The organism is Streptomyces sp. NPDC057136 (assembly GCF_042670885.1).
Classification (GTDB): Bacteria; Actinomycetota; Actinomycetes; order Streptomycetales; family Streptomycetaceae; genus Streptomyces.
This window is the reverse complement of sequence record NZ_JBHUUV010000038.1, coordinates 1-57311: the sequence shown is the minus strand read 5'-3', so window position 1 is coordinate 57311 and position 57311 is coordinate 1. Positions and strand designations below refer to the sequence as shown.

At 69.5% G+C, this 57311-nt stretch carries 49 protein-coding genes and 5 pseudogenes (1 of these 54 running past the window's edge); 33 read left to right on the top strand and 21 right to left on the bottom strand.

What is annotated here, in order from left to right:
• The 5 genes from ACFT7S_RS32210 to ACFT7S_RS32190 all read left to right on the top strand — a co-directional run.
• A protein-coding gene (locus ACFT7S_RS32210; RefSeq protein WP_382737840.1) for a hypothetical protein crosses the window boundary here: on the top strand, positions 1-233 show its final stretch. The gene continues 610 nt to the left of window position 1, outside the view; only the last 233 of its 843 coding nucleotides appear in the window; its start codon lies off the left edge, out of view; the stop codon is at positions 231-233.
• On the top strand, positions 234-2246 hold the full coding sequence (locus ACFT7S_RS32205; RefSeq protein ID WP_382737837.1) for a fumarate reductase/succinate dehydrogenase flavoprotein subunit: 2013 nt from the start codon (positions 234-236) through the stop codon (positions 2244-2246). It begins immediately after the preceding gene.
• Entirely contained in the window at positions 2243-3019 is a 777-nt protein-coding gene (locus tag ACFT7S_RS32200) for a succinate dehydrogenase/fumarate reductase iron-sulfur subunit (RefSeq protein WP_382737834.1), read from the top strand. Before ACFT7S_RS32205 ends, ACFT7S_RS32200 begins: the two co-directional genes overlap by 4 nt.
• 312 nt (positions 3020-3331) lie before the next feature.
• A complete protein-coding gene (locus ACFT7S_RS32195; protein WP_382737831.1) occupies positions 3332-5446 on the top strand; it encodes a TPM domain-containing protein in 2115 nt (704 codons plus the stop codon).
• A gap of 145 nt (positions 5447-5591) precedes the next feature.
• Positions 5592-6302, top strand: coding sequence for a PspA/IM30 family protein (locus tag ACFT7S_RS32190; protein WP_382737828.1), 711 nt, complete (start codon positions 5592-5594; stop codon positions 6300-6302).
• Positions 6303-6419: 117 nt separating this feature from the next.
• Here ACFT7S_RS32190 and ACFT7S_RS32185 read toward each other — a convergent pair whose 3' ends face one another.
• The 4 genes from ACFT7S_RS32185 to ACFT7S_RS32170 form a co-directional block, all read right to left on the bottom strand.
• The gene (locus ACFT7S_RS32185) at positions 6420-8984 is read right to left on the bottom strand and encodes a SpoIIE family protein phosphatase (RefSeq protein WP_382737875.1); all 2565 of its coding nucleotides are present in this window, start codon (positions 8982-8984) and stop codon (positions 6420-6422) included.
• Between the two features lie 193 nt (positions 8985-9177).
• Positions 9178-9654, bottom strand: coding sequence for an ATP-binding protein (locus ACFT7S_RS32180; protein WP_382737826.1), 477 nt, complete (start codon positions 9652-9654; stop codon positions 9178-9180).
• A 471-nt stretch (positions 9655-10125) separates the two neighbouring features.
• The gene (locus ACFT7S_RS32175) at positions 10126-10527 is read right to left on the bottom strand and encodes an NUDIX domain-containing protein (RefSeq protein WP_382737823.1); all 402 of its coding nucleotides are present in this window, start codon (positions 10525-10527) and stop codon (positions 10126-10128) included.
• Between the two features lie 74 nt (positions 10528-10601).
• Entirely contained in the window at positions 10602-11126 is a 525-nt protein-coding gene (locus ACFT7S_RS32170; protein ID WP_382737820.1) for a PadR family transcriptional regulator, read from the bottom strand.
• Between the two features lie 110 nt (positions 11127-11236).
• On the opposite strand from ACFT7S_RS32170, the gene ACFT7S_RS32165 reads away from it, so the two are divergent.
• Positions 11237-12625: an MATE family efflux transporter gene (locus ACFT7S_RS32165; protein WP_382737818.1), complete on the top strand. Its 1389-nt coding sequence runs from the start codon at positions 11237-11239 to the stop codon at positions 12623-12625.
• A 5-nt stretch (positions 12626-12630) separates the two neighbouring features.
• Here ACFT7S_RS32165 and ACFT7S_RS32160 read toward each other — a convergent pair.
• The 5 genes and pseudogenes from ACFT7S_RS32160 to ACFT7S_RS32140 all read right to left on the bottom strand — a co-directional run.
• A pseudogene (locus ACFT7S_RS32160) lies at positions 12631-12738 on the bottom strand (DNA mismatch repair protein MutT); the annotation flags it as partial.
• Positions 12739-12817: 79 nt separating this feature from the next.
• Complete coding sequence (locus ACFT7S_RS32155) at positions 12818-13018, bottom strand: SPOR domain-containing protein (protein WP_362835673.1); 201 nt, start codon at positions 13016-13018, stop codon at positions 12818-12820.
• A gap of 198 nt (positions 13019-13216) precedes the next feature.
• Positions 13217-14947 (bottom strand): purine-cytosine permease family protein, encoded by a 1731-nt coding sequence (locus ACFT7S_RS32150; RefSeq protein ID WP_382737814.1) that lies wholly within the window; start codon positions 14945-14947, stop codon positions 13217-13219.
• 250 nt (positions 14948-15197) lie between these two features.
• A complete protein-coding gene (locus ACFT7S_RS32145) occupies positions 15198-15950 on the bottom strand; it encodes a GntR family transcriptional regulator (RefSeq protein WP_382737811.1) in 753 nt (250 codons plus the stop codon).
• A 615-nt stretch (positions 15951-16565) separates the two neighbouring features.
• Positions 16566-18149: a S8 family peptidase gene (locus ACFT7S_RS32140; RefSeq protein ID WP_382737808.1), complete on the bottom strand. Its 1584-nt coding sequence runs from the start codon at positions 18147-18149 to the stop codon at positions 16566-16568.
• 215 nt (positions 18150-18364) lie between these two features.
• Here ACFT7S_RS32140 and ACFT7S_RS32135 point away from each other — a divergent pair, with 215 nt between their 5' ends.
• Both ACFT7S_RS32135 and ACFT7S_RS32130 read left to right on the top strand, forming a co-directional pair.
• On the top strand, positions 18365-19471 hold the full coding sequence (locus tag ACFT7S_RS32135) for a threonine synthase (RefSeq protein ID WP_382737805.1): 1107 nt from the start codon (positions 18365-18367) through the stop codon (positions 19469-19471).
• Between the two features lie 144 nt (positions 19472-19615).
• Positions 19616-22264 (top strand): discoidin domain-containing protein, encoded by a 2649-nt coding sequence (locus ACFT7S_RS32130; protein WP_382737802.1) that lies wholly within the window; start codon positions 19616-19618, stop codon positions 22262-22264.
• A 22-nt stretch (positions 22265-22286) separates the two neighbouring features.
• On the opposite strand, the gene ACFT7S_RS32125 is transcribed toward ACFT7S_RS32130, so the two are convergent.
• Positions 22287-23060 carry an enoyl-CoA hydratase/isomerase family protein gene (locus ACFT7S_RS32125; RefSeq protein ID WP_382737799.1) on the bottom strand — a complete coding sequence of 258 codons (774 nt, stop codon included), beginning with the start codon at positions 23058-23060 and terminating at the stop codon, positions 22287-22289.
• Entirely contained in the window at positions 23057-23776 is a 720-nt protein-coding gene (locus ACFT7S_RS32120; protein WP_382737796.1) for an SDR family NAD(P)-dependent oxidoreductase, read from the bottom strand. Before ACFT7S_RS32120 ends, ACFT7S_RS32125 begins: the two co-directional genes overlap by 4 nt.
• A gap of 363 nt (positions 23777-24139) precedes the next feature.
• Between ACFT7S_RS32120 and ACFT7S_RS32115 the strand changes: the two genes are divergently transcribed.
• From ACFT7S_RS32115 to ACFT7S_RS32105, 3 genes are read left to right on the top strand one after another with little or no spacing between them, the layout of a single operon-like run.
• Complete coding sequence (locus ACFT7S_RS32115; protein ID WP_382737793.1) at positions 24140-25282, top strand: 3-oxoacyl-[acyl-carrier-protein] synthase III C-terminal domain-containing protein; 1143 nt, start codon at positions 24140-24142, stop codon at positions 25280-25282.
• A 53-nt stretch (positions 25283-25335) separates the two neighbouring features.
• The gene (locus ACFT7S_RS32110; RefSeq protein ID WP_382737790.1) at positions 25336-26805 is read left to right on the top strand and encodes a sensor histidine kinase; all 1470 of its coding nucleotides are present in this window, start codon (positions 25336-25338) and stop codon (positions 26803-26805) included.
• A gap of 7 nt (positions 26806-26812) precedes the next feature.
• The gene (locus ACFT7S_RS32105) at positions 26813-27496 is read left to right on the top strand and encodes a response regulator (protein WP_382737787.1); all 684 of its coding nucleotides are present in this window, start codon (positions 26813-26815) and stop codon (positions 27494-27496) included.
• 42 nt (positions 27497-27538) lie between these two features.
• On the opposite strand, the pseudogene ACFT7S_RS32100 reads toward ACFT7S_RS32105, so the two are convergent.
• Positions 27539-28183 (bottom strand): annotated as a pseudogene (locus tag ACFT7S_RS32100) (phosphatase PAP2 family protein); the annotation flags it as partial.
• A gap of 160 nt (positions 28184-28343) precedes the next feature.
• Here ACFT7S_RS32100 and ACFT7S_RS32095 point away from each other — a divergent pair.
• Positions 28344-28793, top strand: coding sequence for an SRPBCC family protein (locus ACFT7S_RS32095; protein WP_382737784.1), 450 nt, complete (start codon positions 28344-28346; stop codon positions 28791-28793).
• 120 nt (positions 28794-28913) lie between these two features.
• Here the strand turns inward: ACFT7S_RS32095 and ACFT7S_RS32090 are convergent, their stop codons facing one another.
• The 3 genes from ACFT7S_RS32090 to ACFT7S_RS32080 form a co-directional block, all read right to left on the bottom strand.
• Positions 28914-31784, bottom strand: coding sequence for a family 20 glycosylhydrolase (locus ACFT7S_RS32090; protein WP_382737781.1), 2871 nt, complete (start codon positions 31782-31784; stop codon positions 28914-28916).
• Positions 31785-31860: 76 nt separating this feature from the next.
• Entirely contained in the window at positions 31861-32001 is a 141-nt protein-coding gene (locus ACFT7S_RS32085) for a hypothetical protein (protein ID WP_382737779.1), read from the bottom strand.
• A gap of 33 nt (positions 32002-32034) precedes the next feature.
• A complete protein-coding gene (locus tag ACFT7S_RS32080) occupies positions 32035-32265 on the bottom strand; it encodes a hypothetical protein (protein ID WP_382737777.1) in 231 nt (76 codons plus the stop codon).
• A gap of 508 nt (positions 32266-32773) precedes the next feature.
• Here ACFT7S_RS32080 and ACFT7S_RS32075 point away from each other — a divergent pair.
• The 11 genes and pseudogenes from ACFT7S_RS32075 (at position 32774) to ACFT7S_RS32025 (ending at position 43095) form a co-directional block, all read left to right on the top strand.
• Positions 32774-33329: pseudogene (locus tag ACFT7S_RS32075) on the top strand (hypothetical protein).
• A gap of 362 nt (positions 33330-33691) precedes the next feature.
• Complete coding sequence (locus ACFT7S_RS32070; protein WP_382737775.1) at positions 33692-34306, top strand: antibiotic biosynthesis monooxygenase; 615 nt, start codon at positions 33692-33694, stop codon at positions 34304-34306.
• A gap of 345 nt (positions 34307-34651) precedes the next feature.
• Entirely contained in the window at positions 34652-34927 is a 276-nt protein-coding gene (locus ACFT7S_RS32065; RefSeq protein WP_382737773.1) for a hypothetical protein, read from the top strand.
• Complete coding sequence (locus tag ACFT7S_RS32060) at positions 34924-35331, top strand: PIN domain-containing protein (RefSeq protein WP_382737771.1); 408 nt, start codon at positions 34924-34926, stop codon at positions 35329-35331. Before ACFT7S_RS32065 ends, ACFT7S_RS32060 begins: the two co-directional genes overlap by 4 nt.
• Positions 35332-36064: 733 nt before the next feature.
• Entirely contained in the window at positions 36065-36385 is a 321-nt protein-coding gene (locus ACFT7S_RS32055; protein ID WP_381180963.1) for a hypothetical protein, read from the top strand.
• A gap of 387 nt (positions 36386-36772) precedes the next feature.
• The gene (locus ACFT7S_RS32050; protein ID WP_382737872.1) at positions 36773-38224 is read left to right on the top strand and encodes a carboxylesterase family protein; all 1452 of its coding nucleotides are present in this window, start codon (positions 36773-36775) and stop codon (positions 38222-38224) included.
• Between the two features lie 41 nt (positions 38225-38265).
• Positions 38266-39324, top strand: a complete 1059-nt coding sequence (locus ACFT7S_RS32045) for an alcohol dehydrogenase catalytic domain-containing protein (protein ID WP_382737769.1) — start codon at positions 38266-38268, stop codon at positions 39322-39324.
• A gap of 58 nt (positions 39325-39382) precedes the next feature.
• Positions 39383-40375: an alpha/beta hydrolase fold domain-containing protein gene (locus ACFT7S_RS32040; protein ID WP_382737767.1), complete on the top strand. Its 993-nt coding sequence runs from the start codon at positions 39383-39385 to the stop codon at positions 40373-40375.
• 224 nt (positions 40376-40599) lie between these two features.
• Positions 40600-41220, top strand: a complete 621-nt coding sequence (locus ACFT7S_RS32035) for a TetR family transcriptional regulator (RefSeq protein WP_382737765.1) — start codon at positions 40600-40602, stop codon at positions 41218-41220.
• 385 nt (positions 41221-41605) lie between these two features.
• The gene (locus ACFT7S_RS32030; protein WP_382737763.1) at positions 41606-42592 is read left to right on the top strand and encodes an aldo/keto reductase; all 987 of its coding nucleotides are present in this window, start codon (positions 41606-41608) and stop codon (positions 42590-42592) included.
• Between the two features lie 155 nt (positions 42593-42747).
• On the top strand, positions 42748-43095 hold the full coding sequence (locus ACFT7S_RS32025; RefSeq protein ID WP_382737761.1) for a putative quinol monooxygenase: 348 nt from the start codon (positions 42748-42750) through the stop codon (positions 43093-43095).
• Between the two features lie 10 nt (positions 43096-43105).
• Here the strand turns inward: ACFT7S_RS32025 and ACFT7S_RS32020 are convergent, their stop codons facing one another.
• Entirely contained in the window at positions 43106-43930 is an 825-nt protein-coding gene (locus ACFT7S_RS32020) for a helix-turn-helix domain-containing protein (protein WP_382737760.1), read from the bottom strand.
• Between the two features lie 203 nt (positions 43931-44133).
• Here ACFT7S_RS32020 and ACFT7S_RS32015 point away from each other — a divergent pair, with 203 nt between their 5' ends.
• The 5 genes and pseudogenes from ACFT7S_RS32015 (at position 44134) to ACFT7S_RS31995 (ending at position 48734) form a co-directional block, all read left to right on the top strand.
• Positions 44134-44529 (top strand): MmcQ/YjbR family DNA-binding protein, encoded by a 396-nt coding sequence (locus ACFT7S_RS32015; RefSeq protein WP_382737758.1) that lies wholly within the window; start codon positions 44134-44136, stop codon positions 44527-44529.
• Positions 44526-44894: an MmcQ/YjbR family DNA-binding protein gene (locus ACFT7S_RS32010; RefSeq protein ID WP_382737756.1), complete on the top strand. Its 369-nt coding sequence runs from the start codon at positions 44526-44528 to the stop codon at positions 44892-44894. The genes ACFT7S_RS32015 and ACFT7S_RS32010 overlap by 4 nt, the downstream gene beginning before the upstream one ends.
• Positions 44895-44994: 100 nt before the next feature.
• A complete protein-coding gene (locus ACFT7S_RS32005; protein ID WP_382737754.1) occupies positions 44995-46299 on the top strand; it encodes a replication-associated recombination protein A in 1305 nt (434 codons plus the stop codon).
• 6 nt (positions 46300-46305) lie between these two features.
• A pseudogene (locus ACFT7S_RS32000) lies at positions 46306-46660 on the top strand (transcriptional regulator); the annotation flags it as partial.
• Positions 46661-47342: 682 nt separating this feature from the next.
• Entirely contained in the window at positions 47343-48734 is a 1392-nt protein-coding gene (locus tag ACFT7S_RS31995) for a hypothetical protein (RefSeq protein WP_382737752.1), read from the top strand.
• A 149-nt stretch (positions 48735-48883) separates the two neighbouring features.
• Here the strand turns inward: ACFT7S_RS31995 and ACFT7S_RS31990 are convergent.
• The 3 genes and pseudogenes from ACFT7S_RS31990 to ychF form a co-directional block, all read right to left on the bottom strand.
• Positions 48884-48973: pseudogene (locus ACFT7S_RS31990) on the bottom strand (DNA-binding protein); the annotation flags it as partial.
• Positions 48955-49239, bottom strand: a complete 285-nt coding sequence (locus ACFT7S_RS31985) for a hypothetical protein (RefSeq protein ID WP_382737750.1) — start codon at positions 49237-49239, stop codon at positions 48955-48957. The gene ACFT7S_RS31985 and the pseudogene ACFT7S_RS31990, both read right to left, overlap by 19 nt.
• Before the next feature lie 330 nt (positions 49240-49569).
• Positions 49570-50658 carry a redox-regulated ATPase YchF gene (gene ychF / locus ACFT7S_RS31980; RefSeq protein ID WP_382737748.1) on the bottom strand — a complete coding sequence of 363 codons (1089 nt, stop codon included), beginning with the start codon at positions 50656-50658 and terminating at the stop codon, positions 49570-49572.
• 299 nt (positions 50659-50957) lie between these two features.
• Between ychF and ACFT7S_RS31975 the strand changes: the two genes are divergently transcribed.
• Complete coding sequence (locus ACFT7S_RS31975) at positions 50958-51455, top strand: DUF6542 domain-containing protein (RefSeq protein WP_382737869.1); 498 nt, start codon at positions 50958-50960, stop codon at positions 51453-51455.
• Between the two features lie 24 nt (positions 51456-51479).
• Here the strand turns inward: ACFT7S_RS31975 and ppgK are convergent, their stop codons facing one another.
• Positions 51480-52226: a polyphosphate--glucose phosphotransferase gene (ppgK, locus tag ACFT7S_RS31970; RefSeq protein WP_382737746.1), complete on the bottom strand. Its 747-nt coding sequence runs from the start codon at positions 52224-52226 to the stop codon at positions 51480-51482.
• A gap of 38 nt (positions 52227-52264) precedes the next feature.
• Positions 52265-53254 carry a 4-hydroxy-3-methylbut-2-enyl diphosphate reductase gene (locus ACFT7S_RS31965; protein ID WP_382737744.1) on the bottom strand — a complete coding sequence of 330 codons (990 nt, stop codon included), beginning with the start codon at positions 53252-53254 and terminating at the stop codon, positions 52265-52267.
• A 141-nt stretch (positions 53255-53395) separates the two neighbouring features.
• Here ACFT7S_RS31965 and ACFT7S_RS31960 point away from each other — a divergent pair, with 141 nt between their 5' ends.
• From ACFT7S_RS31960 to ACFT7S_RS31945, 4 genes are all read left to right on the top strand, one after another.
• The gene (locus ACFT7S_RS31960) at positions 53396-54802 is read left to right on the top strand and encodes an APC family permease (protein ID WP_382737742.1); all 1407 of its coding nucleotides are present in this window, start codon (positions 53396-53398) and stop codon (positions 54800-54802) included.
• A 38-nt stretch (positions 54803-54840) separates the two neighbouring features.
• Positions 54841-56052, top strand: a complete 1212-nt coding sequence (gene xseA / locus ACFT7S_RS31955; protein WP_382737740.1) for an exodeoxyribonuclease VII large subunit — start codon at positions 54841-54843, stop codon at positions 56050-56052.
• Between the two features lie 64 nt (positions 56053-56116).
• The gene (locus ACFT7S_RS31950; RefSeq protein ID WP_382737738.1) at positions 56117-56392 is read left to right on the top strand and encodes an exodeoxyribonuclease VII small subunit; all 276 of its coding nucleotides are present in this window, start codon (positions 56117-56119) and stop codon (positions 56390-56392) included.
• 267 nt (positions 56393-56659) lie between these two features.
• Positions 56660-57250, top strand: coding sequence for a malonic semialdehyde reductase (locus ACFT7S_RS31945; protein WP_382737736.1), 591 nt, complete (start codon positions 56660-56662; stop codon positions 57248-57250).
• Positions 57251-57311: the final 61 nt, after the last annotated feature.

Genomic DNA, 57311 nt, shown 5'->3' with positions numbered 1-57311 from the left:
TCGCCCTGATCTGGGCGTACACCCTCTCCTGCCACTCCTGCCGGCACATCATCGGCGGCCGGCTGCGGCACTTCTCCAAGCACCCTGTGCGCTACCGGCTCTGGGGCTGGGCCGGGAAGCTCAACGGCCGGCACATGCAGCTCGCCTGGGCATCCCTGATCAGCGTGGCGGTGGCCGACTTCTACGTCTATCTCGTCGCGTCCGGCGCTTTCGACGATCCGAGGTTTTTCTGAATGACTGAGCTCGAACGGCAGCAGTGGGACGTCGTGGTGGTCGGAGCCGGCGGCGCCGGTCTGCGGGCCGCGATCGAGGCCCGGGAGCGCGGAGCCCGTACCGCGGTCATCTGTAAATCGCTCTTCGGCAAGGCCCACACCGTCATGGCGGAGGGCGGCATCGCCGCGTCCATGGGCAATGTGAACTCCGGGGACAACTGGCAGGTGCACTTCCGCGACACCATGCGCGGCGGGAAGTTCCTCAACCAGTGGCGGATGGCCGAGTTGCACGCCAAGGAGGCCCCTGACCGTGTCTGGGAGCTGGAGACCTGGGGCGCGCTCTTCGACCGCACGCCCGACGGCAGGATCTCCCAGCGCAACTTCGGCGGCCATGAGTATCCGCGGCTCGCGCACGTCGGGGACCGTACCGGCCTCGAACTGATCCGCACGCTCCAGCAGAAGATCGTCGCGCTGCAACAGGAGGACTTCCGGGAGACCGGCGACTACGAGGCGCGCCTCAAGGTCTTCCAGGAGTGCACGGTCACCCGCATCCTCAAGGAGGGCGAGCGAAGCGAGGTGGGGGTCACCCCCGGCCGAAGGCTCGGAGGGAGGGTCAGCGGCACCTTCTGCTACGAGCGCGAGTCCGGCCGCTTCTTCGTGCTCGAAGCGCCCGCGGTCGTCCTGGCCACCGGCGGGATCGGCAAGTCCTTCAAGGTGACGTCGAACTCCTGGGAGTACACCGGCGACGGCCACGCTCTCGCCCTGCTGGCCGGTGCGCCCCTGCTGAACATGGAATTCGTGCAGTTCCATCCGACCGGCATGGTCTGGCCGCCGTCGGTGAAGGGCATCCTCGTCACCGAGTCGGTGCGGGGCGACGGCGGGGTGCTGCGCAACTCCGAGGGCAAGCGGTTCATGTTCGATTACGTCCCCGATGTGTTCAAGGAGAAGTACGCACAGTCGGAGGAGGAGGGCGACCGCTGGTACGAGGACCCGGACCACAACCGCCGCCCGCCCGAGCTGCTGCCGCGCGACGAGGTCGCGCGTGCCATCAACTCCGAGGTGAAGGCCGGCCGCGGCTCACCGCACGGCGGGGTGTTCCTGGATGTGTCGACCCGGATGCCCGCGGACCGGATCCGCCGTCGGCTGCCCTCGATGTACCACCAGTTCAAGGAGCTGGCGGACGTCGACATCACGGCCGAGGCGATGGAGGTCGGGCCGACCTGTCACTACGTGATGGGCGGGATCGCCGTCGAATCCGACAGCGCGTCCGCGCTCGCCGTACCCGGGCTCTACGCGGCGGGCGAGGTGGCGGGCGGTATGCACGGCTCCAACCGGCTGGGCGGCAACTCCCTCTCCGACCTGCTCGTCTTCGGGAGGCGGGCGGGACTGCACGCAGCCGAGTACGCAGCAGGGCTCGCCGCTCTCCCGGTCGTGGACGAGGAGCAGATCGACGCGGCCGCGGCGGAAGCCCTGCGTCCGTTCGCCGCGGAGGGCCTGGAGAACGGGGCCGTCGCCGAGAATCCGTACACCCTGCACCAGGAACTCCAGCAGACGATGAACGACCTGGTCGGCATCATCCGCCGCGCGCCCGAGATGGCACAGGCCCTGGAAAAGCTGGCCGGACTGCGCCTACGGGCGCACCGCGCCGCGGTCGAGGGCCACCGGCAGTTCAACCCCGGCTGGCACCTCTCCCTGGACCTGCGGAACATGCTGCTGGTCAGCGAGTGCATCGCGCGGGCGGCGCTGGAGCGCACCGAGAGCCGGGGCGGTCACACCCGTGAGGACTGCCCCACGATGGAACGCTCCTGGCGCCCGGTGAATCTGCTGTGCCGGCTGGCCGGCCCGGAGGAGGAGCGCCCGTCCGGGGACGGCCCCGCGCCGGAGGACCCGCTGCGCGGCCAACCGGAGGACCCGCTGCGCGGCCAAATCGAGCTCGTGAAGAAGTCGACCGACCCCATCCGTCCGGATCTGCTCGCCCTGTTCGAGAAGGAAGAGCTGGTCAAGTACCTCGCCGAAGAGGAGCTGTACGAGTGAGCAGCTACAACGCGCGGTTCAGGGTCTGGCGCGGGGACACCGACGGCGGCGGCCTGGAGGACTACACGGTCGAGGTGAACGACGGCGAAGTCGTCCTCGACATCATCCACCGCATCCAGGCCACGCAGGCGGGCGATCTCGCGGTCCGCTGGAACTGCAAGGCGGGCAAGTGCGGGTCGTGCAGCGCGGAGATCAACGGCCGGCCGCGGTTGCTGTGCATGACGCGGATGTCGGTGTTCGACCGCCAGGAGACGATCACTGTCACACCACTGCGGGCCTTCCCCGTCGTCCGCGATCTGGTGACGGACGTGACGTTCAACTACACCAAGGCGCGGGAAGTGCCCGCCTTCGTGCCGCCCGAGGGGGTGAAGGCGGGTGACTACCGGATGCAGCAGATCGACGTGGAACGCTCGCAGGAGTTCCGCAAGTGCATCGAGTGCTTCCTGTGCCAGGACACCTGCCATGTGGTGCGCGACCACGAGGAGAACAAGGCGTCGTTCGCCGGTCCGCGCTTCCTGATGCGAGTGGCCGAGCTGGACATGCATCCCCTGGACGCGGCCGCCCGGTCGGGCCTCGACCGGAAGGCGACGGCGCAGGAGGAGCACGGTCTGGGCTACTGCAACATCACGAAGTGCTGTACGGAGGTGTGCCCCGAGAACATCAAGATCACGGACAACGCACTGATCCCGCTGAAGGAGCGCGCCGCGGACCGCAAGTACGACCCGCTGGTCTGGCTGGGCAACAGGATCGGCCGCCGCCGGGACCAGGCGTGAGGGTCAGCCGGCACCCAGACCGGCCCCGAGGGTCCCGATCCGGCTTTCCAACGGTGTCGATGTTGACGCAGTGGGAGTACTACCGTTCCTGACCAGGGCAAGCTGACCCGCACCGCTCCTTGGCGAGCAGCGGACGCACCCGCGTACGGAAGCCGCCGGTCCGGAACGGCCGCTGGAGTATCCGACCCGGGCCGGCGGCGAGGGTAGTCAGGTACCGGCCCCGCCGCCGGCGGCGGGGCGAAGCCGCCCGGCGCTCCTGCCGGGTGCTCCGGGTCGCGGACACGGAAGGCCGGACATAGCCTCCCAAATGTGATGCCGCCTGCGAGTCGTACCCGGATGTCCGGATTCGGCAGAGCCTTCCTCACCGCGCTGATCGCGGTGTGCTGGCTGGTCCTGCTCCCCGCGCTGACCGCACGCGCCGACGACCCTGTGACCCTGTCCCGCGCGGGGCAGATCACCGACAAGGTGGGGGCGGTCGGAGACCGCGAGGAGCCGGTGGAGGCCGCGCTCGACTCGCTCTACGAGGACCGCCGCATCCAGCTCTTCGTCGTGTACGTACGCGATTTCTCCGGCCGGTCCGCGCAGACCTGGGCCGATGAGACGGCCGACCGCAACGGCCTGGGACAGGAGGACGTGCTGCTGGCCGTGGCCACGCACGACCGGCAGTACGCCTATTCGGTCGACGCGGGTTCGCGGCTCACCGACGAGCAGTTGCGGGACGTGGCGAGCACCGCCATCGAGCCCGCCCTCACGGAGAACGACTGGGCGGGTGCCGCCATCGGAGCCGCCAACGGCTACTCCGCGGTGCTGGCCGGACAGCCCGTGCCCACTCCCACCCTCACTCCTGGCGCCGCCGATCCCGGAACGGGCAGTTCCGACGGCGGCGGCGCCGGGGACCTGATCCTGCCGGTGGCGCTCGTCGGCGGGGCGGGTGCGATCGCCGTTTACGCGTACACGCGGCGCAAGCGACGCGCTTCGGGCCGCACCACCCCCGCCGCGACCGGCTGGGGCTCGGGCGCGGAGCCGCCGACTCCGCTGCCGGAGCTCGACGCGCGGGCCAAGGAAGTGCTGGTGGATACGGACGACGCGGTGCGCACGAGCGAGGAAGAACTCGGTTTTGCCACCGCGCAGTTCGGGGAAGAGGCGGCGGTCCCGTTCACGGAAGCGGTCACCCATGCCAAGACGGAGCTGACGGCAGCGTTCCGGTTGCGGCAGCAACTCGACGACGCGTTCCCGGAGGACGACGCGACGCGTCGGCGGATGCTCGACGAGATCATCAGCCGCTGCGCGGAGGCCAATGAACGTCTGGACACCGTGTCGGAGGACTTCGACCGGCTGCGAGCCCTCGAACGCACCGCTCCGCAGGCCCTGGCCACCGCCGAGTCGGCCTTCCGGGAGCTCGCAGGCCGGATCTCCACGGCGGAGGCGACCCTCGCGGGCATGCGCAGCCGGTACGCGGAATCGGCTGCCGCTCCGGTCGCAAGCGGCATCGAACAGGCCAAGGACCGGCTCCTCTTCGCGACCTCCAGTCTCAACGAGGCCCGCCAGGCCGTGGACGGCGGGGACAACTCCAAAGCCGCCGTATATGTACGGGCGGCCGAGGGCGCGGTCGGGCAGGCGGCCACGCTCGTCGACGCCGTGGACCGGCGCGCCACGGAACTCGCCGAGGCCGCGGGCAAACTGCCGGCCTCGCTCACCGAGACCGAGACGGATCTGGCGGATGCCGGCGGGCTCCTCGAAGGCACCGCCGAGGGGGTTTCGACCGCCGATCTGCGCGGCCGGATCGCCCGCGCCGAGGCGGTAGTCGAGGACGTACGGGCGGAGCTGGCAGCCGGTCCGTACGACCCGATCGACGCGTTGCGCAGGGTCGAGGAGGCGGACGCCGCGCTGGACGAGGCGCTGACGGGGGCCCGTGAGCGGGAGCAGGGAAGTCTCCGGGCCCGCTCGCTCCTCGATCAGGCGATGCTCACCGCACGTGCCACGATCGCCGCCGCCGCCGACTTCATCACCACGCACCGGGGTGCCGTGGGCAGCCAGGCCCGCACCCGGCTGGCGGAGGCCCAGCGGCGGTGGGAGCGGGCCGGGGAACTGGCGGGCTCGGACGATCCGCAGGGCGCGCTGGCCGAGGCGCAGCAGGCGGACGCGCTGGCCGGTCAGGCCCAGAGCCTGGCCGAGCAGGACGTACGGAGCTATGGGAACCAGATCGGACCGGGCGGTGTACAAGGAGGTGGAGGTGGGATGAGCGGGGCAGTGCTGGGCGGGATCATCCTCGGCGGACTTCTCGGCGGCGGCGGGGGCGGCCGGGGCAGGAGCGGCGGTTTCGGAGGGGGGTTCGGGGGTTCCGGGGGCGGCGGGTTCGGTGGCGGGCCCGGCAGTTTCGGCGGCGGGGGCACACGCGGCCGTCGGGGCGGCGGCGGGCGCTTCTGACCGGCGGCGTACGGCTCGTCCTTCGCTTCGGGCTGGTTGCTCTCCGCCGCATGCCTTCGTTCGTTCTCCGCCGGATGTCTTCGTTCGTCGTAGGCCGTCAGTCGTTCTTCTGTCGTCAGTCGTTCTTCACCCAAGGAGAGGTGCCATGACCAAGCAGACCATCCTCGGCCGCGTCACTCAGCTGGCGAAGGCCAACATCAATGCCCTGCTGGACCAGGCGGAGGACCCGCAGAAGATGCTGGACCAGCTGATCCGCGACTACACGAGCAATATCGCGGAGGCCGAGCAGGCGGTCGCCGCCACCATCGGCAACCTCCGGCTGATGGAGCAGGACCACCGGGAGGATGTCGACGCGGCCAGGGAGTGGGGGCAGAAGGCCCTCGTCGCCAGCAGAAAGGCCGACGAACTGCGCGGCGCCGGCTCGGCCGCGGAGGCGGACAAGTTCGACAACCTGGCGAAGGTCGCACTGCAGCGCCAGCTCCAGGCGGAGAATGAGGCGAAGACCGCGGAGCCGACCATCTCCTCTCAGACAGCGGTGGTCGACAAGCTCAAGTCCGGCCTGGACCAGATGAAGACCAAGCTGACGGAGCTCAAGTCCAAGCGTGACGAGCTCGTGGCGCGCGCCAAGTCAGCGCAGGCGCAGAACCAGATGATGGACGCCGTGAAGAGCATCGACGTCCTCGACCCGACCAGCGAACTCAGCCGCTTCGAGGACAAGGTGCGGCGGGAAGAGGCCAGGGCCGTGGGCAAGCAGGAGCTCGCCGCGTCGTCACTGGACGCCCAGTTCGAGCAACTGGACAGCCTGGGCGACAGCGCCGAGATCGAAGCCCGCCTCGCCGCCCTGAAGGCGCCCTGAAGAAGCCGCGTAGAAGCCGTATAAGACGCCGCGATAACGCGCCGGTGGCATCCCGCCGGCGCATCGAATCGCACTCCGACCCGCTGAACCCGAGGGGGACTCAGCACATGCTCATGCTCAGTACATACTCAGCAGCTGCTCGACCGAGAGCTCGGCGGCAGGTGCTCCGTCGGGCAGCGCCAGTTCGAACCAGACCGTCTTGCCGCGCGGGGTCCGCCTCGACCCCCACGCCGCGCTCAGCAGCCCGACCAGTTGCAGCCCGCGCCCGCCCTCATCCGTGTCGCGTGCCCGCCGTCGCCGAGGCTGGACGAGGCCCGCGTCCCAGACCTCGCACACGAGCGTACGGTCGCGCAGCAGTCTGAGCCGGATCTCGCCCTCGCCGTACCGGAGCCCGTTGGTGACGAGTTCACTGACGAGCAGCTCGGTGGTGTCCACCAGGTCGTCCAGGCCCCAGGCGAGCAGTTGCGTGCGGGCCAGTTCACGGGCACGGCCGACGGAGCGCAGTTCGCGCGGCAGGGTCCAGTCTCCGATCGCGTCCGCCGGCAGTCCCTGGATGCGGGCCATCAGCAGAGCTATGTCGTCCTCGCCGTGGCGGGTGTCCAGTGTCGTCAGCACATGGTCACAGACGTCCTCCAGCGGCCGGACCGGTGAGGTGAGGGCCTCGCGAAGTGCCTCCAGGCCCTCGTCGAGCGGGTGGTCGCGGGATTCGACGAGGCCGTCCGTATAGAGGGCGAGGAGGGCGCCCTCCCTGAGCTCCACCTCGACTTCCTCGAAGGGTTCGCCGCCGACGCCGAGCGGCATCCCGGGCGGGACGTCGAGCAGCAGTGCCGGTTCGCCCGGTTCGACCACGACAGGAGGGAGGTGACCGGCGTTGGCGAACGTGCACCGACGGGTGACCGGGTCGTAGACGGCATACACGCAGGTCGCCAGATAGACCTCGGAGAGATCCGCCTCACGGGACTTGTGGGCGGCCCGCGAGGGCCACTGGGCGCCGCCGCCTCCGCCGAAGCCGTCGCTCCGGTCGCCACCACCGGGGGTACCGAGGCCGCGGGCGACCTCGTCGAGGGCGGACAGCACCTCTGCGGGTTCCAGGTCGAGCAGGGCCAGCGTCCGTACGGCGGTGCGCAGCTCTCCCATGGCGACGGCGGCCCGCAGACCGCGGCCCATGACGTCGCCGACGACGAGGGCGGTGCGGTGGCCGGGGAGTTCGATCACGTCGAACCAGTCGCCGCCGACCTCGGTGGCCGTATTGCCCGGCAGATAGCGGCAGGCGATGTCGAGGCCTGCGGCCTCGGGGTCGCCCGGGGGGAGCAGACTGCGCTGGAGGATCAGGGCGCGCTCGTGCTCGCGGCGGTAGAGGCGGGCGTTGTCGATACAGACGGCGGCCCGGGCGGCCAGTTCGGTGGCCAGTGCCCGGTCCCGCTCGCCGAAGGACTCGCTGCCCTTCGTCCGGGAGAACTGGACGAGGCCGACGACCGTGTCGTGGGCGACCATCGGCACGGCGAGCGTGGAGTGGACGAAGCTGCTGTCGTCGCCGGGCACGTCCTCGACATGTCCGGTGCGCAGGGCGACGGCGCAGGGTGAGTGGAACGGATAGCGGTGGACCGAGCCGAGGGCAGGTGGGCCGGTGCGCCCGTCGGGTGCGGCGCTCTCCGGTTCGGTGGCGGACAGCGCGTCGGAGACGGCGCTGGCCATGGCGACCCGGCGCAGTTCGGCCGAGCCGCCGGACTCCCGGTTGCGTGAGCCCCAGCTGCCGGGCGGCGCCTCTTCGCCCGTGAGCAGTCCTTGGTACAGATCGACGGAAGCGAGGTCACAGAAACCGGGCACGGCCACGTCGAGGAGTTCGCGAGCGGTGGTCTCCAGGTCCAGGGAGTTGCCGATGCGTGCGCCGGCTTCGTTGAGGAGGGCGAGGTTGCGGCGGGCGCTGGCTGCCTCACGGGCGGCCATGTGCCGGCGGGTGACGTCGGTGGCCAGCCCCGCGACACCGACGGGCCGCCCGGCCCCGCTGTGCACCCGGTAGAGATTCATCGACCAGTGGCGGCTGTCACCGGCACCGGGTGCGCTGCCCACCAGCTGGAGGTCGGTGACGGCTTCCCCGGTCTCCAGCACACGCTTCAGAGTGCTGGACAACCGGTCGGCCTCGTGGCCGGAGAGGTAGTCGTCGACCGTGCGCCCGCGATGGTCGTCGGCTTCCCCGCCGAAGACGGTGGCAAACCGCTGGTTGGCCCGTACGACGGTGAAGTCCGTACCGAACAGCACGAAACCGAAAGGAGATTGGCCGAATATGGCCTGTGATGCCGCAAGGTCCGTTTCGATCAGACGCAAGGCCCGGACGTCGACCACGATGCAGAGCGCGGCCCGTTCTCCGCTCGCCGTCTCGCTCGGCATGACATAGATCTCGGCAACACCGTGCGCACCGTCCTCGCCCGGCATCCGGAACGGGACGAAGCCCGTCCACTCCTTGCCGTCGAGGATCTCGGCGACCCTCCGGCGGCCTTCGTCCCGGAGCTCGGCAGGCATGAACGCATCGACCGGATCCCTGCCCACCACCTCGTGAGAGGCCATGCCGAACAGACCGGCGGCACGCCGGCTCCACTGCTCGATCAGCCCGTCGGGCCCGATCGAGAAGGAGGCGATCCTGACGTAGTCATAGATCGAGCCAGGTGGGCTGCTCTGCCACACGATGTCGCCCGCTGTCCCAGGTATCTCGCTCACGCGACCGTCCCCTCCAGCTCACACACCGGACCGGTCCTGCCCGCAGTATTCAGCACTACGGCCCTTACCGACACGGCGTTCACGATCACAGCAAGGTCTCAGTCCCTTTCAGCCAGGTTCTGCCCGACCTCTGGTGATCGCTGTGCGTCCCACCCCACTCCTAACCAGGGAGAGCCAGCTCGAACCACACGGTCTTGCCACTCTTTCCTCGGCGGGTCCCCCAGCGGCGCGCGGAACCGGCCACCAGCTGCAGTCCGCGGCCCCCTTCGTCATCCGGTCCCGCACTGCGTTCGGTGGGCACATCCGGAAGCGGATCGGAGACTTCCACCAGCAGTCCGGGCGGGGCGGGCGACCCGGACGGAGACGAACTGTCGGTCGACGGAGATGAACTGTCGGCCTCGGCACCACTGTCGGGACGGGGCCTCACGAGCCGTACACCGATGGGTCCGGAGGCATAGCGCAGGGAATTGGTCACCAACTCGCTGACGAGCAGTTCGGTCACATCGGCGAGCGCTCCGTCGAGCCCCCAGGAGCGCAGGGTGTCACGGACCGCATGCCGGGCGCTGCGCACGGAGCCGGGAACCGCCGGAAAAGTCCAGGCAGCGCAGTCGCCGTCGGTGTCGATCACGCCGATCACTTCCCAAGACCAGCAACAGGGCTCTCCCCGGAAAGGGGAATAACCAGCACATACCCGTCATTAGGTGCGAGCTACCGCCCCGGGCGGCGCATAGGGCGTACGGGTGTACGCCGGTACGCCCCTGGAGGCGGTGAATGCGGGCCGCTGACGTGCTCCCCCTCCTCAAGTCGTCTCGCGTCCTCGCTGATCTGCTCCAGGTTCGAGCTTCTCGACGGCGACGTCCTGGAGCCACAGGTCAACCTCCAGGCCGAGCGCGCCACGCTGCGAGCCGCTGCCGCCAGGCTCCTGGACGGCACCCCGTTGCGCTCGGAGAGCGGTCGCGACACCGCGTCGGCGCTGGCCAACGAGCGCGCGATCACCGCGGTTCGACTTGGAGCTCCATGCGGCCCGCGAGGACACAGGGCCGGCCCGCCTGCCTGCTCGACGCCGTCCGGTACGCGGAGTCTGAGCAGGGGCGTCCCGTGCAGCCGGTCACAACAGGTCGCCGCTGGCCCTGAGGTCGTCGAAGAGCAGCTGGTCGACGGGCGGAACCCGTCCGCGATCTGCGTACGAGAACCAGTCCATCTCCTCGATCTCGCTGCTCACCGCCAACGTCCCCTCGTAGTCCGCGGTGTAGCAACTCATGCGCACCATGGCGCCGCCGGGCAGATCGGGCACCTCGGCCTCGTACGTACCCACGTGTACCGCGGTGCCCGCTTCGAGGAGCACCGTCAGCTCCTCCTTGATCTCGCGGAGCAGGGTTTCCAGGTCGCTCTCCGCACCCTCCCTCTTGCCACCGGGGATGTAGAAAACGTCCTTCCCCCGTGGCCGTGCGCAGAGAATCCTGCCGCCCTCCACACGTACCCACGCCACCGTGTCGATCAGGACCGACATCACTCCACCTTCGCCGTCCGAAACCCACGTCAGGCAGGACCTTAGCGGGACGGACGCCGCCCACCGGTCTGCGCTCAGCCCTCCAGGCTTTCGATTGCCTCGGCCAGCCACTTCTTCTCCTCGGCTCCGGTGGCTCGAGCGATGCGCAGCATGCCCTGCCGGAAGAGACCGGACGCCTCCTCGGCCCGTACCGGCTCGCCGTCGCGGTAGAAGAAGCTCGCCGGGGTGTCGAGAAAGGTCTGCCGACGACGGAGGACCGCGGCCTGCTCGGCACGGTCCGGGAGGTGGTGCAGGAACGCAAGCAGTGTGAAGAAGCGCTGCCCGTCGGTGATTTCGGCCTCTTTGGGGTTTCGAAGCCGGGCTTGCAGCTCGGTGCGACCCGCCTCGGTAAGGGACAGGATCCGGCGGGGTGCAGCACCGCTTCCGGGCTCCGTGCGCTGCTCGACCAGACCCGCTTTCACCAGCCGGGAGATGGCCGGGTAGAGCGCCCCGTCACTCACCGGGCGGATGTGGCCGCTGAGGCCCTGGATACGGGCTTTCAGCTCGTACCCGTGCAGGGACTCCTCGAAGAGGAAACCCAGAATCGACAGCTCCAGCATGCACCGAGCTCCTTCCTGCGCCCGTCAGCGCACTTGCCTGTCCCTTGCCGTCATGCTATCTCTTTTCGCTATACCTCGATTAGAGGTATAGCGAAAAGAGGGGTGCAGTCATGGGGGCAGCAGAACACCGGCGCCGGCTGGTAGTGCTCGCGTATCCGGTCTACTTCGAGCTTCTCGCGGGAGTCACGGCCGGGATCATCAACATGGTCTGGGTGGCGCGGCTCGGCGGGGACGCTGTCGCCGCGGTGGCTGTTGCCACGAATGTCGAGAACCTGCTGCTCGGCGTCATCCTCGTCGCCGGCTCGGGAACGACCGTGCTCGTCGCACGGGCCAGGGGCGCTGCGGATCCGGCAGCAATGCGCTCCGCCATACGCGGCGGATGGGCCCTGTGGGCACTGGTCACACCCTTGGTCGCCATCGGTGGATACCTGTGCCGCGAACCGCTGGCTCTGCTCGTGCTCGGGGGCGGCAATGGCGACTCGCTGCCCCTCACCACCGGCTATTTCTCTATCGCACTGCCGGGAATCGCGGTGTTCTTCGCCACCAACGTCGTCGACGGCATCCTGAAGGGCGCGGGCGACACGCGCACCCCGATGAAGCTCGCGGTCCTCGCGAACGGACTGATTCTCGGACTGGACCCCTTGCTCATCCTGGGGTTCGACCTCGGGGTGCGCGGGGCGGCGATCGCCACAGTGCTGGGCCGGACGGTCGCGCTCGTCTGCGGTTTTGTGGCGCTGCACCGCAACGGCGTACTGCGGCAGGCCACCCAAGCGACACCGAACCGGGGCGGGTCGCTCAGCGTCGATGCGCGCAGGACAGCAGCGACAGGACTTCCCATGTCAGCTGACTTCGTCGCCAGGATGGCCGGGGCGCTCGCACTCGTCGCCATCGTCGCCCGGATCGGCGTCAGCGAGGTCGCCGCATACGGGATCGCAACGAAGGCGATGTACGTCGCGACTATGGCCTTCTACGCGGTACGTCAGGCTGCCGCCATCCGCACCGCCCATCTGCTCGGTGCCGGACGCGACGAGAGGCGAGCCATCGGACGACAGGTGTTGCTCCTCGCCGGGTCACTCGGGCTCACGGCCATGCTGACGCTGCTCGCTGCCGGACCGTGGATCATGCAGGCCTTCGGCAGCGATGGAGAGGTGGCCGAGGCCGGGGCACTCTATCTGCGGTGCCTGGGACCGTACCTGGTGCTCCTGGCTTGCTTCATCGCGCTGGGCGGGGTGTTCGAGGGCAGCGGTGACAGCCCGGCCCTCGCGCGGATCACCGCGTGCGGAGTGGTGATTCAACTGGCGCTGGCGTACGGCATATCGGGGTGGGGCCTGCCTGGGATCTGCCTGGCCATGACACTTTCGATGGCGCTGCAATGCGCAGCCGTCGCCAGGGCGTACCGGCGTACGGAACAGCCTGAGGCTGCAGAGCGCGACAAAAGTCGGCCGGAAACCCCGGTCTCCGAACCCGACAGCACGCCTGCCGACAATCGTCTTGCCTAATGAACGCCGGGCAGCTCCCGGCGACCCGCCAGCTCGGGCGGGGCGCTGCGGCGGGCTGCCAGCAGCCGTCCCTGGTCGAAGACGGCGCCGGCCACCACCACGGAAGCGTTCATACGCGGGAGCGTAGCCGCCCCGGACAGGTCCGGGAGATGCCGGGCTCGCCGGGGGCAAGCCGGGAAATCGGCGCCACCTTTATGGTCGGGCGCTCTGTCCCACGCGCTCCACCCAGTACAGCTGCTTGTGCCCGCGACTGTCGAGGCCGTCCGCGATCTTCTGGGCCTCGTCCTGCGTGGCATACCTGCCGACGCGGTAGCGGTTCCCGTTGTCGTCCTGCCGTATCACCAACCAAGGGAGCACCGCGCCGCTGTCGCTCATCGTGTCCCTCCCGAGCATGTTGCCCCTCTCCCCACCGGAGTGCACGTCTCTAAGGATCCCCAGGAAACCGCAGTACGCATATGCCCGAGCCTACGCCTGACCTTTACTCAGCGGATGCGTCTTTACACAAAGAGATACGCATCAAGCCATACGTACGGGGGCGCACCTTTCCGGATGCGCCCCCTGGACCCCCGACGCGCGCGATTCGCCGGCCCGTCACTCCCCCGCCGCACGCACCGCAGGCATCACAGGCATCGGCAGCAGCACCGGTCCGGCCATCGGCTCCTTGCGGCACGCGTCCCCGCACTCCGCGTCCAGCGAGCAGCACAGGGAGCAGATCGGCCCCGACTGAACCGGGCAGTCGGCGATGTCCGGCAGCTCGTACGCGGTCTCGCACACCGCGCACAGGTGGGTCGCGGTGATGTCGGCGACCTCGACGTCCGGCCCGTTCACCGGGTTCGGACGGGCCAGGTAGTACTTCCCCTTGGTGGCCCACGCGATCAACGGGCAGAGCACGAGCGACAGTCCGGCCGCGATGAAGGTCGAGAACGCTTCCGCGTACTCCCCGAAGAGCCCGAAGAAGGCCAGGATCGAGACGGTCGAGGCGATCACCATCGCCCCGAATCCTGCTGGGTTCACCGCGTACAGATAGGCGCGCTTGAACTCGATGTACGGCGGGCTGAGCCCGATCCGCTTGTTGATGACCAGGTCGGCGGCGACGGCCACGATCCAGGCGATGCCCACGTTGGAGTAGAAACCCAGCAGCTTGTTGAGGGCCGCGAACATGTTCATCTCCATCAGCGTGAGCGCGATGGCGAGGTTGAGGAAGATGTACCAGACGCGGCCCGGATGTTTGTGGGTGATCCGGGAGAAGAAGTTCGACCAGGACAGCGAGCCGCTGTAGGCGTTGGTCACATTGATCTTGATCTGCGAAACGATCACGAAGATCGCGGCGGCGGGGAGCGCGAAGGACCCCAGCCATGGCTTCAGGGCCTCGATCTGCGGTGCGATCGGCTCCAGGGCGTGTGTCCTGCCGACCGCCTCAAGGGCGACGAAGGCGAGCAGTGCCCCGCCGAGCTGCTTCGCGGCTCCGATGATGACCCAGCCCGGTCCGGCCGCGAGGACAGCCAGATTCCACCGCCGCTTGTTGGCCTCCGTCTTGGCCGGCATGAAGCGCAGATAGTCGGCCTGCTCCCCGATCTGGGCGATGAGCGAGAGCGCCACCCCCGTACCCAGCCCGAAGGCGATCCAGGAGAAGCCCGAGCCGGCGCCCTCCGTACCGCCGAAGGAGGCGAAGTCGCCCCAGGCGTCGGGGGCTTCGAAGGCGAGGACCACGAACGGCAGCACCATCCCGATGATCCAGACCGGCTGCGTCCACGCCTGCACCTTGGCCAGTGCGCCCATGCCACGGAACACGATCGGGATGACGATCAGCGTGGTGACCAGATAGCCGGCCTCCACGGGGAGCCCGACCGCCTGATGCATGGCCTGCGCCATGATCGACCCTTCGAGCGCGAAGAAGATGAAGGTGAAGGACGCGTAGATCAGCGAGGTCAGCGTCGAGCCGAAGTAGCCGAAACCGGCGCCCCGCGTGACCAGGTCCATGTCCAGCCCGTACTTCGCGCAGGCCCGGGCGATCGGAATGCCCGTCACGAAAATGATCACTGCGGCGGCGAGGATCGAGGCGAGCCCGCTGGTGAAGCCGTAGGTGAAGACGATCGAGGCCCCGATGGCGAAGTCGGCGAGATAGGCGATTCCGCCGAGCGCCGTGCCCGCGACCATCGAGGGCGACCAGCGCCGGAAGGAATGCGGCGCGTAGCGGAGCGAGTAGTCCTCACGACTCTCGTCGGCGGCGAGCCTCGCATAGCTGCGCCTGGGCGCTCCGGGTCCTTCCTGTGTGCTCGGGTCCGGCGCATCGGCCGTGGTGGGGGTGGCGGTGTCCGTCATCGGCGACTTCCCGTTCGTCGGTCCGGAGTGCGGGTAACGAACGGGAAGGTAGGAGCCGGACATGACAATTTGTTGATACCGGTGATTGCCCCTGGGTAACGGGAGCCGCTGGGGCGTTAACTCGGCGTCACGAGCGGCGGACAAGCCGTTCAGATACCGGTCACACGACAGGAACCCTCCGCCGACGGGCGGTTGAGCTCACCTGAGCCAACAGGCGGCCGGGGACACTCGAGCCGACGAGCGGCCGGGCTCATTTGACCGGCAGATGGTAGGCGATCCGGTAGCGGTCGGCAGGCACCACCACATCCGCTGTTTCCACGGCCCGGCCCGACGCGTAGTACGTCCGCTCGATCACCATCACCACATGGCCCGGTACGCCGCCGAGTGCCAGGAGTTCCTCCGCAAGCCCCGGCCTCGCGCCGACGTCCTCGGCCACGTTGTCCACGACGACATCGATGGCCGCCATCCGGTCGACCACCCCGCAGCCGCCCAGCGGTCCCTCCTCGGGCAGCATCACCGGCGTGCGCCCCGTGACCGCCAGCGGCTCCCAGGAGGTGGACAGCATCATCGGCTCGCCCGCTTCCCGGAAGACGTATCTCGTACGCATCACCCGGTCACCCGGTTCGATGCCGAGCCGTTCGGCGATCTCCGCGCTCGCCTCCTCCTGCTCACTGCGCGACTCCCAGGTGCCACGCGTCCCGTCCGCCGTCTGTTCCTGGCGAAAGGGGTTGGCGCCGACGCCCGTCCGGTAGCCGGAGCGGGCGATACGGCGCGGGACGGGGCGCTCGCGCACATAGGTGCCGGAACCGGAGCGCCCTTCGACCAGCCCCTCGGCCATCAGTACCTTGCGCGCCTCCAGGGCGACGGTGTCCGAGACCCCGTATTCCTCGCGAATCCGGGCCTGCGACGGCAGGCGGGTATGGGGCGGCAGAGCGCCGTTGACGATCTTCTCCCTGAGATCGCTCGCAACGCGCAGATAGGCGGGCTGCTCACCGAAAGTCACAGGCCACTCCCAACAGGTTGACAGACTGCGACAGCGTCGCAACCGTCGGTTGTGAACCGCAAGCGCTGGCCAAAGTTTCACTCGAAGTGATGATTCACCGACGTCCGGCGCATATCTCGAACATCAGCGCGGCATCAGCGCCAGGGGAGCCCCGGTCAATTCCTGCAGCGCCCTGCCCCTCCGTAACTGTCGGACCCCTTGACCTCATTTAGACCGACCCGCAAATGGGGGGTGGAAGAAGGAGCGGGGCTGGGTGCGTGCAGCTGCAAGGCGGAGGAGGGAGTCAACGCGGAGCGTTGGTGACTGACGACAACGCCGCAGATGTGCGTGCCCAGCCCCGCGACGCCGCCCCCCATTTGCCGGTCGGTCTTAGTCCAGATCAATACCTTCCTGTGCAGCACGGCTCTCGCTACCCTTCCAGCCCGGCCGCACAGCAACGAGCCTCATGCATCGAAGATGCCTGCCCAGGCTGACCGTTGCCACCTGGTTCTACTGACAGGACCGGAAAGCCCCTGCACTTACTCTCACCGCCTGACCGGTGAGAGTAAGTGCAGGATGCAGCCGGATCCATCACAGCCAGTGATGGTCACCAGCAGCCAGCCCGGGATTTCACACCTAGGCGGTGGGGAACTGCAAGGCCCAGGAGTTGAGACGGCCCGTGTCGGCTGCCGCGTTGTCGCTGACGCGGAGCTTCCAGGTGCCGTTGGCGACCTCCGACGACGCGTTCACCGAGTAGGTGGTGTTCACGTTGTCGGCGCTGCCGCCCACCCCGTACGCCTTCAGGGTGTAGACCGAACCGTCGGGCGCGATCAGGTCTATCTTCAGGTCGCCGATGTACGTGTGCGTGATGTTGACCGGGACGCTCAGCGCGGCCGGCGCGTTACCGGCGACACCGGTGACGGTGACCGGGGCCTCGACCGTGGAGTTGTCCGCGATCGCGTAGCCGGTCGTGTTCTCGAACTTCGGTCCGGGCGGCGTGACCGTGCCGCTGCCGACGTTCAGCAGCCGGTTCGGCGAGCCGGTGCCCGGGTTGGTCACCACGCCGGTCGAGGACGCCGCGACCAGGCCGGCCGAGACCTGCGCAGGGGTCTGGCCCGGATTGTCCGCCAGGTAGAGGGCGGCGGCACCGGCCACGTGCGGGCTCGCCATCGACGTACCGGAGATGGTGTTGGTGGCGGAGTCGCTGGTGTTCCACGACGAGGTGATCGAGGAGCCAGGGGCGAACAGGTCCAGGACCGTGCCGTAGTTGGAGAAGCTGGAGCGGGCGTCGGTGCTGGTGGTGGAGCCGACGGTGATGGCCTCGGTGACGCGCGCCGGGGACTTGGTGGAGGCGTCGGTCGACTCGTTGCCCGCCGCGACGGCGTACGTGATGCCCGATGCGATGGAGTTGCGCACGGCGGTGTCGAGCGCGGAGTCGGCGCCGCCGCCGAGGCTCATGTTGGCGACGGCCGGCTTGACGGCGTTGGCCGTCACCCAGTCGATGCCGGCGACGACCTGCGCGGTGGTGCCGGAACCGCTGTTGTCGAGCACGCGGACGCCGACGATCTTCGCCTTCTTGGCGACGCCGTACGAGGTGCCGCCGACGGTGCCCGCCACGTGGGTGCCGTGGCCGTGGCCGTCCTGCGCGGTGTTGTCGTTGTCGATGGCGTCGTAGCCGTACGAGGCCCGGCCGCCGAAGTCGCTGTGGCTGATCCGCACACCGGTGTCGATGATGTACGCGGTGACGCCCTCGCCCGCCTTGTCGGGGTAGGTGTAACTCTGGTTCAGCGGGAGGGTCTTCTGGTCGATCCGGTCCAGGCCCCACGAGGGCGGCGAGGGCTGGGTTCCCGAGATCGTGAAGGTGCGGTTCTGGACGACGGACTCGACGGCCGGGTCCGCGGCGAACTTCTTCGCCTCCGAGGCCGAGAGTTCGACGGCGTAGCCGTTGAGGGCAGCGCGGTAGGTCTTCTTGATCTCGGCGCCGTACTCCTTGGCGAGCGCCTTGCCGGACGCGGAGCTCGCGTCGGCCGCCGATTCGTCGAGAGTGACGATGTAGCTGCCGCTGATGGCGCCCGGGGCGCCGGCGTTCTCGATCCGGCCTTCCGGCGCGGTCTCCGAGGCGGTGGCGGGGAAGGCCGCCGCGGTGGTGAGCGCCATGGCGGCACCGGCTATGACGCTCGCCGCGGCCATTCTTCGACGCGTGTAGGGGGTCTGACGCATGTGAGGGGTCCTCCTCATCGGCGGTGCCCTGGTGGGGGATATGCAGCATGGGCATGTCAATTCAGCCATCGCCCACGCTGTGCACGCTGTTCCTGGGGTCGGCATGACCTGCTGCCGACGAAAGATTGGCTGATCCATAGGAATCGCACAAGAGTGCCCTGGGAATTGCTATGCACCCGACATTCACCTGCCATCCGCCTGACATGCTGGCCGCCATGACCGCATACCACTGCCCGCAGGACGGCACCCGCGCCGACACGACCACGCTGACCTGGTGTTGTCCGGTCTGCCGGGGTCCTTGGGACCTCGACTTCGGAATCACCGAACCGCTCTCCCTCAACTCCCTCACCGGCCGCGTCAATTCACTGTGGCGTTACGAAGAGGTGCTGCCGCTCGCCGCCCCGACGACCACGCTCGGCGAGGGCCGCACGCCGCTCGTCCCCCTCACCGGCACGGTCTCGGCCAAGCTCGACTTCCTCATGCCGACGCTCTCGTTCAAGGACCGCGGAGCCGTGATGCTCGCCGAGCTCGCCCGGCGGCTGAATCCGGAACGTGTGGTGGCCGACAGCAGCGGGAACGCGGGCACCGCCGTCGCCGCCTACTGCGCCCGGGCCGGGCTGCCCTGCACCGTGTACGTCCCCGAGGGGACCTCCCCGAAGAAGACCGAGCAGATCCGGGCCCACGGCGCCCGGCTGGAAATCGTCCCCGGTGACCGCGAGGCCACCGCACGGGCCGCCCGCGCCGCCGCGGACGCCCCCGGCACCTTCTACGCCTCGCACGTCTTCAACCCGTACTTCCTGCACGGCACCAAGACCTATGTGTACGAGATGTGGGAGGACCTCGGCGGGAGCCTGCCGGACGCCATCGCGGTCCCCGTCGGCAACGGGACGCTCCTCCTCGGCGCGGCCCTCGCCACCGCCGAACTGCACGCCCAGGGCCTCATCGAGCGGCGCCCCGCCCTGATCGCCGTGCAGGCGGAGGCCGTCTCCCCACTGGCCGCCGCCTTCCGGGCGGGCGCCGACGACCTGCTCGACGCCGCGGGCGAAGGGCCCGCCGCCCCCACGCTCGCCGAGGGCATCGCCATCCCCCGCCCGCCGCGCGCCCGCCAGATCCTGGCGGCCGTACGCGAATCGGGCGGCACCTTCCTCACCGTGACGGAGGACCGCATCCGCAGCGCACAGCTGGATCTGGCCGCCCGCGGTTTCTACGTCGAGACGACAGGGGTCGCCTGCTGGGCGGCCGTGGGCGACTGGACCGACCGCAGCGTGGTCGTGCCGCTGTGCGGCGCCGGACTCAAGACCGGTCTGGCCGCCCCGCACTGAACAGGGGTCAGTCACCGCTCCAGAAGGTGTCGGGCTCGATGAGGACCGCGGCGCGCTCCTCATCGAGCCGGGACTTCGAAGCACACCGGTCCGCCACGCGTGCCGTGCACACGTCCGCGCCGCCGGATTCCCTACCTTCGTACAGTGAGACTCTCGCGCATCTCTCTGCTGACGTCCTTGGTCGCGGGCACTCTGATCGCGCCCCTGCCACCCCTCTCCCACGCGGCCGCCCACCCCGGAACACCACCGGCCGCAGCCTGCGCGCCCCCGCACGGCAGTGACGCCTCCTGGGCGCAGACCTCCACCCGGTTCGGCGAAGCCGACGGGTACGACGCCTATGTCGGCAACGGATATCTGGGCCACCGAGTGCCCGCGGCGGGCGCCGGATACGCGGCGACGGGTGAGAAGACCGGCTGGCCGCTGTACACGCCGCGCTACGACGGCGCCTTCGTCTCCGGGCTGTACGCCCGCGACAAGAAGACCGCCGAGGGCCGCGACGTGATCGCCGCCCTGCCGAGCTGGACGACGCTGGACGTACGCGTCGGTAAGGAGACCTACGGTTCCGGCACCCCGGCCGGCCGCGTCTCGCGCTACCGCCAGACGGTCCTCCTGCGCTGCGGCGTGGTCGTCACCTCACTGCGCTGGACCACGGCCGACGGCCGCGCGACCGACCTGACGTACGAGGTGCTGGCCGACCGCTCCGACGTCCACACCGGCGCCGTACGCCTGCGGATGACGCCGCACTGGGACGGCGAGGCGACCGTGACCGGTCGCCTGGACGGGCGCGGCGCGCGCCGGGTCACAGTGGCCGACGACGGCACCTTCCGCCCCCTGGGCAGCGGTACGGCGGGGGCCATCGCCCAGACGATGCGGCGCGGTTCGGGGGTCGTCGAGATGCTGCGGCCCCAGTCGAAGACCACGCCCGAGGCGCGGGCCACGCCTGTACGCAACGGGCGCACCTACACCTTCGAGAAGTACGTGGGGGTCGACACCGCCCTCACCTCCCGCGATCCGCTCGGGTCCGCCCGCGCCGCCGCCTACCGTGCCGCCCGGCGCGGCTGGCCGGGTGTCTACGCGGCCAACGCCGCCGCCTGGCGCGAGGCGTGGTCCGCCGACATCGCCGTGCCGGGCAGCCCCGAGCTCCAGGCCTGGCTGCGGGCCGCGCGCTACGGGCTGCTCGCCGGCACCCGCCCCGGCTCCTCGGACAGCATCGCGCCGGCCGGCCTGACCAGCGACAACTACGCGGGCATGGTGTTCTGGGACGCCGAGACATGGATGTACCCGGGACTCCTCGCGACCCATCCGGAACTGGCCCGTTCCGTCGTCGAGTACCGCTACCGGACCCGGGGCGCCGCCGCCGAGAACGCCCGGAAACTCGGCTACCGCGGGCTGTTCTACCCCTGGACGAGCGCGAGCAAGGGGCGGCTGGACTCCGAGTGCCAGAGCTGGGACCCGCCGCACTGTCTGACGCAGAACCACCTCCAGGGCGACATCGCCCTCGCCGTCTGGCAGTACTACCTGGCCACCGGGGACCGCGCCTGGCTGGCCGAGCGCGGCTGGCCGCTCCTGAAGGGCATCGCCGACTTCTGGCAGTCGCGCGCCACCGCGAACGACGACGGCAGCTACTCCGTGAAGAACGTGGCCGGCCCCGACGAGTACAGCAACGGCGTCACCGACGGCGTCTTCACCAACGCCGTCGCCGCCACCGCGCTGCGCCGCGCGACCCGTGCGGCGGAACTGCTCGGCCGTCCGGCGCCCGCCGCCTGGACGCGGCTCGCGAACGGCCTGCGCATCCCGTACGACAAGAAGCGGAAAATCTTCCTCCAGTACGCGGGCTACAACGGCTCGACCATCAAGCAGGCCGACACCGCCCTGCTGATCTACCCGCTGGAGTGGCCGATGGAGCCGGGCGCGGCTGCCGCCACACTCGACCACTACGCCGCGCGCACCGACCCCGACGGCCCCGCGATGACGGACTCCGTGCACGCCGTCGACGCGGCCACGATCGGGGAGCCGGGCTGTGCCACGTACACCTATCTCCAGCGTGCAGTCCGGCCGTTCGTCCGCGGCCCGTACGCCCTCTTCTCCGAGGCGCGCGGCGAGAAGTCAGGGGCGCAGGACCCGCTCTCCGGTTTCCCCGCCGAGGACTTCCTCACCGGGAAGGGCGGATTCCTCCAGGTCTTCACGCACGGGCTCACGGGGCTGCGGCTGCGTGAGGACGGGGTACGGCTCGATCCGATGCTGCCACCGCAGCTGCGCGAGGGCGTCACGCTGACGGGGCTGCGCCACCAGGGGCGTACGTACGAGGTGGCCATCGGCGACCGGCGGACCGAGGTCCGGCTGACGTCCGGTGCCCCGTTCACGGTCCACACCCCCGCCGGCCCGCGCCGTCTCACCACCACACTGACCCTGCCCACCCGGCGCCCCGATCTGACGCCGACGTCCAACGCGGCGCGGTGCCGCCCGGCGACGGCCACCTCCGAGACCCCCGGTCTGTACGCGGCGGCCGCGGTGGACGGCAGCCCGGCGACGGGCTGGTCGCCGGACGGCGCGAAGGGCGCTTTGTCGGTGGACCTGGGCCGGGTGGCCGCGGTCACCTCCTTCGTACCGCGATGGAGCGACGTACGGCCCGAGTCGCACCGGCTGGCGACCTCGCTCGACGGCCGCCACTGGCAGCCGTACCGGTCGGGTACGGCTGCCAGGTATGTGCGGGTGACGGTGACCTCGGCGGACGAGGAGAAGCCTGCGGGCATCGCCGAGCTGACGGTGGGGGCGGCCGGGACGGCCGGATAGGCGGGCGAGGCCGTCGCGGAGGTCAATGGGCGGCGGAGGCGGCTGCTTCCGCTCGCGACGCCTGGAAGCGTTGGAAGTGTGCGGTACGTTCCCCGGCGGCCAGCAAGGGCGCGAACAGGGCGCGTTCCAGGTCGAGTCCGGCCTCCAGAGGGCCCTCCATGCTCGCGTCGACGGCCTGCTTGGCGGCGGCCAGCGCACCGGCCGGACAGGCGGTGTAGCGCCGGGACCAGTCGCGGGCCGTCGGGGTGAGCTCTTCCTCGGGGACGACGGCGTCGACCAGTCCGATACGGGCCGCCTCGTCGGCGTGCACCATGCGCCCGGAGAAGATGATGTCCTTCGCCCGGGACAGCCCGATCAGCCGGGGCAGCCGCTGGGTTCCTCCGGCGCCGGGGATCAGGCCCAGCGGTGTCTCGGGAAGCGCGAAGCGGGCGGTGGGCGTGCAGATGCGTACGTCGGCGGCCAGGGCGAGTTCGCAGCCCCCGCCCAGGACGAAGCCCTCCATGGCGGCGATGACCGGAACGGGCAGCGCGGCGACCTCCCGGGTCAGACGGCTGATCCGCTCGGCGTACTCCGCCACCTCGTCCGGCGGCAGCGTACCCATCTCCTTGACGTCGCCGCCCGCCGAGAAGTGGCCGTGGGCGCCGGTGAACACCACGGCGCGCAGCCCGTCCCGGGCTTCCAGTTCGCGCAGCGCCAGCTCGGCGCCGAGCTGCTGGGCCGTGTCGAAGAGGTTGAGCGGCGGCCGGTCCAGGCACACCCAGGCCACGGCGTCCACGTAGCTGACCCGTACCGTCACAGCAGTCCTCCGTTGACTTCGAGGACCTGCCCATTGATGTACGAGGCGGCCGGGCTGACCAGGAACACCGCGGCGTTGACCGCCTCCTGGGGCGTTCCCGCCCGCCCGGCCAGCAGGCGCGGCCAGTACGCCGCCTTCAACCGTTCGTCCGCGCAGACCGCTTCGCCCATGCCTACGGTGAGGATTCCGGGCGACAGACAGTTCACCCGGACACGGCGGCCGGCGAACTCCACCGCGCAGCAGCGGGTGAACGCCTCGATCGCCGCTTTCGACGCCACGTACGCGCTCGCTCCGGGGGCGATCCGGCCGGTCATCGCGGAGGACAGGGTCAGGATGGTGCCGCCGCCGCTGCGTTCCAGATGGGGCAACGCGGCCTGGACGGTGTGGAATACGCCGTCCACGTTCGTACTCATCACATCCCGCCAGTCCGCCGGGCTGAGCTTTCGCACCGTGCCGTTGCGGGTGATGCCGGCGTTGGCAACCACGATGTCCACGCCGCCGAACCGGTCGGCCGCCTCGGCCATCAGCCCGTCGACGGACGAGGGGTCGCGCACATCAGCCGCACGGTAGGCCGCGAACTCCCCGTAGCGTTCGACGAGTTCACCGACCTGCCCCTCTCCCCTGGCGCCGCACATGACCTGTGCCCCCGCTTCGAGGAACCCCTCGGCGAGATACCGGCCGAGTCCGGCGGTGCCGCCCGTGACGACCGCCCGCATGCCGGCGAGAACCCCTTCGCCGCGCGGGTGTTCAGCCGTCCCAGGCCTGGGCACCGGCACACCGGCCACCGTCGGAATCGCATCAACACTCGGGACGCCCATGGGTCAACCTTCTGTCGTGCCACCTGATCAGCGGTCATCGTGCCACCGGGTTTACGGCCACTCGCCGTCCTACACGCCCACGTCGGAGTGATTCCGGGGCGCCCTCCTCGCACGGTCGTACGAGGCAGAGGAAACGACACGGCCCGATCACCCGAACGAGGCTCTCTGACTTGGACGTTGGCCCTTCGGTGGCCGAAAATTAGCCAGCCCCCCAGAGCCCGTCGACGCTGTCGGCCACCGAACCACGGGATGCCTCTCTCCATGGATTTCTCCACCTCCTCCCCCGGTACCGTCCCCCTCGGCCACCCGGCGGACGCCGAGCCGTTCCCGTACGAGATCGCCGGCGCCCACGCGGACCTGGGAACCGTCGTCGGCATGGACGACTGGGCCGAGCGAGCCCGCGTCCCGGACCGCCACCGGCCCGGCCACCACCTGAACGGCGCGACCATCACGAAGCTTCTCGGCGTACAGGGAAAGAGCTGGGACCCGGCACACTTCGCGGGTATCGACCCGGTCGTCGCCGTCGCCCGGCAGGCCCTGGACCGTGCCGGACTCGCCCCCTCCGACATCACCACGGTCGTCGTCGTCACCTGCACGCCCTACCAGGTGATGCTGGACCAGGACGCCTTCGCGCTCATGCGGCAGTTGGGAATTCCCGACCTCGTCCCGCCGGTACAACTGGGCGCGGGCTGCGCGGGCCTGGCACGCGCGGCGGCGGTCGTCGCGGCGATGCGCGCCGAACGCGCCCTGGTCGTCGCGTACAACATCACGAGCCGCATGAGCACCGGCCCCGACGGCACGCTGCTGCCGCAGTACGCCGAGAACACCGCCCACCCGTACGGCAAGAACATGTGGGCCGCCCCCGCCCTCTTCTCCGACGGGGTCGCGGCCCTGGTCCTGCGCCGCAGCGCGGACGCCGACGGCGTCCTGGTCTACTCCCGCGACAGCCTGTCCTTCGACGGCGGCCCCGGCATCACCGACCCGCTGATCCACGTCCTCGGCGGCGGCAGCAGCCATCCGGCCGGCACTCCGGGAGCGGACGAGCTCTCCGCGTACGGCATGAACTCACCCGAGATCCGCCGCTACTACAGCGCCGGCATGACGCTCAACCACCAGGCCCTGGAGTCCGCACACCCCGGCTACCTCAAGGAGATCGCCCGCCTGTACACGCACCAGGCGCACCCCCTCCTCGTCGACGCGTTCCTGGCCGGGACGGGCATCCCCACGGAACTGGCCCCGGGGAACGCCCGCACCGTCGGTAACACGGCCTCCCCCTCCACCCTCGCGCTCCTGCACACCGACCAGCAGACGGGAACCCTGACACCCGGCGACCTGGTATGCCTCTCGGTGGTCGGCTCGGGCCCGGAACGCGGCGCGTTCCTCGCACCGCTCGCCGTGCACTGAACCATGACTTTCGGCAGTGCCGGACCCCGTGCGTCTTCCGTAGCCTCACCTCCGTGAACGAGACCACGACCGAGGACGAGAGCGTGGCCCCGGCCGGGGCTGCCGGCTTCCGGCGGCTGCTTGATCCGGGCAACCTGCTGGCAGCGGCCACGGCGACGACGGCCGCACTGGGTGTGGCGAGCCCCTGGTGGGCCGTGCCGACCGTGATCACCGCGTTCATGTCGGGGCGGCAGCCCGGCAGGCTCCGTCCGGCCGCACTGGTCCTGGCCGCGGTTCTGACGGCCGGCGTGGTCTCGGTGTCCCTGGTGCCCTCGTGGCTTCCGCTGGGGAGCCGGTTCGTGGGGGTGGTGGTCTTCGCCGCAATGCCGCCGTGGTTCGTGGGCCGGTTCTGGCGCCAGTACCAGGAACTGGCCAGGGCCGGCTGGGAGCGGGCCGAGCATCTGGAGCGGGAACGGCAGCTGGTCGCTGAGCAGGCGAGACTCCTGGAACGGGCCCGCATCGCACAGGACATGCATGACGTACTGGGCCACGACCTCAGCCTGATCGCTCTGTCGGCCGGCGCGCTGAAGCTCGCGCCCGGCCTGGAGGACCGCCATCGGCGGTCCGCGCAGGAGATCAGGGCCAGGGCCGCTGCCGCGGTGGAGCGCCTCGGCGAGGTGATCGGTGTCCTGCGCGAGGACACGGACGGTGCGCCGACCCGGCCGTCGGACTCCAGCCTCACACAGCTGGTCGGCGAGGTTTCCGCGACCGGACTGGCAGTCGACCTGCGCGTCGACGGCGAGGGGACCGGCCTTCCTCCGGTGGTCGAGCGAGCCGCGCACCGCGTGGTGCAGGAGGCGCTGACCAATGTGGCCAAGCACGCCCCCCGGGCAACGACCAGGATTCATGTGTCGCATACGACCACAGAGACGAGGGTCTCGGTCAGGAACGGTCCAGGGCCGGCCGCGTCCGCTCCCCGTGCCCGTAGTGGCGGCCACGGCCTCATCGGACTCGACGAGCGTGTACGGCTGGCCGGTGGCACCTTCGAGTACGGCCCCCGGGACGGCGGATTCGCGGTCGTGGCCCGGCTCCCGCACGTACGCCCTTCACAGCCCGCCGTCCCGGTGCCGCCCCGTCGGGACAAGGACGGACTGCCACCGGAGTACCGCCGTGCACGACGCCGTGCCGGCCGCACCCTGGTCACGGCGGTGATGTTGCCCCTGGTGACGGGCGCGGTGCTGATCGGAGTGCTGATGGGGTGGGAGATGCTGTCCGCTTCCCGGTCGGTGCTGGACCCGCGCGACTACGCCCGCCTGCGGGTCGGGCAGGATCGCTCGGAAGTGGAGCGCGTGCTGCCGGACCATCAGACAACTCCGCCCCCCGGACCCGTCGAACCCCCCGCGCCCGCCGAACCCAAGGAACGAGGCATGACGTGCGAGTACTACGCGATGACGGCCGACCGGTTCGACGATCGGTCCGGAGACGCGTACCGGCTGTGTTTCCAGGGAGACGTACTGGTGTCTCTCGACGCCCTGACACCGTGAGCGTCCGATGATCCGGGTGCTGATCGCCGACGACGAGCCGATGATCCGTGCGGGCGTACGGGCCGTACTGTCCAGCGATCCGGGCATCGATATCGTCGCCGAGGCCGCCGACGGACATGACGCCGTGGAGCTGGTCCGGCGCCATCGCCCCCAGGTGGCCGTGCTCGATATCCGTATGCCCGGGGTCAACGGCATCGAGGCGGCGGCGGAGATCCGCAGGACGGCACCGGACACCGGTGTGATCATGCTGACGACCTTCGGGGAGGACGACTACATCCTCCAGGCGCTGGGGGGCGGAGCCGCCGGTTTCCTGATCAAGTCGGGCGAGCCCGAGGAACTGATCGCGGGGGTACGAGCGGTGGCCGACGGCGCCGCCTATCTGTCACCGAAGGTCGCGGCCCGCGTGGTCGCGCACCTCGCGTCGAGCGGCGCCGGCGCTCTGGCCGGACGGCGGGAAGCCGCCCGCGAGCGGGTCGACGGACTCACCGCCCGGGAACGCGAAGTGCTGTCCTTCCTCGGCAGCGGCCTGTCCAACGGCCAGATCGCCCGCCGGCTGCATGTCGTGGAAGGCACGGTCAAGGCGCACGTCAGTTCCGTCCTGGCCCGCCTGGGCGTCGACAACCGGGCCGCGGCCGCCGTCGTGGCCCACGAGGCCGGCATCATTCCCCCACCACCGCCCGACCAGCGCTGACACCGCCCGTACGGCGAGCGGCAGCGCGACAAGCAGCGCAACGGCGACGACCGTACCGCCGAGGACGGCACCGGCGAGCACGTCGTGCGGGTAGTGCACTCCCACCAGGACCCGCAGCAGCGCCGCGGCACCGGCCAACGGCAGGGTTACGGCGGCCAGGCGGGGCCGCACCACGGCCAACCCGACCGCCAGGCCGGCGGCGAGGGTGGCGTGGTTGCTCGGAAAGGACCAGCCCCCCACCGCCGGGCACTCCGCGAGCGCCTGGACCCCGGCGAGCGCCCGGCAGGGCCGTTCCTGGTCCACGATCAGTTTCAGTGCCTCGCTGACCACATAGGCGGCAACGGTACCGACGCCGACAACAACGGTCCCGGCGACGCCGGCCACGTCCTTGTGGCGGACCGAGACCCAGCACACCCAGGCGAGCAGCAGCCCCAGGATCACCAACGTCCCCTCGGTAGCCACCTCAAGGAGCGAGCCGATCCACGCGGGCGCGTCGGCCACCGCTCCGGTCAGGGAGCGGTAGGCGGACACCGAAGCCCCTTCGGTGACCTCGGTCGCACCGGCTCTCCCCAGCCCGCCCGGGGAGAGCTGAACGATGGCAGCGGCTCCTGCGCCCAGCAGAGCCACGGAGGCCGGCAGCCGGACGCCCCAGACACCCCGGACGTTCCTTCGTGAGTGAATTTCCATGGCCCCGAACGTAGGAGCGACGGCCGTCGGAAACCTGAGCCGAACGGCAGGGCCAGGGCATGACGATGGTCGGGGTTGACCCTGCGGCCGAGCCCAGCGTTCTGGTGAGGCGGTCGTCCCAGTGGGATCATTTATTTCATAGCCCAACAAAGGAGGCGAAATGTCCACTATCAAGGACAGCGTCGACATCTCCCGCCGACCCGAGGATGTCTACTCCTACGTGACCGATCCCTCCCACCTCACCGAGTGGCAGGAGAGCGCCGTCTCCGTACAGCCAGTCGGCGGCACCCCGATGGTCGTGGGATCCCGGATGGTCGTGACCCGGCGAATCGGCCGCCGGGAGTTCCCGATGACCATGGAAGTGATGGAGCTCGACCCTCCGCGCAGCTGGCACATGCGCGGCATCGACGGGCCCGTCAGAGGCGATGTCCACGGCACGATCGAGCCGCTCGATGACGGTGAACGGTCGCGCGTGACACTCGACCTCGACTTCGACGCCCACGGGATGGGCAAGCTGCTCGTTCCACTGGTCGTCCGTCCACACGCACGGAAGGAGATGCCCAGGAACGAGCAGAAGCTCAAGGGTCTACTCGAAAGCGGTGCCACGTAGGGCTTATGGGCTTGCAGAGAGGCACGCCCTGCGTGTCTCGGAACTTGATCGAGCGCTGTCTCCGATGCCGAGCCTCGCGTCCGCCCGGCATCGGAGCACATCACATCCGCCGCACCGGTGTTACACGGGGCGGCCTCCGACATTGAGTTCTGCCGCGCCGGCGAACGCGTTGCCCGCCGGGGAGTCGAGGCCCGTCAGGCGTACGTACCGGCCGCGGCCTGCGTTGAACTCGACGTTCTGCGGTGTGAGCGCTTCGGTGAAAGAGCCCGTGGCCACCTGTGTCCAGGTGGTGCCGTCGACGGACACCTCGATCCGGTAGTCCTTGATCCGGCCGTTGCGGGCGTTCTGCCGCTGCGTGTATTGCAGGCCGGTGACATCGTGCTGCTTCCCCAGGTCCAGGGTGATGTGATGGGGGAAGTCGGGGGCGGCGCCGTACCACTGGGTGTGCCAGAACGTGTTCGGGTCGCCGTCGATGGTGTTCACGGCGGCGCCGTTCTCGCCGACGGTCTCCTGGCTGTCGGTGTCCTCCACACGGAGCGAGGACTGGTCGATGAGATCGGGCAGCGGACGCAGCCCGGAAGTGACCGACACCGTTTCACGCGCCGAGCGGTCGCCCTGGACGGCACTGATGGTACGTGTGCCGTCGTAGGTCGTGGCCGGGATGACGCCGTGGCGGGCGAACGCGCCGGCCTCGTCGGCGCGCACCGTGTAGAGGGTCTTGCCGTCGACGCGGATGTCGACGTAGCCGGGCGTGAAACCGGTCAGCTTCAGCGGAACCCACGTTCCCGCCTTCACCTCATCCGGTACCGAAAGCTCCGGAGCAGCCGGAGCAGCCGGAGCGGAAGTGGTGCGGTCCTCGGCGGGTGTGTCGACCGGCCGGACGCGGACGGACACCGGGTCGCCCACCGACGGGGTCAGCACGCAGGTCGCCTCCCGGGTGAACGCCGCCTTCACACCCGCGGTGTACAGACCAGCGGCGTGAAGGGAATCGCGTACCCGGCTCTGGGTGAACGTCACCGGCAGCACGCTCTCGCCGCATGTCGCCGTCGCGGTCAGCGGCTCGGTCAGCGCGCTGGCCGAGGCGGGGTCGCCGTCGGTCGACACGGTGTCCGGCACGATCTGGGTACCGTCCTCGGAGACCTTGGTACCGGGGGCGGCGACAAGGCCCAACCCGACCCGGGAAGCGACTGCGCGAGGGGCGACCGCGTCGGTGCCGGCGACGGTGGCGGCCCACCGTGCTCCCGGGCTCTCGTAGAAGTTGGCGCCCGCCACGGTGAGGTGCGAGCCGAACTGGGCGAGACGGGCACCGAAGTCGGCGACGTTCTTCCGTTCCTTGGGCGTCCAGCCGGTCTCCAGGATCGCGGCTGCTCGCGGCAGTGTGAGGAACCCCGCCTGATCGCCGCCGCGCACCGTCTCCGACCACAGCGGGCCCTCGACCCCGAGCACACCCGTCTCGGGGATGCCGCCGGACACCGTCGTCGTCGGATCCCAGTCGTAGTAGCGCTGGAAGTCGCACGTGCCGCCACAGGCCCACGTCAGGCCGATCGGGGTGTCCCCGGTGTACTTCTGGTCCAGGTAGGAGCCGCCCGCGGCCGACACCACGGCCTTGCCGCCCTTGGCGATGAAGTCGCGCACCCAGTCACCGGAACCGACCCAGTACTGCACGACCGAGCCGTCCCAGAAACCCGGCTTCTGGTCCAGGCCGGCCTCGGCGTACTCCGACCAGCCCATCACCCCGACACCCGTCGCGGCCTTGACGTCGGGTACCGCGCGGGAGATGAAGTCGACGTAGCGCTCGTGCCCCATCGCGTGGGACTCGTCACCGCCGATGTGCACGTACGGACCGCCGGTCATCTCGGCCAGCTGACGGAAGACATGCCTGACGAACGTGTGGGTGAGGTCGTGACGCTCGTCAAGGGCGGAATACCCCACGTCGCCGGTCCCGTTCCAGTCGACGACACCGGTCCTGGGGTCGGGCGCGGGCAGGGACCGGGCGGTGTTGAGCTGCGGGATCGCGTGCAGGATGGCGTTGGTGTGACTGGGAACGTCGACCTCGGGGACGATGGTGACGAACCGCTCCTTCGCGTAGGCGACGATGTCACGGTACTGCTTCTGCGTGTAGTAGCCGGTGCGGCCCAGTTCGTTGCGGTAGCCCCGCTGGTTCATCGCGGTCGCGCCGGACACACGGTGCAGCGCCTTGTAGTCGATCGGGTCGCCCGGAGCCTTGCCGTCGTCGGTGATCTCGATCCGCCAGCCCTGGTCGTCGGCGAGATGCAGGTGCAGCACGCTCATCTTCAACCGGGACAGGGTGTCTATGTAGCGCTTGACCTCGTCGACCTCCTGGAACGACCGGGCGACGTCGAGCATCACGCCACGGTAGGAGAAGCGCGGCGCGTCCTCGATGCGCGTGGCGGGCACGCGCCAGTCGGTGACGACCGGAGTCCGCGAGTCGGCCCAAGCGGGCAGGAGTTGACGCAGAGTCTGGACCCCGTTGAACGCGCCGTGTGCGGTGCGCGCGGTTATCGTGACGCCGCCGCGGTTCACGTCCAGGACGTACGACTCCGGGGTGGGCGCCGTGCCGTTGACGGTGTACGTGGCCGCCGGGTCCACAGTGACGCGGATGCTGTCGCCTTGGCCGTTCCGAAGTACCGGCACCCGGAACCCGGTCGCGCGGCGCAGTTGGGCCGCGAGCTGCTCACCGACGCGGGCCGCCTCGCCATGGGCGACGACCGTGAGGGAGTGACGCAGGAGGAACGGTTTCTCGTCGTCGTCCTGTTGCACCACGACAGGGCGTGGGATGAGCGCGGTACCGGTCGATGCTGTGGACGGGACCGACTCAGCGCCGGCCGACGGCGCGCCCGCCAGGCCGGCCAGGGTCGTCAGAATCGCCGCGAACAGCAGAAACGGCTTACGACGCCGTAGTGGGACAGAGCTTCTCTTCTTCCACAACCGCACGGGGACTCCCTTGAGGGTGACCAACAATGCATGCATCCGCTTGAACTGTGGCGCCTTCTTGCAATTTCGAGCACCTTAGCGACATGGACATGAAGTGGTCTAGTCCCTTGCCTCACCCCGAGCCCGAGCGCCGCGAGGAGAGGCCGGAAGGAACGGGCGCCGCCTGCCCCCCGTTGGTCGTCTCCGTGATGCTCGGCACGAACGGTGTCGCCACCTCGGGCATCGGCGTCGCCACGTACCGGGCGAATCTCATCGAGGTGATCACCTCGATACGGGCGCTGCCGGGTCAGGCCATCCCCCTGCTGCAGACGCCCAACCCGTCGACACCGGCGCATGGCCCGGCCGCGCGGCTCGCGCCGACTACGCCCAGGCCCTGCCCGATGTCGCAAGCGAGCAGAACGTGGTCCTCGTCGACCACTTCGCCCAGTGGTCCGCCGACTACGGCGACACCCCACCGGCCGGCCTGCTCGGGGACGGGCTGCACCCCGACGAGCAGGGCCATCTGATGCTGGCCCACAAGGTGTTCAGGGATCTTGGGGGAGGCGGAGTTAATCCAGAGAGAAAGCCGTCGTACTCCCCCTGATCGACCTCATCGGCATGAACGGCCGAGTCGCGGCGGTCCGGGAGCGAGTCCAGGAGGCCCAGCGTTCGGCGGCGGTGTGGCCGGGGCCGCTGAAGCGTACGAAGTAGCCGCCCGCACCGTCCCCGACGGCTTCCTCCCGCACACCTGCGATTAGGAGGACTCCTCCTTCCAGCCGGTGCTCAAACTGCTTGCCGACCAGGGCCTGTCCGGCACGGGAACCAGCAAGGGGCCGGCTCCCGAAAGAGTCGACCCCTCGCCATCTGCGAATGTGACGGACAACCTGGCTTGCAGTAGGGAACCGATCAGACGTTGAAGCGGAATGTCTGCCACCCGATCCTGACCTGCGGCGGAGCCCCATCCAGGGCCCTGACCTGGGATTTCCTCGTTGGCGTGCGTTGGGTCCCGACGGCTGTTTACGGGTGTCCTGCGGACTGCCTGCGGACTGGCCGGGTGTGCCGAGGACGGCGTTCTCATACCGTTCCCGGCCACGGACGGCAGCACCCCGCCCACCCACGTCCGCCACACCGTCCTGCCCACCGGCCGGCACCCTGACTACCCCGTCGCCATCTGGCTCGACCCCGACCACGGCCCTCTGCTCACCAGTCTCCTGACCGGCGGGTTCGTCAACCCCGTGTGGTGCACCAGCTGGCGCAACGACGCCGCCACGATCATCGGGCCCCTCCTGGGCCCTGCCCGACTTCCCCTACCTCGATCTGCCTCGGCCCCAGATCACCACCAGCCATCCCAGCGGCTACCTCTGGAAACGCGACCAGGTCGATCCCTGGCTCGGCTCAGCTCCTGTCGCTTGGGTTGACGACGATTTCACCGCCCTCGACCACACCTGGGCTGCCGAACGCACTGCCCGGGGCCGACCGACGCTGCTGGTACAGCCCAGCCCACACCTTGGCCTCCAGCCGAGCCATCTCGCCGAAGTACGCGAATGGGCGCGGAGGGTGCGGCCATCCACCCCCTCTTGTACCCCTGCAACAACCTCTTGATCCGTACAGACCATGAGTTCCCGGGGTCGCAAAAAAAGCCGTCCGACCGCTCACCGCAGGTCGGACGGCCTTTCGTCAGCGGGATCAGACGTTGAAGCGGAACGTGCACTACAGCGCTCCCACCTGCGGAAACGCGCTCCCCGCCGCTCCAAGTCAGCACAGAATCAGCACCGTCACAGAGACCGTCTCACGAATATTCCGACTCGTCGCCCAGGGGCTCCATAGGGAGCCACACGCGCCCAGCGACGGCCCGCCTCTTCACCTGAATGCCCCTGCCACGTTGACCCCCATCCGCCCCGGCCATCGCATGGAGTGGGGAACACGAGCCCGCGCGGGGCCACCGGAAGGCAGGAAAGGACGCTATGTACGTTCGCAGCATCTACGCAACGGGTGATCCGGCCGAGCTCGACGGGGTCGCCGAGGCTCTCCGGACCGACGGGCGGGCGCTGCTGTCGACGCAGCCGGGCTTTCGCGGGATGGGTCTGTTCGCCGACCGCGAGCTCGGCAAGCTACTGGTGGGATCGTGGTGGGAGGACGAGGCCTCCCGGCAGGCCAGCTACGAGAACCTGAGCAAGCGGCGGGCCGAGATGATGGCGCCCTTCGCGCAGACCGTGACGGTCGACAACTGGGAAGCGGCGGTCGCCCGGCGCGCAGAGGAACTCGGGCCGGGCGCAGGGTTCCGGCTGGTCCGCATGGACGTCGAGCCGCCCGACATCGACCTGCTGGTGGACACGTTCCGCGACACCTCACTGCCCAAGGTCCAGAAGATCCCCGGACTGGCCGGCATCTCCCTGCTCATCGACCGCGATCGAGGCAGAGCCGCTGTCGGCGCGCTCTACACCGACCGCGACGCACTCGTGGCATCCCGTGGCGCCGTCGCGGCGGTCCGCGGAGAGGCCGCGACGAAGGCCCACGTGACCACCCTCAGCCTGGAGGAATTCGATGTGGTCCTCGCCACGGCGGTCCCCCACGCCTGACTGCGCCCCCTCGCGCGCCGGGCCACTCGGACCGACACCGCAATTCCAAGTCAGCACCAGGTCAGCACGGGAATGCGGAAGGGGTCGGACTCAACAGAGTCCGACCCCTTCTGACCTGCACGTTTAACCAAACTAGCTAACATGCAGTAACGATAAGACTACACGTTGAACCGGGATTCCACGACAAGGCCCTGGCCTGCGGAAATGTGGGCGCATCCCAGCACCATCCCAGCACGGGCGCCGCGACAAAGTACAAGAAGATCCAATGGCGCCGAGACTACGCCGCCAGATGCAGGCTGCGCAGCATTCCGCCCGATGTAATAGTTCCTGTACTAGACTGGCGTCATGACGTCACCCCGCCCCGGCGGCACGGAGAACATCTCCGTCTCGATGCCCTCGGAACTCCTCGGTGCCCTGCGCACGCGCACCGGCAAGCGCGGCGTATCCGCCTACGTGACCGCGGCGGTCCGGCACCAGCTGGCGATGGACGGCCTCGCCGAGATCGTGGCCGCCTACGAAGCCGAGCACGAACCGCTGAGCGAGGCTGAAGTCCAGGCTGCGCAGCGCGAGTTGTTCGGTGACGCACCGGCGCCGTACGCGTCCGGCGACAGCGCCGCGTGAAGGCACCCGCGGCCAGGTCCCTGGTTCTGGACTCCCAGGCGTTGTCGCTGCTCCTGCGCAACGACCGCCAGATGGTCACCCGGATCGAGGCCGCCCGGCGCGTAGGCGTGCCCGTCCTCGTATCGGCCCTGACGGTGGTGGAGGCCGTCTACGGGAAGACGGATACCGCCCGGCTGCGCTGGATGCTCTCCCGCCTTCAGGTCCAGGACGTCACCCAGGCGGACAGCCTCACCGCGGTGCAGTTGCTGAGCGACGCCGGCGGCCTGCACGGCCACAAGTACGCCATCGATGCCCTCGTGGCCGCGATGGCGCTCCGCTCCCCGGCGCCCGTGCTCGTGCTCACGTCGGACCGCGACGACTGGGAGAAACTCTGCGGCGACCGCGTACAGATCAAGGATGCCTGAGCTGCCCCGCCAGCGGTTATCCAGCCCTATCATCGCCTTGGGTCGGTCGACGTCGAAGTCGAGTGGACGAACGCGCCGCATCCCTGCCCAGTTCACCCGCACAGGGCTGATCGCTCACCCGGGTACGGAAGATCTGCATCCGGCCCGGTGCCGATCGTCGTCCGCCCTGAACTCGGGCGGAGGGCGACGATCGGCGTGCGGGACCGATTTGTCCCGCGTCCGCCCTCCTCGTACGCCGGAAGACGCCAACTTACTGAAGACGCTGCTGACGCTCCAAGAACTCCTCGATGAGCTGCTTGGGACCAAACGGGCCACCGAGCATGATGAGTTGTGGCCGACCCGTACCGGTCGCCCAGTACTTCATTGACCTGCGGGTGGTGGCCACGTTGATCCTCGCCTCGTGGCCGGAGGCAAGCCGCTTCGCAGCGACACCCGCCCTGGCACAGGCGATCGCGCGGGAAGCGGTGCAGCGGCTGCGCGACAGCCGACGCCGCACGCGGCGGGGCCGGATCGAAGAGGCCGTACGGGATCAACTCGCTGCTCGATCCCATGGAATCCGCACTGACCACGGGCGCTGTACTCGGCATCGCCGCATCCGTACTCGAAGCCCGCGACAAGAACTGGACCGAGCGAGTGCTACGCCCGCTCTACGACGCCGCCCTCGCATCGGGACACATTCCGGCACCTTGCACGCCTCGCGGACTTGCTCGAGGCGGGCAGTTCGGAGACCACGATGAGCGCGGGGGCGCCGGTCCCCGTCGCGCACTACTTCGCCGACCTGCGAGCGGTGGTCGCCGTGATCTTCCGGACCTGGCCTGAGGCCCGCCCGTACGCCAGCACTCCGACCCTGTCCGCCGCGCTCGACGCGGAGCACGCCTCCCGCGCCGCGCGGGCCCAGCCCCTGCTGAACACCGGCGGCAAGAAGAAGACCTCCAAGCCCTACACCGCGCCGCCGCAGGACTCCCTGGCCGCGGGCGCGGTCATGGACATCGCGTCGCAACTGCTCGCAGCCGCAGACCCGCACGGAGCGCGTGAGCACATGGCTGCGCGATGAAGATCGCGCGCTCAGCGTCTATCTGCGTCGCTCGGGTTGGATCTCCCCGCCGCTGAGGACTGCCGTCGCGGACGACGGGCCGGGCCCACGCAGGTCACGGCCGTCGTAGACAGCGACGCCACCGAGCCCGCACGGGACGGCGATGGTCCGGCGAGGCAAGCGCCCAGGCGTGGTCCGGCTACCCGGAAGGGCCGCATCGGGGGAGGGGGCAGCGCGTGGGGCCGCAGGGGTCCGCGGACGACGAGGAATAGGAGCGGCTGATTGTCACCTGGCGACCATCGGGTGACCGCTAACCAATGGGTGATTTGTCGGATGCCGGGCGATGCTTGGTGAGCGCCACGGCAAGCGACCAGCTGCCGATACACCGCGCGAACCATCCGCATCGCGCTGGAAGGACATGTCATGACCACCTCCGTACCCAAGGCCCCGACCGCACCAGGGGTGCGGTCCTGGTGGGGAATTCCGTACGCCACCGCCGAGCGGTACCGCCGTCCCTTGGTCGCGGACTTCGATCCGGGTCTCCCCTACGACCGTAAGGGCGTCGCCTCCCCTCAGCCCGATAGCGGTGACTGGCTGGAGGCGGACAGCGGGACGGGCGAGGACTGCCTGAATCTGAACGTGTGGGCTCCCGAGCAGCCGGCCGGCGAGGCGCTGCCGGTGACCGTGTACATCCATGGCGGCGGGTTCGAGTTCGGCGCGAACACGCAGATCACGTCGAACGCGTCCGGTCTCGCGTTGACGGGGCGTGTGGTGAGCGTGTCGGTCAACTACCGGCTCGGCGCGCTGGGCGCGGTCTCGCTGTCGCAGTACGGCGGGCGGCTCGCCGAGGCCAGCAACCTCTGCCTGCAGGACGACATCGCCGCGCTGACCTGGATCAAGCGGAACATCGCCCACTTCGGCGGCGACCCCGACAACGTCACCGTCTACGGCCACAGCGGCGGTGCCTACTCCACCTTCGGGCTGCTCGGCGCCTCCTCCGCCAACGGCCTGTACCGGCGGTTGGCCGGGTTCTCCGCCGGGCCCACGCGTCTCCAACCGGCCTGGTGGGCCGAGGAACTGGCGCACCTGTTCGTCACCGAACTCGGCGTCGCGGACAACCCGGAGAAGCTGCTCGACCTCGACACGGCCTCCCTGGTGGCCGCCCTGCGCAAGGTCACCCCGACGGACCTCGGGGTCCGGGGCGGGATCGACAGCAAGAGCCTCGGTGTCGTCCTGGACATCGGGCAGCCGGGCGCGGTGCTGCATGCCCACCCCATGGACGTCCTCGCCTCGGGCGCGCACCGTGATGTCGACGTGCTGCTCAGTATGGCCAGTGACGACATGGGCTGGTGGGTGGCGAACGACCTCGACCGGTTCGACCCGGGCGCCGTCGACCGCATCGTCGACGAGGTCGCGGGATGGCGGATTCCCCGCTCCCAGGCCGAGAAGGTCGTCGACGGCTACGACCAGGGCGGCCGCACCCCCGCCGAGGTCCGCGCCGCGCTCCTGACGGACTACATCTTCGGGCTCCCCGCGGCCCGCGGCGCCCTGGCGCACACCACCGGCGGCGGCAACGCCCATCTCCTTCTGATCGGGCCCGCCGAGGGCGCGCCCGCCGTGCACGGCACCGAGATGTATGCCCTGGTCGGTCAGGAGCAGCCGGGCCGCAGCGCGGAACAGGCCGAGCGTGACACGCGTATCCGCGACATCGTGCTCGACTTCGCCACCGGCGAGCAGTCCCGCCTATGGCCGGCCGTCACGGACCGGCCCACCTCGCAAAGCGTCGGCAACCCTCCCTTCGAGGCCACCGCCCACTACGAGCAGGCCCTCGCCCTGTGGGAGGGCATCGACCGGCCCTGACGGTCGGCGGGCGATACGGAACACAGAGCAAGGAACTCGACATGAGCCAACCGACAGCAGCTGGCGACTCCGCACCCGCGACGATGCAGGCCGTCGTCATCACCCACCCCGGCGGCCTGGACGCCCTGGAGATCAAGGAAGTATCCGTCCCGGTACGCAAGCCCGGCTGGGTGCGAATCAAGGTGAAGGCGTTCGGCGTCAACGAGTCCGAGGTCACCACCCGCAAGGGAGAGTCGGACGCCGAGGTCACCTACCCTCGTGTGCCCGGCATCGAGGGCGTCGGCGTCATCGACGAGGCTGACGAGGACAGCGGGCTGTGCCCGGGTCAGCAGGTGGCGACCATGATGGGCGGCATGGGCCGCTCGTACGACGGCGCGTACGCCCAGTACGTGACCGTCCCCGCCGGGCAGGTCATCCCGTTCGAGACCGGCCTGCCGTGGGAGGTCGTCGGTGCGCTGCCGGAGATGTTCCAGACCGCCTACGGATCGCTGACCACCGGCCTGGACCTCAAGGCCGGGCAGACACTGCTGATCCGCGGCGGCACCTCCACGGTCGGGCTGAGCGCGGCCACGATCGCCAAGGAGCTGGGAGCCACCGTGCTGTCCACCACCCGCAGCCCCGGCCGGGCCGGGGACCTGCGTGCGGCGGGCGTCGACCATCCCCTGGTCGACGACGGCACCCTCGCCGACCAAGTCCGCGATCTAGTGCCGGACGGCGTCGACGCCGCACTGGAACTGGTCGGCTGCTCGGCCCTCCCCGACACCCTGCGCACCGTCCGCCGCCACGGCACCGTCTGCTTCACCGGAGCCCTGGCGGGCCAGTGGTCCATCCCGGACTTCACCCCGTTCATGATCCCCTTCGGGGTACGGCTGACCTCCTACGGCGGTCAGGCCGCCGACCTCCCGGCCGACGTCTTCGCCCACCAGCTCCAGGCCATCGCCGAAGGACACCTCAAAGTCCCGGTCGCGAAGGTCTACCACGGCCTGGAACAGGTCCGTGACGCCCAGGCCGGCATCGAGTCCGGCACCACGCCGGGCAAACACGTCGTCATGGTCGCGGACTTCGATCCGGACCTCGAACCCGCACATCGTGCGCGGTGAGGACCTCAACCCGACAGTGAGCGTCGCCGCTCCCGGTCGTTTCCGAAGGAGAGAACAGATGACAGACCGGACAGCAGCAGACTTTCTCGGCGCCTTGACCACCCGGCCCCCGTTGGACCCGGAGCTCGCACCCGTCGAGGAGGCGCGGGGCGCCGCTGTTCCGCCCCTGACGTACGAGATCCTGCAAACGATCCGACAGGGGATCGCCGGGATGGAACCGGAGGATCTGACAGCCGGCGGCAGGGTGCGGGTGGAGGAACGCCAGGTACCCGGGCCGGACGGCGCGCCGGACATCACTGTGCTGATTCTCAGCCCCGTCGAGGACCGAGGGCCCAAGGGCGGCATCGTCCACATCCACGGCGGCGGGATGGTCATGGGGGGCCGCCGGGACCACCTGACCCGTCTCCTCCCCCATGTGATCGACGGCAATGCGGTCGTCGTGTCGGTCGAATACCGACTGGCGCCGGAGCACCCCGACCCCGCTCCGGTCGAGGACTGCTACGCGGGGCTGGCGTGGACGGCCAAGAACGCGGCCGAGCTCGGTATCGACCCCGAGCGGCTCCTGATCACCGGAATCAGTGGCGGCGGCGGCCTCGCGGCAGGGGCCGCGCTGCTCGCCCGTGACCGCGCCTTTCCCGCGCTCAGCCACCAGGTGCTGATCTGTCCCATGCTCGACGACCGCTTCGAGACGCACAGCAGCCGCATGGTGGACAGCGACGGCGTATGGGACCGCTACAGCAACCTGTACGCGTGGACCGCCGTACTGGGCAAGCAGCGCGGCGGCCCGGACGTATCGCAGTACGCCGCGCCGGCCCGCGCCGAGGACCTCAGCCGACTGCCGCGCACCTACATCGACACCGGCTCGGCGGAGGGGTTCCGCGACGAGATCCTTGTCTACGCCGGCCGCCTGTCCGAGGCGGGCGTGAGCGTCGATCTGCACATGTGGGGCGGGGCCTTCCACGGGTCCGACATGGCGGCGGGTGATGCGGCTGTCTCGCGCGCTGCCAACGCGACCCGCGAGGAGTTCATCCGGCGGGCTCTCGACTCGTGAGCAGGGTGACCATGGCCGTGGAGGCGCCGACTTCAGGGCCTTCCGCAGCATCAGCCGCAGACACACGGGCCGCCGCCCATGGCCACGAACCCGCCGCAGCCGGTGCGAACAGGCCGTCCGCGCCGGGTTCGTGGCCGTTCCGCGTTCCGGATCGCACGCCCCCGGAGGGAAGATCTGACTGCAAGGCTGGCAAACCGAACGGTTTGGTCGTCTATCGTGTTCCTATGCCTCGCTCCGCCGTCTCCCGTAAGACTTCGAACTCCTCGACCGCCGACACCCGGCAGCGGATCCTTGCCGCGGCGAAGGACGAGTTCGCCCGGTACGGCATCGCCGGCGCCCGAGTGGACCGCCTCGCCAAGCAGGCGCGGACCAGCAAGGAACGGGTCTACGCCTACTTCAGCAGCAAAGAGGCCCTCTACCACCACATCGCCGGGCATGAAACGGCCGCGCTCATCGAGGCCACCCGCATGGACCCGGCGGACCTGCCCGGCTACGCAGGCATCCTCTTCGACCACTTCACGGCCCACCCGGACCACTATCGGCTCCTCACCTGGGGCCGCCTCGAACTCGCCGACGGCCAAGCCGACAGCGACACGGTTGACCCCATGCTGACCACCATCACCGGCAAGGTCGAACAGCTCCGCGACGCGCAGCGCGCCGGCCTGATCGATCCCGCCTGGGATCCGGTCGACGTGCTCGCCCTGATCAACCAGATCGCCACCACCTGGGCAGGTCAGCCGGAGATCGGCGCCGCCGCGGACAAGCTGGCCGCGGACACCTCCGTCGGCGCACGCCGCGCGGCCCTGGTCGCCGCCGTCGAGCGCCTGTTCCCCCGCTCAACCTGAGCCTCGGACCGCCGGACTCCGGGAAATCTGGCTCGCGCTTCAGCACTGCTACACCGGACCCGCGAGCGAGGCGCCACCACCGAGGGTGAGTGCGGCGCAGGCAGCTGCTCCCAGGAAGACGATGAGCGGCAGCGTGCCGTCCCCGGCTTTTCCATGCTTCCTCGACGATCAGCAGTCATGGCGGTCCGGTCCATCCACGCCCCGGCGATCCCGCGCAGGGAGAACTCGCCCTTGGCGGCACGCACGATGCGATCACGGACGGAGTCTGCGCGGGTTGAGGAGCTCATACTTGCGAACCATCCGACCAAACCGTTCGGTTTGACGATGGAGTATGGTCGACGTAGGCTTCAAACCGAACTGTTTGGTTGTACGACAGGAGATCCTCATGCAGCGCAGGACACTTGGCACCCAGGGCCTGACCGCCTCGGCCATCGGCTACGGCTCGATGGGCCTGACCATGGCCTACGGCCCCGGAGACGAGGACGCGGGTATCGCCGCCATCCGCCGCGCCCACGACCTGGGCGTCACCTTCTTCGACACCGCCGAGCTCTACGGCTTCGGCACCGGCTCCAACGAGATCCTGGTCGGCAAGGCGGTCAAGGACTTCCGCGACGAGGTGGTCCTGGCCACCAAGTTCGGCTTCGACCTGTCCGACCTGTCCCAGGGATTCGGCGCCCTCAACAGCCGCCCCGACAACATCCGCAAGGTCGCCGACAACAGCCTGCGCTACCTGGGCGTCGACCAGATCGACGTCTTCTACCAGCACCGGGTCGACCCGGACGTGCCGATCGAGGACGTCGCGGGCACCGTCAAGGAACTGATCGACGCGGGCAAGGTGAAGTACTTCGGCCTGAGCGAAGCGGGCCCGGAGACGATCCGCAAGGCGCACGCCGTCCAGCCGGTCTCGGTCCTGCAGACCGAGTACTCGCTCTTCGAGCGCAAGATCGAGCAGCTCTTCCCGCTGCTCCAGGAGCTCGGCATCGGCTTTGTTCCCTATTCGCCCCTCGGCCGCGGCTTCATCACCGGTAACGCGAAGCCCGCGGGACAGTACGACGCCACCGACATGCGCAACACCGACCCGCGCTGGCAGCCCGGCAACTTCGAGAAGAACGTCGAAGCCGTGGACCGGCTCGGCAAGCTGGCCACCGCCAAGGGCATCACCGTCTCCCAGCTCGCCCTGGCCTGGCTGCTCGCCCAAGGCGACCAGATCGTCCCGATCCCGGGCACCCGCAGCGCCGCCCGCATGGAAGAGAACGCCGGCGCGGCCGACGTCGCCCTCACCGAGGCCGACCTCGCCGCGATCCGCGAGATCCTCCCGACCGGTGGCTTCGGCGCCCGCTACGCCGACGCGCATGCCCCCAACTGGGTCTGACCGTCAGCGACCTGGAGCGGATCAAGGAGATCCTCCCCAAGGGTTCAGCGAGCAGCCGCTACCCGGCCGCTCCGCTCGACGCCTTCACCACCGGCTGAGCTCCGAACCGCCCTGCTTTTCCGCCGAACACACCCACATCCTCTACGGAGAACACCATGAGCAACCAGATCGAAAACCTTTTCCACTACCGCGTCAAGTCCGGTATGGAGGAGCAGTACCAGGCATATCTGGACAAGGTCCTGCCGGTAACCCAGGCGCAGGAGCCGTACATCCTGGCCTACGAGATCTCCCAAGGCAGTGACGGCAGCTACTTCCAGCGCGAGCTCTACGAGAACGAGGAAGCCGTCTGGAAGCACATGGAACTGACCGCCGAGGGCCAGGCCGACTTCGCCGCCTCCACCGAGATGATCGAACTCGTCATCCTGGGTGAGCTCAGCGAGAGGTTCCGCGACACCTACTCCATCACCACCACCTACACGCCCTTCCGTCAGATCACGCGCTGACATGGCACAGCTACCCGCGTGTTGCATCCCGGGCCGCGAAGGCGGCCGGGGTGAGACCGGTGCGGTCGCGGAAGAAGCGGCCGAAGTTCGCGGGATCGGAGAAGCCGAGGTGGGCGGCCACAGTCCGGGCGTCCCATTGCGCACCGCCCAGCAGGCGCCGAGCTTCGAGGAGGCGACGCTCGTCGATGAGCTCACGCACTCCCTTGCCGGTGGCTTCCCGGGCGGCGCGGCTGAGGGTGCGGACCGAGCAGCCGAGCAACTCTGCGTAGTCCGCGGCCCGGTGCAGTTCGCGGAAGTGCAGCTCCAGGGCGTCCGCGAACCGTCCGTAGGTGTCACCACGGCTCGTGGCGGCACTCGTGTCGGCGGGGGTGATCCCTGGGGCGCCCGCGAGGCGCAGCAGCAGCGATTCGAGCAGGCTGCGCCGCAGGGCGTGGTGGACGTCGAGGGGTCGGCGCCCGAGTGCGCGGTGTTCGTCCAGGAGCTGGAGTGCCGTCTGGTGGAGCCAGGCGGCGTCGTCGGGGTGCGGACTCAGCACGGCAGGGGCCTCGTGTGCGGTGAGCGGGGCCAGCAGGCGGGCGATGTCGGGCCGTAGTACATCCGGTTCGAACAGAGTGAACGGGCCGCGGGCGGCGCCGGGCGGGTGCCAGCGCTGCGTGTGTCCGGGGCGTACCCACAGCCACTGGCCGGCGGCGACGGTCCGCGTGAGGTGGTCGACGTCGTGCCGCAGCTCGCCCTCGGTGATGGCGATGAGGTAGTGGAAGGTGGCGCGGCCCGGACGGGGCGGGTTCCACGGCCAGTCGTCGTGCTGGGCGAAGAAGTCCTCGATGGTGCTCACCTCGAGGCCGTACGGGGTGCCGACCGGGGGCTGGAAACCGTACAGCCGAACCTCGGCCGGTCCATCCTGGCCAGCCTGGCCGCCCTGCCTGGGGTGTCGCTTGTCGACCATCACGTGTCTGCAGCCTACTGCCTCATTTGTCGACTTCGAGGGAAGGATGGGGTGTGCCACCGCGCCCACCCCGTGAGGAAGGCAACGCCCCCATGAACGGAACCACCCTCCACAAGACCGCCGCCGACTGCGCTGAGGAACTTCCCGGAGCCCAGCTGGAGCATCCCTTCGGCGACGACTGGGAGGTCTTCAAGGTGCGCGGCAAGGTGTTCATGCTGATGACCGAGGTCCCCGGGCGCCCCGTCGTGATCCTCAAGGCGGACCCTGGAGATGCGCAGACCCTGCAGCAGCAGAACAGTCACATCACCCCCGGCTACTACATGAACAAGAAGCACTGGATCACGCTGGAAGCCGGGGAAGGCGTCGCCAAGGAGTTGGTCAGGGAACTCGTCACCGACTCCTACCGGCTCGTCGTCGCCCACCTGCCCAAAGCTGAGCAGCCCGTCGACCCGCACACCTACGGCATCAGCACGCGGGCAGCCTCGTGAGCGCGGCCGGCGACCGGCTCCAGGACACCGCCCGCCAGACGGCCCTGGCCCTGCCCGGCGTCAGCCACGGATACCCCTTCACGCCCGCACTGGACGTGTACAAGGTCGCGGGCAAGGTGTTCCTGATCGTCACCGACGACCCGGACGAGCAGATCATCACGGTCAAGTGCGAACCCGAACACGCCCGCGCGCGCGTGCACGGCTATGCCTCGATCACACCGGGCCGCTACCTCGACAAAAGGCACTGGATCTCGCTCGGGCCGGGCCCCGGCATCACCAAGCGACTGGTCACCGACGCGGTCGAGGACTCCTACGACCTGGTTGTCGGGCAGCTGCCCGGGCGCGACCGCCCCGCTGTTCGATGAGCACTGCAGGCCCGCCCGCGAGCGGCTGAGTCCCAAGCGTGTCAGTGCCCCGTGCAAGGCTCGCCATGCCCGCACACCTTCGCCGCAACCCGAGAGACCGATGGAACCGACCCTGCCGCTCTTCGACGAGGAGCCGACCCGGCCACTCGCCGACCGCCTGCGCCCCACCCAGCTGGAAGACGTCGTCGGGCAGGACCATCTCCTGGCCCCGGACGCCCCGCTGGGCCGCATGGTCGCCCAACAGCGCCTCAGCTCCGCCATCTTGTGGGGGCCGCCCGGCGTCGGGAAGACGACCATCGCCCGGCTCCTCGCGGACGCCGGCAACCTGGCCTTCGAGCCGGTGTCGGCCACCTTCTCCGGCGTCGCCGACCTACGGAAGGTCTTCGCCGCCGCCCGCAGCCGGCGCACCATCGGCCAGGGCACCCTGCTGTTCGTCGACGAGATTCACCGCTTCAACCGCGCCCAGCAGGACAGCTTCTTGCCCTACGTCGAGGACGGCACGGTCATCCTGATCGGCGCCACCACGGAGAACCCGAGCTTCGAACTCAACGGCGCCCTCCTGTCCCGCACCCAGGTCCTCGTCCTCAAACGTCTCGACGAGGCCGCACTGTCCACGCTCCTCGACCGCGCCGAGGACCTCACCGGGCACCGGCTGCCCCTGGACGACGACGCCCGCCGCGCCCTGATCGCCATGGCCGACGGCGACGGCCGCTACCTCCTCAACACGGCCGAGCAGCTCCAGGCCCTCCCCGACCCCGGCACTCCCCTGGACACCGCCGCGCTCGCCCACCACATCCAGCAGCGCGCCCCGCTGTACGACAAAGCGCAGGAGGGCCACTACAACCTGATCTCCGCGCTCCACAAGTCGATGCGCGGCTCCGACCCGGACGCCGCCCTGTACTGGCTCGCCCGCATCCTCGACGGCGGCGAAGACCCGCTGTTCGTCGCCCGCCGCCTGGTCCGCTTCGCAAGCGAGGACATCGGCATCGCCGACCCGCACGCCCTCCAGCAAACCCTCGCCGCCTGGGACGTGTACGAGCGACTCGGCTCCCCCGAGGGCGAATTGGCGATCGCCCAGGCCGTCGTCTACCTCGCCACGGCCCCCAAGTCCATCGCCGTCTACCGCGCCTTCAACGCGGCCCACCGCGCCGCCCGCCGCACCGGCTCCCTCATGCCGCCCGCCCACATCCTCAACGCCCCGACCCGGCTGATGAAGGACCTCGGCTACGGCAAGGACTACCAGTACGACCCCGACACCAGCGACGGCTTCTCCGGCGCCGACTACTTCCCCGACGCCATGGACCACGAGACGTACTACCAGCCCACCCGGAACGGCTACGAAGCCCAGATCACCGAACGCCTACGCCACTGGGCGTCCCTGCGTGCCCGCAGGCAACGCGGCTGACATGGACTGCTGCGCGCCGAAGCCGGACGCGAACCGCACGACAAGGCCCTGCGCGAACTCATCGGTGAACTGTCCACCCTCAGCCCCGAATTCCGCAGCCAGTGGGCCGCACACGACGTCCGTACCCAGAACGAAGGCATCAAGCGGCTGCACCACCCCGATGTCGGCGACCTGGAGCTCACCTACCAGTCCCTGGACCTGCCCCTGTCCCTGTCCCTGCGGGCCGTACACGACCTGGACCTCTACACCGCGGAGCCTGGGCACCACCTCCGAGGACCGCCTCAAACTCCTGGCCAGCCTGGCGGCCACCCCGGCCCGCACGGCAGACACCGGCACATCGGACAGAGACCACGGGCGCTGACCACACAGCCCCGCGCGCAAGCCGCGCCGGACGACGATTCCGGGCCCGTACCTACGCCGCGCAGACGAGCAAGCCTAAGGGCGGCACGCGGTGCAGACTGTCGCCGACGACGGCCCGGACCAGGGGGCGTCACCGCCGTTGTCCACCTACCTGGACGCTGGCGCCGAACAACGCCGGCTGACACGGTCCGCGGATGGACAGGCGTGACCGCACCCGCCTGGTCACGTGGATCGGCAAGGGCGGCACGGGGGGAAGCCCCCTCCCCGCCACACTCGCATTTACGCACCTTCAACTGGGCATCTATCCACAGCAGCAATCACTCCGCTCGCCGGCCGGAACCTCATGCCGGGAGCCATGGTCGCCGTCGTCGCCCGCCGCGCGCTGCCCGTACTGTCCCGCTTCCCCGAAACCGCCGCGGCCCTCACCGCGCTCCCCGGATCCGCAACGCCTCCTGCGCCGACAACAACAAGTGCCGTGCTCGCCAGGCCAGTTCGCTCAGGCCCCGATCAACGACTCAGAAGCCAAACCGTTTCTGATCAACACCAAGAACCGGTCTCGCCATTAGCGCGCCTTCCAGCACCTCTCATCCGAACGGGGGGTCCTCTCTACAGCCCCGAATTCCCGCAGGGGCAGCGGGCATTGTCTCCGAGGGCAGCGCACACAGGGAACGGCGGGAGGCTACATGGACCAGGCCCTCAACGAGCGGCAGCAGGCTGTGCTCGACTGGGTGGGCCAGGGGTGTCCCGACGGAGTCTGGCCGGACAGCACGTACAAGACCAGCGGACAGGCCCTGCAGAACCGAGGGCTCATCAAAATCACCAAACGCCGCGGGCATTGGAGCGCCCACCTCACCGAGAAGGGACGGCAGCATCTCACCGAACGCGGCATCCGCCCCGTGGAGCAGAGCACCCGACCGCCGGAACGGCCCGCCCGAAACCCGGCACCGCCGCGCCCCAGAGCCGTACCGAAGGCCCGCACGAACTACGCGGACCAGCTACTCGAAGAACTGTCCGCCGCGAACGATGACTGTCTTATCAAGCCCATCGAATCCGGTCCGCACGCGGTGAATTGGGCGTCACGGGTCAACGCCGCCCGCAAGTCCGGCAAGATCCCCCACACGCAGGAACTCCACGGCTGCCGCACCCACCGCGGCTACGAAATCAAGCTGGTCGACATCCCTGCCTGGCGCCTCGCGGAACTCACCCCACTCCCTGTGCCGGCCAGACTCGCCAAACCCCATGCCATCGTGGCCGCCCTCCAAAAGCAGCCGCAGCCCATGGGCCTGACCAAACCCCTCCAGGGCCGAGCCCTGCGCATCATCCACACCCTCATCACCGCCACCGAAGCACAAGGCCACAAAGCAGCACTCGGAACCACACAAGGCGCGCCCCCGCCCCATCGGCGCCGCAAGGCGCCACCGCACTTCACCATCACCGCACAAGGCGAAAGTGTCGGATTCCTCGTCCTCCAAGAACAGGACCGCAGCGAACACGTCCCCACGGACAAGGAACTCGCCGAAGCCAAGAAGTACTCATGGATGCGCATCGCCCGCTTCGACTACACCCCCTCCAGCCGCCTGCGTTTCATACTCCGCGGCGGCAGCCCGCACCGCGCCAGCGAATGGGCCGACCTCCCCGAGCGGCCTCTGGAAGAACAACTCGCCGAGATCGTGCAAGAGGTCGGCCTCCGCGGCGAAGCCGCGGAACGCAAACGCCTCGCAGACCAGCAAGCCAGAGAGGTACAGCAAAAGCGCTGGGAAGCCGCCATGGAGGAAGCCCGCGCCGCCTACGCCCACGCGCACCGCGTCAAACACCTCGGAGAACAGGCAGACGCCTGGCACCAGGCCAACCACCTGACCGAATACGTCACAGCAGTACGCGACCACGCCACCTCATTGCCGCCCGGGCAGGAGCGGATCGAGATCGAGGCGTGGCTCGCGTTCGCAGACGCTCACCTCCAACACCTCACCGAATCGGCCTCAGCACCGAAACTGCCCACACCACCGAAGCCCAGCGGCGACGACCTCAAGCCCTTCCTCGGCCACTGGAGCCCCTACGGGCCCCGCTCCTACTGAGCGGCAACATAGCGGCGGATCGCCGGTTACCGAAACCGGTGATCCGCCGAATACTGATAGCTCCACCGCCACTCACTTCCCAACCGTCGAAAGGCAGAAAGCGGACCCGGGGAAATCACACCACCACGAGCCGGACCCGCCCGCCGCACCACCACCTGCTCGTCGTCGGCGAGCAGCTTCGAGAGTCCCTCACTGCCCAGGAGAAGCGTCCCCTCGTGACTCAGCCTGGGGCAGGCCACTCGCCCTCCTCGGCGAACACCTCGTCGAAGACCTGCCGCGCCCGCTGACGAGCCGGCTCGGAGACCGGCCCCTTACGGCTCTCGCGGTCCGCCAGGTACTCGTCCAGGACCTGCCCGCGCAGCTCACGCTCGACCGCCTCGGCGATGAACGCGGAGAACTGCCGCTTCCCCACCCGCGCCCGGATCGCCTCCGCAGTCCCCACCGGCAGCGACAGACTCACCCGCGTCGCCGGCCCTTGCCCAATGCCGTACATCGCCTCACCCATACCCCGAGTGTGTCAACGCGCAGGAAGAGCGCCACGGCCTGAATCGCGCGGAGTCCCAAAACCGTGAAGAAGGTATGTGGACCGCTCCTCTCCCCGCCCGCTCCCAGCATCGGGCAGCCGCAGCACCCGAATCCCAGCACGGGCGCCCCCATCCCATCCCAGCACGATCCCAGCACGGTAGGGATGATCAGGGGTGATGACAGGTGACGAGGGGTCAGCTATCCCAGCACCATCCCAGCACGGGAAAAAACCAAGGGCCCGACCCCGAAGAGCCGGACCCTCTTCGACCTGCACGTTTGCCAGATCAGCGACGTGGTGTTATGTCACCCGCTACACGTTGAAGCGGAACTCCACCACGTCGCCGTCCTGCATCACGTATTCCTTGCCCTCCATGCGGGCCTTGCCCTTGGCGCGGGCCTCGGCCACCGAGCCTGTTTCGAGCAGGTCCTCGTAGGAGATGATCTCCGCCTTGATGAAGCCCTTCTGGAAGTCGGTGTGGATGACACCGGCCGCCTCGGGGGCTGTCGCGCCCTTCTTGATCGTCCAGGCGCGGGTCTCCTTCGGGCCTGCCGTGAGGTAGGTCTGGAGGCCCAGGGTCTCGAAGCCGACGCGGCCGAGGGTGGCCAGGCCGGGCTCTTCCTGGCCCATCGACTGAAGGAGTTCCAGGGCCTCGTCGTCGTCGAGTTCGATCAGCTCGGACTCGATCTTGGCGTTGAGGAAGATCGCCTCGGCCGGGGCGACCAGGGCGCGCTGCTCGTTCTTGAAGTCCTCGTCGACCAGTTCGTCCTCGTCGACGTTGAAGACGTACAGGAAGGGCTTCGTCGTGAGGAGGTGGAGCTCGTGCAGGAGGCGGCCCTTCTCCGTGTTCGCGGTGATGCCCGCGGCGAACAGGGTCTGGCCGGCCTCCATGATCTTCTGGGCCTCCTCGACCGCGGCGAGGACCGCGACCTTCTCCTTCTGGAGACGGGATTCCTTCTGGAGGCGCGGGATCTGCTTCTCGACGGACTGGAGGTCGGCGAGGATCAGCTCCGTGTTGATCGTCTCGATGTCGTCCTTCGGCGAGACCTTGCCGTCGACGTGGACGACGTTCTCGTCCTTGAAGGCGCGGATGACCTGGCAGATCGCGTCGGACTCGCGAATGTTCGCGAGGAACTTGTTGCCCAGGCCCTCGCCCTCGCTCGCGCCGCGCACGATGCCCGCGATGTCGACGAAGTCGACCGTGGCGGGGAGCAGCTTCTGCGAGCCGAAGATCTCGGCCAGCTTGTTCAGGCGCGGGTCCGGGACGCCCACGACGCCGACGTTCGGCTCGATCGTGGCGAACGGGTAGTTGGCCGCCAGCACGTCGTTCTTGGTCAGGGCGTTGAACAGGGTCGACTTGCCGACATTCGGCAGACCGACGATTCCGATCGTGAGCGACACTTTGGCGACTTCCTGGAGTAAGGATGAAGGAGAGAGGGTCCAGTTTACGGGCGGGCCCGGGCAGGCAGATACGGGTCGGGCACAGGGCCGAACAGGGTGCGTTTCGGCCGTGTGACATCGAACTCAGCGCCAAGCTCGGCCAAAGCGCGTGTCCAACGCCTGATTCCTCCCGTCACGCGACCTACGTTGTGCTGGTGGAGCAGCCCAGGACACGTCCCCCTCAGCGCAGGCAGCCTCGTCAGCAGGCCCCGCTGTCCCCGCAGGCCACGATCGGTGAGACCGCCGCCGTCTACCGCGTGATGGGCGCGCCCGGCGCCCGGCCCGGTACGGTGTCGCCCGCCATGTCGGCGCTGCGCAGGTTCCCCAATCCCCGGCTGACCGGCATCGGCGCGGGGCTCTTCGCCGCCGCCACCATGTTCGTGCTGGCCTGCCTCGACCGGCTGCTCCTCGACAGCTCGGAAACGGTGTACGGGCTGCTGTTCCTGCCGGTCAGCGCCCTGACCGCGCTCTGGGTGCGGCCCGCCGACCTGGTCACCGCGCCGATCAGCGTGCCGATCGCCTTCGCCGCCGGAGTGATCCCGATCTCCGGGGGCGCCGGTGGCTTCGGCGGGCAGACCATGGCGGTCGTCACAGCCCTCGCCGTCCATGCGGGCTGGCTGTACGGGGGCACGCTCGTCGCCGGTCTCATCGCGAGCGTCCGCAAGATCCGGCACATGCGTCAGCGGTACCTGCTCCGCGCCGCGCAGGCCGCGCGCGGGGTGCAGGGTGTACGTCGGCCCCAGCAGCCGTCGTCGTAGGCGTCAGCGGGAGCAGGGGCTCGGTCAGGAGCCGGGGCTCTTCGAGGCCGCCATCGCGGCGCCCACGATGCCCGCGTTGTTCTGAAGTTCGGCCGGGACCATCTCCGCCCGTACGTTCTCGATCAGGGGCAGGAACTTGTCCGCCTTGCGACTCACTCCGCCGCCGATGACGAACAGCTCGGGCGAGAACAGCATCTCCACATGGGCCAGGTACTTCTGCACCCGGTGCGCCCAGTGCTGCCAGCTCAGGTCCTCGTCCTCCTTGGCCTTCGTGGAAGCGCGCTTCTCCGCGTCGTGACCGTGCAGCTCCAGATGGCCCAGCTCGGTGTTGGGGACCAGCAGGCCGTCCGTGAAGACCGCGCTGCCGATGCCCGTACCGAAGGTCAGCACGATGACCGTGCCCATGCGTCCTCGGCCCGCGCCGAAGGCCATCTCGGCCATTCCGGCCGCGTCGGCGTCGTTGAGGATCGTGACCGGCCGGCCGATCCGGTCGCCGAGGAGGGTGCGGGCGTCCGTGTCGATCCAGCCCTTGTCGACGTTGGCCGCGGTTCGGGTGATTCCGCCCGTGACAACGCCCGGGAAGGTGATGCCGACGGGCCCCTGCCAGTCGAAATGGCCGACCACCTCGGCCACGCAGTCGGCCACGCCGTCGGGCGTGGCCGGTTGCGGTGTCAGCACTTTGTGGCGCTCCTGCGCCAGGTCTCCGCGGTCCAGGTCCACGGGAGCACCCTTGATCCCGGACCCGCCGATGTCCACGCCGAAAATCTGCATGGAATCCACGGTACGGGCAGCCCGGGCGCCTCGCCCGGCTACTTGCCGGAGAGCTCTGCCGCCTCGGCGCGCAGGTCGCGGCGGAGTTCCTTGGGGAGGGAGAAGGTGATCGACTCGTCGGCCGTCTTCACCGTCTCCACGTCGGCGTAACCCCGCTCGGTCAGCCATTCCAGTACGCCGTCCACGAGCACGTCCGGGACGGAGGCGCCGGAGGTGAGGCCCACCGTGGTGACGCCCTCCAGCCATGCCTCGTCGATCTCGTCGGCGAAGTCCACCAGATGGGCGGCGGGGGCGCCTGCGTCGAGGGCGACCTCGACCATGCGGATCGAGTTCGAGGAGTTCTTGGAGCCGACGACGATGACCAGCTCGGCGTCTTCTGCGAGCTTCTTCACAGCGATCTGACGGTTCTGCGTGGCGTAGCAGATGTCGTCGCTGGGCGGCGAGAGGAGGTTCGGGAACTTCTCCTTGAGGGCGTCGACCGTCTCCATCGTCTCGTCGACGGAGAGCGTCGTCTGGGAGAGCCAGACGACCTTCGACTCGTCGCGTACGGAGACGTTGGCGACGTCCTCGGGGCCGTCGACCAGCGTGATGTGGTCGGGCGCCTCGCCGCTGGTGCCGATGACTTCCTCGTGGCCCTCGTGGCCGATCAGGAGGATGTCGTAGTCGTCCTTGGCGAAGCGGACGGCTTCCTTGTGGACCTTGGTGACCAGCGGGCACGTGGCGTCGATCGTGGCGAGCTTGCGCTCGGCGGCCTCGGCGTGGACGGTCGGCGCGACACCGTGCGCGGAGAACATCACGATGGACCCCTCGGGGACCTCCGCGGTGACGTCGACGAAGATCGCACCCTTCTTCTCCAGCGTCTGGACGACGTACTTGTTGTGCACGATCTCGTGACGCACATAGATCGGGGCCCCGTACTGCTCGAGGGCCTTCTCGACGGCGATCACGGCACGGTCCACGCCCGCGCAGTAGCCACGGGGAGCGGCGAGCAGGACACGGCGTGCAGGCGTTGCAGTCATGCGTCCCATCGTAAGGCCGTACCGAACAGGCGCGGGTCCGGCCGGGTCGGGAGACTGGGGCCTGCCCGGCGGATCAGCGCCGTGGCCCCGGCCATGATCCGCCGGACAGGCCCCAGGGCATCACGCGCATACCCGAACGACGGAGGGTTCATGGCCGGCAGTACCAGGGACCACGACGCGGACCAGGGAACACTGCGACGGACTCTCGGCTTCCGGGATCTGGTCGTCTACGGCCTCCTGTTCATCGCCCCCATGGCTCCGGTCGGGGTGTTCGGCACCCTGGACGCGAAGTCCGGCGGCGCGGTCGCGCTGGTCTATGTCGTGGCCACGGTCGTCATGGCGTTCACCGCCTTCAGTTACGCCCAGATGGTGCGGGTCGCCCCGCTGGCCGGTTCGGTCTTCACGTATGCGCGCAAGGGTCTCGGGGAAGGGCCGGGTTTCATCGCCGGGTGGATGGCGATGCTCGACTACCTGCTCATCCCGGCGGTCGCCTACCTCTTCTCCGGGATCGCGATGAACGCGCTGGTCCCCGAGGTGTCGCGGTGGGTCTGGACGGCCATCGCCGTGCTGGTGACCACGCTGCTGAACCTGTGGGGCGTGCGGGCGGCGGCCCGGGTCGGCTTCGCGGTGCTCGCCATGGAGATCGTGGTGCTGCTGGTGTTCGTGGTGTCGGCGGTCTGGGTGCTCGTACGGGACGGGGCACAGCGCGGGTGGCTGACACCGTTCACCGGGGATTCGGGGTTCTCGATGACGGCGGTGCTGGGGGCGGTGTCGGTGGCCGTGCTGTCGTATCTGGGCTTCGACGCGATCGCCTCGTTCGCCGAGGAGGTGACCGGCGGGTCGGCGAAGGTGGCCCGTGCGGTGCTGTTCTGCCTGGTGCTGGCGGGGGTGCTGTTCATCGCGCAGTCGTATCTGGCCGCGCTGCTGGAGCCGCTGAGCTCCGCGGAGCTGGCGGCCGATCCGGCGAAGCAGGGGTCGGCGTTCTACGACGCGGTGGATGCCTCGGTCGGTACGTGGCTGCACGATCTGGTGGCCGTGAGCAAGGCGATCGGCGCGGCGTTCGCGGCGCTGGCCGGGCAGGCGGCGGCGGGCCGACTGGTGTTCGCAATGGCGCGGGAGCGGCGACTGCCGGGGTTCCTGGCCAAGGTCGACGTACGTTCCGGGGTCCCCAGGACCGCGATCCTGGGTGCGGCGCTCGTGACGCTGGTGGCGGCGGTGTGGGCGGCCCGGCGGGACGACGGCCTGGACCATCTCGTGTCGGTCGTGGACATCGGCGCGCTGTCGGCGTTCGTCCTGCTCCACGCGTCGGTGGTGGGCTGGTTCGCCGTACGCCGGATGGCGGGGCCGCCGAGCTGGTGGCGCCATGTGCTGATGCCGGTGGTGGGTGCGGCCGTGCTGATCGCGGTGATCGTGGAGGCCACGACGAGCGCGCAGGTGGTGGGACTGTGCTGGCTCGGGATCGGTCTTGTGGTGCTCGCGGTGCAGTGGGGGCGCCGGTCGGGGCCGGACGGGCCCGGTTCGGGGCCAGGACCCGAGAGGACCGCGGGGACGCGCTGACCGGGCCTCTTGTCGGTGAGGGCCGATACGCTCGCCGCATGGCTCTCAATACGTCCGCGGAAGCCCCGCTGCCCGTCGGTGAGGTGTCACGGCTCATCGGCGGGTGGATCGACCGGCTCGGTGCGGTCTGGGTCGAGGGGCAGATCACGCAGCTGTCGCGGCGGCCGGGTGCCGGGGTGGTGTTTCTGACGCTGCGCGATCCGTCGCACGACATCTCGGTGAGCGTCACCTGCTTCCGGCAGGTCTTCGACCGGATCGCCGACGTGGTGACCGAGGGCGCGCGCGTCGTCGTCCTCGCCAAGCCCGAGTGGTACGCCCCCCGTGGACAGCTCTCCCTGCGGGCGACGGAAATACGGCCGGTGGGGATCGGTGAGCTGCTCGTACGGCTGGAGCAGTTGAAGAAGTCGCTGGCGGCCGAAGGGCTCTTCGCGCTGGACCGGAAGAAGCCCCTGCCGTTCCTGCCGCAGCTGATCGGACTGGTCTGCGGGCGGGCGTCGGCGGCCGAGCGTGACGTACTGGAGAACGCGCGGCGGCGCTGGCCCGCGGTGCGCTTCGAGGTCCGCAACACCGCGGTGCAGGGCGTGCACGCGGTGAATCAGGTGGTCCAGGCGGTGCAGGAGCTCGACGCGCTGGACGAGGTCGACGTGATCGTCGTCGCCCGGGGCGGCGGGAGTGTGGAGGATCTGCTGCCGTTCTCCGACGAGCAGCTGATCCGGGCGGTGGCCGCGTGCCGTACGCCCGTGGTGTCCGCGATCGGGCACGAACCGGACTCCCCGCTGCTCGACCTGGTCGCGGACCTGCGGGCCTCGACGCCCACCGACGCGGCGAAGAAGGTCGTACCGGATGTCGGCGAGGAGCTGGACCGCGTGCAGCAGCTGCGGGACCGGGCGCTGCGTACGGTGCGCGGTTTGCTGGAGCGGGAGGAGCGGGGGCTGGCGCATGCGCTGGGCCGCCCGGCGATGGAGCGTCCCCAGCGGCTGGTGGACGAGCGGGAGGCGGAGATCGACGCGCTGGTGGGGCGCAGCCGACGGGTGCTCGGGCATCTCCTGGACCGCGCCGAGTCGGAGATCTCGCACACCCTCGCCCGGGTGGTGTCCCTGTCGCCCGCCGCCACGCTGGAGCGCGGATACGCGGTGCTCCAGCGGCCGGACGGCCATGTGGTGCGCTCCCCCGCCGAGGCCGGGGCGCCCGGCGAGGAGCTGCGCGCGCGGGTGTCGGAGGGCGAGTTCACCGTGCGGGTCGTGGAGTGAGCGGCCGGTGTGGTTCACGGTTCCAGCGGTTCAGCTGTCGTAGCTCAAACATAGGGTGGATCACATGACGGACGACGGGACGACGACGGCTGCCGCGACGGGCGCGACGGGCACGCTCGGCTACGAGCAGGCGCGGGACGAGCTGATCGAGGTCGTGCGCCGCCTGGAGGCGGGCGGCACCACGCTGGAGGAGTCGCTGGCTCTGTGGGAGCGCGGCGAGGAGCTGGCCCGGGTGTGCCGGCGCTGGCTGGAGGGGGCGCGAGCGCGGCTCGATGCGGCGCTGGCTCGGCCGGAGGAGGGGTCCGGGGACGCCGCGACCGGGGTGGGCGGCGACGACTGAGGTGGGGAGGCGTGTGCGGGGTGGGCCGCTGCGCGGGGCTGTTCCCCTACCCCGCTGCCCCTTCCCGTAACAGGGGCTCCGCCCCGGACCCCGCTCCTCAAACGCCGGAGGGGCTCAAGCCGGAGGGGCTGAAAAGGGTGGCTGCAGAGGGGCTGAAAAAAGGTGGAGTGGATCACTTTCGGCCCGGTTTAGTTGAAAGTTAACCTACTTCGGGTTACGGTCGTGGCATCGCTTGATCCCCTGTACGCCCGGAAGGTAACTCGCACGATGTCCCTCGTTCTTGACCCCGCCGCCCAGGACCTCCTCTTCCGTGAGGCCCGCACCGCCAACACGTTCTCCGACGAGCCGGTGACCGAGGAGCAGGTCCAGGCGATCTACGACCTGGTCAAGTACGGCCCGACCGCCTTCAACCAGTCGCCGCTGCGCGTCGTCCTGGTCCGCTCCGCCGAGGGTCGCGAGCGCCTCGTGAAGCACATGGCCGAGGGCAACCAGCCGAAGACCGCCGCCGCCCCGCTGGTCGCGATCCTCGTCGCCGACAACGAGTTCCACGAGGAGCTCCCGGCGCTCCTTCCGCACTTCCCGCAGGCCAAGGACATGTTCTTCTCGGAGCGCCCGGCCCGCGAGCAGGCGGCCGCGCTGAACGCCTCGCTGCAGGCCGGCTACTTCATTCTCGGCATCCGCGCAGCCGGCCTCGCCGCCGGCCCGATGACCGGCTACGACGCCGCTGGCATCGAGAAGGAGTTCCTGGACGGCGACCACAAGGTCCTCATGGTCGTCAACATCGGCAAGCCGGGCGAGGACGCCTGGATGCCGCGCCTGCCGCGCCTCTCCTACGACGAGGTCGTCACGACCGTCTGATCGGCGGCTCGCAGAGACAGCCGACATGGAGAAGGCCCCGGAGCACTTGTGCTCCGGGGCC

Bases quoted from the DNA above. Each gene is read 5' to 3' on its own strand.
- ACFT7S_RS32205 (WP_382737837.1), top strand. From the start codon at position 234: ATGACTGAGCTCGAACGGCAGCAGTGGGACGTCGTGGTGGTCGGAGCC.
- ACFT7S_RS32195 (WP_382737831.1), top strand. From the start codon at position 3,332: ATGCCGCCTGCGAGTCGTACCCGGATGTCCGGATTCGGCAGAGCCTTC.
- ACFT7S_RS32190 (WP_382737828.1), top strand. From the start codon at position 5,592: ATGACCAAGCAGACCATCCTCGGCCGCGTCACTCAGCTGGCGAAGGCC.
- ACFT7S_RS32175 (WP_382737823.1), bottom strand. From the start codon at position 10,527: ATGTCGGTCCTGATCGACACGGTGGCGTGGGTACGTGTGGAGGGCGGC.
- ACFT7S_RS32170 (WP_382737820.1), bottom strand. From the start codon at position 11,126: ATGCTGGAGCTGTCGATTCTGGGTTTCCTCTTCGAGGAGTCCCTGCAC.
- ACFT7S_RS32165 (WP_382737818.1), top strand. From the start codon at position 11,237: ATGGGGGCAGCAGAACACCGGCGCCGGCTGGTAGTGCTCGCGTATCCG.
- ACFT7S_RS32155 (WP_362835673.1), bottom strand. From the start codon at position 13,018: ATGCTCGGGAGGGACACGATGAGCGACAGCGGCGCGGTGCTCCCTTGG.
- ACFT7S_RS32150 (WP_382737814.1), bottom strand. From the start codon at position 14,947: ATGACGGACACCGCCACCCCCACCACGGCCGATGCGCCGGACCCGAGC.
- ACFT7S_RS32140 (WP_382737808.1), bottom strand. From the start codon at position 18,149: ATGCGTCAGACCCCCTACACGCGTCGAAGAATGGCCGCGGCGAGCGTC.
- ACFT7S_RS32135 (WP_382737805.1), top strand. From the start codon at position 18,365: ATGACCGCATACCACTGCCCGCAGGACGGCACCCGCGCCGACACGACC.
- ACFT7S_RS32120 (WP_382737796.1), bottom strand. From the start codon at position 23,776: ATGCGGGCGGTCGTCACGGGCGGCACCGCCGGACTCGGCCGGTATCTC.
- ACFT7S_RS32115 (WP_382737793.1), top strand. From the start codon at position 24,140: ATGGATTTCTCCACCTCCTCCCCCGGTACCGTCCCCCTCGGCCACCCG.
- ACFT7S_RS32105 (WP_382737787.1), top strand. From the start codon at position 26,813: ATGATCCGGGTGCTGATCGCCGACGACGAGCCGATGATCCGTGCGGGC.
- ACFT7S_RS32095 (WP_382737784.1), top strand. From the start codon at position 28,344: ATGTCCACTATCAAGGACAGCGTCGACATCTCCCGCCGACCCGAGGAT.
- ACFT7S_RS32090 (WP_382737781.1), bottom strand. From the start codon at position 31,784: ATGCATGCATTGTTGGTCACCCTCAAGGGAGTCCCCGTGCGGTTGTGG.
- ACFT7S_RS32085 (WP_382737779.1), bottom strand. From the start codon at position 32,001: ATGAGATTCGCCCGGTACGTGGCGACGCCGATGCCCGAGGTGGCGACA.
- ACFT7S_RS32070 (WP_382737775.1), top strand. From the start codon at position 33,692: ATGTACGTTCGCAGCATCTACGCAACGGGTGATCCGGCCGAGCTCGAC.
- ACFT7S_RS32065 (WP_382737773.1), top strand. From the start codon at position 34,652: ATGACGTCACCCCGCCCCGGCGGCACGGAGAACATCTCCGTCTCGATG.
- ACFT7S_RS32055 (WP_381180963.1), top strand. From the start codon at position 36,065: ATGAGCGCGGGGGCGCCGGTCCCCGTCGCGCACTACTTCGCCGACCTG.
- ACFT7S_RS32045 (WP_382737769.1), top strand. From the start codon at position 38,266: ATGAGCCAACCGACAGCAGCTGGCGACTCCGCACCCGCGACGATGCAG.
- ACFT7S_RS32040 (WP_382737767.1), top strand. From the start codon at position 39,383: ATGACAGACCGGACAGCAGCAGACTTTCTCGGCGCCTTGACCACCCGG.
- ACFT7S_RS32035 (WP_382737765.1), top strand. From the start codon at position 40,600: ATGCCTCGCTCCGCCGTCTCCCGTAAGACTTCGAACTCCTCGACCGCC.
- ACFT7S_RS32030 (WP_382737763.1), top strand. From the start codon at position 41,606: ATGCAGCGCAGGACACTTGGCACCCAGGGCCTGACCGCCTCGGCCATC.
- ACFT7S_RS32025 (WP_382737761.1), top strand. From the start codon at position 42,748: ATGAGCAACCAGATCGAAAACCTTTTCCACTACCGCGTCAAGTCCGGT.
- ACFT7S_RS32015 (WP_382737758.1), top strand. From the start codon at position 44,134: ATGAACGGAACCACCCTCCACAAGACCGCCGCCGACTGCGCTGAGGAA.
- ACFT7S_RS32005 (WP_382737754.1), top strand. From the start codon at position 44,995: ATGGAACCGACCCTGCCGCTCTTCGACGAGGAGCCGACCCGGCCACTC.
- ACFT7S_RS31995 (WP_382737752.1), top strand. From the start codon at position 47,343: ATGGACCAGGCCCTCAACGAGCGGCAGCAGGCTGTGCTCGACTGGGTG.
- ACFT7S_RS31985 (WP_382737750.1), bottom strand. From the start codon at position 49,239: ATGGGTGAGGCGATGTACGGCATTGGGCAAGGGCCGGCGACGCGGGTG.
- ACFT7S_RS31975 (WP_382737869.1), top strand. From the start codon at position 50,958: ATGGGCGCGCCCGGCGCCCGGCCCGGTACGGTGTCGCCCGCCATGTCG.
- ppgK (WP_382737746.1), bottom strand. From the start codon at position 52,226: ATGCAGATTTTCGGCGTGGACATCGGCGGGTCCGGGATCAAGGGTGCT.
- ACFT7S_RS31965 (WP_382737744.1), bottom strand. From the start codon at position 53,254: ATGGGACGCATGACTGCAACGCCTGCACGCCGTGTCCTGCTCGCCGCT.
- ACFT7S_RS31960 (WP_382737742.1), top strand. From the start codon at position 53,396: ATGGCCGGCAGTACCAGGGACCACGACGCGGACCAGGGAACACTGCGA.
- xseA (WP_382737740.1), top strand. From the start codon at position 54,841: ATGGCTCTCAATACGTCCGCGGAAGCCCCGCTGCCCGTCGGTGAGGTG.
- ACFT7S_RS31950 (WP_382737738.1), top strand. From the start codon at position 56,117: ATGACGGACGACGGGACGACGACGGCTGCCGCGACGGGCGCGACGGGC.
- ACFT7S_RS31945 (WP_382737736.1), top strand. From the start codon at position 56,660: ATGTCCCTCGTTCTTGACCCCGCCGCCCAGGACCTCCTCTTCCGTGAG.